Source organism: Shewanella profunda (assembly GCF_023283765.1).
In the GTDB taxonomy this organism is placed as follows: Bacteria; Pseudomonadota; Gammaproteobacteria; order Enterobacterales; family Shewanellaceae; genus Shewanella; species Shewanella profunda.
The window spans coordinates 1-57,671 of the sequence record NZ_JAKILG010000016.1; the positions used below are offsets into that span (position 1 = coordinate 1).

Consider the following 57,671-nt stretch of genomic DNA (forward strand, 5'->3'; position numbering starts at 1 on the left):
AACGGGTGTAGTAGGTTGGGAGCGGTTATGGGAAGGATGGTTCAAACTGCAAACCATCCTTGAAGGCTACGAATTGGCTCTATCTCTTGAGCACGAGATGTGATCAAGAGACAGGCTACTGCGGGTATTTTTTTACTCTAAATAAACTTTTCAATCACATAATGGTGCGCAAAGAGCTAAAAAATGAGTCATTGCCGCGCTATTAGCCAATATCCGTTGATCAAAATTTTGCAGTGCTGGCGTTTCAGTACAAGCACCAACTCTTGCACCACTGCGAACCAAACAAGCCTCAAATGAAGTATCAAAATGGTTGAAGATCAAACCGTCCTTTACGGGACAACCATCTATCTCACCGTCAGCCGCAATGGGGAAATATCCCGCTAATGTATCGCGCAAGTCGAGACTAAAACGTCCAGGCACTTGGCTTGGCTCAAAAGAATACACATAGGCTTCATGACTTAACACATCTTCATGGCAGGTCAAAATACCATCTCGACTCGCGGCAATCAGTAGCTGAGCATGTTCGAGCAGTAATTTACCTTCTATCGATGTGGTTTCATTCGCCTTTGGCTTACCGTTTTCAAACACAAATCCACGGTTAGGGTTTTCACCAAACTTGTTGAATCTATGACCGCGATGAAATCCAGTGGGGTTCACTAGGGGCAGTAAACTTAAGTTAACTCGCTCAAATAACTCGGTCGAAGCTTCACTTAAAAAGTGCAGTAACCCCCATGGCCCAGCGGACTCTTCACCGTGAAATCCTGCACTGATCAATAAAGACGGTAAGCCCGATTTAGCGGCAGGAGATTGATATAAACTCACACTGTATTTGCCTACTTCACCCAATGTCTTATCAACCATGCCCAAACGGGACATTTCCTGCTCAAGCAGTAGATAAAAATTATCAATATCAGTGCTTTCACAGTTAAAAATATCGCTTTTCCACTGAAATGATTCGAACGGAGATCTGCTTACCATATCTTGTACTTATGCCAGAAAAAGAACTGTGCCATCATAGCAGTTCTTTTAGAAAACTGAATGATATTCAACTGAATTCGATGAAATCCGACGAGTCACTGACTTTACCGTACCCCCCATCAAGGATAACAAAGTAAAGAGCGACATTTTTAACCAAGGCAGAAAGCATAATGAAAATCCATATGGGCATTTATATCGCCCTCGTGACCAGTATTTTAAGCTCAGAACTTAACGCCCAATGTCTGATTGAAGGTGCCAGCGGCTTATATGAGCTAGAGTCAAAAATAGAAACTTACACCTTAGCCAATGGCCTAACGGTACGTTTATTAGCTTTAGAAAATAAACAAACCGTTACTGTCGCCAGTCAATTGAGCCTAGGTTCCCGTAACGAATCCCAAGGACAAACGGGTTACGCCCATTTATTTGAACATATGCTATTTAAGGGCAGCGAACATGCTCCCGGTGATACCTATGCACAAAAGCTCAGTGCCCTAGGCGCTCGTTTTAATGCAAGTACTCATTTCGACTACACCAATTACTATGTCACCCTCCCGAGTCAAGCGCTCGAACTCGGCCTTTATCTTGAGGCTGACCGATTTATTCGCCCGAGTCTTAGTACGACTACCGTCAAAAATCAGCAGGAAACGGTACTGCAAGAAATGGCACAAACGATAGACAATCAGCCCTATGTGCGCAGTGCAATGGAGTTTTTACTCACCCAAGTGAAAGATACTCCCTACGGCCACGGTATTATTGGCAGTCGCGATGATATCACCCATGCCACACCTGAAAGCCTAATTGCCTTTCATCAAAGCTATTATCGCCCCGATGCGATGCAGTTATCCCTTGTCGGAAAACTCAACCCTGAGGCGAAAGACTGGATAGCTGAATATTTTGCGACTTGGCCTAAGCCTAAGGTTGGCGAACCTAAATTTGCTCCGTTAACCATCCAGCCAAAACATATACATGCCGAACTCATTGATGAACGAGGCCCTTGGCCTGGGGTATTACTCGCTTGGCATACAGTAGGTAAAGGTCATTCCGATGCAGCGGCGATAACGTTGCTCGAAGCCTATTTATTCCAAAATACCAACAGCCAGCTGGCTAAACTTAGCCAGCATAATCCTGCACAAATGCTCAATTACTCTCTTCCCTTTGAGCTAGAAAACCACGGAATAACCAATCTAGTACTAGTGCCAAGAGCACGTACCTCACTCGATGCCTTAGTTGAAAAAGTGTTGAAACTCGTAGCACAAGCACAGCAGCAACCCATTGATGAGGAAGATTTATGCACACTTAAACAGGGATGGTTAAACAATCGATTACAGCAGCTGGACGACACTCAAGCACTCGCTACACAGCTCTCGGCAACATCTAAGCCGGATCAAACCCATCCCTTAACGGCGCAGTGGGAACAGATTAATGCCGTCACGGCCAGCGATATCCAAAACGCAGCAAAACAATATCTCACCCAAGACTATGTGCGAGTAGATCTATTGCCACCTTGGTATATTCGCTGGGGGAAAACCCTACTGGAATGGCTACCTGATAGTATGAGTGACAGCTTGGAGGATGCGGCATTATGACCAACAAAGGTATTCTAACTAGTCCAATATATGACCCACTACGCAGCTTAATGCCCTGCGTTATTGCTCTATTGCTCAGTGCTTGCCAACAGACACAAATGGTTTTCACCCCAACCGAAGCACCAAACTTAGCGAGCTTTGAAACTCAAAATACGTTACCTAAAGTGGATGCTATAATGCCCACAATGGATAGCGTATATGCAGAGGAATTCCATGAAGCACTGCAGTTACCCTATCACCTACAGAGAGTCTTTGGGGCAAAAGTCGATAACATAGCAACCAACAGGTTAAGCTTAACGGCTGTGAGCCCGAAAATACCCTTTGTTAATCCGGATATTCTGCAACTCGCTTTTCAAGAAAAAGCCCAAGCCTTAGCAATGGCGAGCAATGATCCCTGTTTTGAGACACTTGAAATTCGAGTTACCCTGCACAGCATTAATTTAAGCCTCACTTGCCCTGCCAATATTAATCACCTTTATGGTCAATTAGTGCAATTTTGGCAACCAGAGACTTTTACGGCATATTCAAGTGCACCTGTAGAGATCGATAATATCCGTCGTCGGCTTAAGCTCAACAAACACTTAAACGCCTTTAGTGGCGCCGAGATAGATAAGGTTTGGCGGGATAAATTACTGGGGCAGACCCATCCCTATAACCAAGCCATCAACAATGAAACCCTGTTCGATACACTGACCTTAGGACAACTACAACAGATCCAACTGCAGGCAACAATGCAGGCAACAATGCAGGCTGAGTGGCACTTATTTATTCCAGAACAATATGATAATAAAGCTAATTTTGATATTCAGAATAGCCTATCCCTTTGGCCTATCAATACTAAACCCATTTATTCCAATCAAATTCTACCTCCGAAAAACCCACAGCGGACGAAGAAGATTTACCTGATTGATGCTCCTGGCAGCGTACAGACTCAAGTTCGTCTTGGTTATGCCTTAGATACACAGCAATTCAGCCCACGGCAAATAACCTTAAGCTGCCGCAGTTTAGCCGCACTACTGGGCCGTAGTTTTTCGGGCAGACTCTATTATGATTTACGGGAAAAACGTGGTCTCACCTATGGTATTTACGGCCAATGCACCAATGCACCTCTCTCTAGCAGTATCAAATTTTATGGCAGCACAGCCATAGAACACACAGGGGCTTTTGTGGTGGGCATATTAGATCACCTCGCACTCGTTAAAACGCAAACTGCCAGCCAAGGCGAAATCGATACACTTAAAACCTATTTAATTGGTGAGGATTTGCTTATCCAAGACAACAAGATACAGCGAGAAAGCCACTATATTCATCAACTGGCGACTGGTTTTACTCAGGCAGAAGCACTGAAGCTAAATGCAGAGTTGCAAGCCCTATCGCCCACAAGACTGCAACAGTTAGCAAACGGGGCTTTTAGGGAAGAACCTTTGATTATTTTACGGGGCGATGCCGATAGGATAATCCCCGACTTAGAAACTAAGCTACCTGAATGGCAGCTTGAAAAGGTCAAGGCAAACTAGGTCGAGAATATGGCTAACACTATGCTTTTTAATCAATTAATCACTAAAAATACCAGTATATCTCCGCTGCCCGTTTATCAAGCCAAAGTTGGAGTAGATTTGGTTGAAGATCCCGCACAGCAACAGGCCGTTTTAGCCCTAGAAGATCTATTCCATCAACTGACTTTAAACCCTAAAAATACCAGCCAGAAACAACACTCTCAAATTAAAGGCCTGTATTTATGGGGCGATGTAGGTCGGGGCAAAACTTTTCTGATGGATTTATTTTTCGATTGTTTGCCAACAGACGGAAAGTTAAGACTGCATTTTCACCGATTTATGGCACGGATCCACCAAGCACTGCGGGAACACTCTGGCAAACGAGATCCCTTAACACTTATCGCCAAAAACCTAGCCAAAGATTGCAAAATACTTTGTTTCGATGAGTTTTTTGTCTCGGATATTGGCGATGCCATGATACTTGCGGGATTATTTGAGTGCCTATTCGAACAAGGCGTGGTACTGGTTGCTACCTCAAATATTCCTATTGAGCGCTTATATGAAAATGGTTTAGCTAGACACAGATTTTTGCCCTGTATTGCCCTGCTGCAAACACACACTCAAATGCTGCATCTCGATGGTGCCCAAGACCATAGAATGCAACCCCTAAACACTGAGCGGAGTTCAGGTGCAATTGCTGTAACTTCTCGTAATATTAGCCTTATAGGAATGCTGGATTTTGAAAAAACATTTAGTAAGTTGACCCAAGATTCGCCCTATATTAGCCATACCAACCTCACCATCTGCAACCGTGAAATCCCTGTGATCCGCGCCACTGTAGATCAGGCTGAACGAACCGTCGCGTGGTTCGACTTTTACGCCCTATGTGACGGTCCAAGATCACAGCTAGATTACATCGAAATCGCCAGTCGATTTAACACCTTAATGGTCAGTGACGTCCCTAAACTGGGCGGTGAAGTCAAAGGTTGGATCCGCGCAAGGGGCACTGAAGACGGAACAGGTGAAAATCAAGCTGCAACCACGGGCGAGCGTAAACTCTCCTATGCCACCAACGATGATCCAGCGCGGCGTTTTATCAGCTTAATCGATGAGTTATACGATCAAAACGTGGCCCTATACCTCAGCTGCGAAGTCCCGCTTACCGAACTCTACCAAGGCGGGGCACTCAGTTTTGAATTCCGCCGCACCTACAGTCGATTAATTGAAATGAGCCGAAGTGACTAGGGCGTCAATCTGCATATTCAGCACTGCTCTGTAACAGAAAATCGGCGACAAGAGAATTTGTAATGCTCTGGTCAAAGCCCTCAAAGCCCTCCGTAACATGCTGCTTATAGCACTTACGGCATTCAAACAGTATTTCGTAAGGTTAATTCCATTTTATGTAATTAGCGGGTTTAACATAATGCCTCCACTAGTCCATAGCATTAACCATCGAAATATCTCTCATTGATCACAAAAAATATATTGATTAGTTTTTTTAAAATAATCTAGAAACGCTTGACTATACTAAAAGGAGTTGTAGTCACAATGAATATTTCTAGGTCAAAAATATAATGATCACTTAAAGCAACAATATAAATATAACTAATAAATTCAATAAACTACCCTTGAAACCTGAGTTGTATAAAAAGAGGTATCATAATGAAATTCAAATCAATAAAAACAAAAATTGCATTTTCTGCAGGTGTCGGAATGCTTCTGACGGCTTCGATATTGGTCGTCTATAATATTTATTCTACAACGATCAATAATCAGCATATTAATGAGACTGTATCTTCATTAGTCGAACGTATCACCCTTGATAAAATGCAAAGTGTGGCTTCTGAATATGCACAATCTATTAGTCGACGACTAGAAAAGGGGATGCAGACAGCTCAAACATTAGCAGACACTGCAAGTGCAACACATACGGGTACAACCAATATACTTAATCGCAATATATTCAATAACATGTTGAATGAAGCGCTCAAAAGCAACCCTGATTTAAATGGTACATACAGTTGCTGGGAGCCAAATAAATTCGATAATAATGATGCCCAAAATCTTAATGGGGAAGAGGGTAACAACAGTGAAACTGGGCGTTTCACACCTTATTGGGTCCGAAATAGTAGTACTTTAAATGTGCAATCACTCGTGGAATATAATTCTACTGATAAACATCCCAATGGCATTATTAAAGGTGCTTGGTATCAAAATCCACAAAAGGATCGTCGCCAGACCGTAACAGCACCATTACCTTATATTGTCCAAGGGAAAAATGTGTGGTTAGCCACTCTATCGGTTCCTGTGATTGTCAATGACCGATTTTTAGGGGTAACAGGGGCTGACTATAATCTCGATTTTGTACAAAAAGTGAGTGAACAGGTCGCCGATGCTATCTACCCCAATAAGGCCGATGTCTCCATTATTACCGCAGATGGTTTAGTCATCGCCGCCAGCAAACAACCCAGTGCGATTGGTAAACCCGTAGATAATCTCTACAACAAAGAAGCTGATAAAATTCGTGATTTGATGCGCCGAGGTGAAAAAGCCATCTATACCGATGAAACAACAGGCCTGTTGCACGTCTTGAATCCAATAACATTAGGCACTAGTACCACCCAATGGGGAATACTGATTAGGCTTGAAAAGGATTTAGTATTTAGTGATGTTAATGCAATGTCACAACAAATTGACGAGAACAACGCTAAGAATACTTATTGGCAAATCTTTATAGGCTTATTGGTTTCCATCATTGCGATAGTTGCAATGCTTCTCATCGCACAGAGCCTAACGAAACCCATTCTTGCTGCCGTTGATATGGCAAAAACCATTGCCCAAGGCCAATTTGATAAACGCTTACGCTACCAAAGTGAAGATGAAATTGGGCAACTTGCTGTAGCTCTAGATGGAATGGCTGACACTTTACATTCTCATGTCATGGTTGCGGATCACATTGCAAGAGGCGACCTTAACCAAGATGTAACAATGGCTTCTAAAAATGATCAGCTCGGACAAGCTCTCAATCAAATGATCCTCGATCTAAACAACCTGGTTGGACAAATTCGGCAACGTTCAGAACACATTGGAAATAATGCAGATAAAGTTTCAGCCATGAGCCACGATCTTGCTAGCGGAGCTACCGAATCAGCCTCTGCTGTAACAGAAATTAGTGCGACAGTAACACAGATTGCAGCTCAGATTAGACAAAGTGCCAACCATGCTGACAAAGCCAGTTTATTGTCAACACAGTCTGCACAAGCCGCCGAAAGTGGTAATTCGTTAATGCTAGAATTGCAAGGAGCCATGAAGGAAATTGAAGCTTCAGGAACAGATATTAACAACATCATCACGACTATTGAATCTATCGCAACACAGACAAATTTACTTGCATTAAATGCTGCAATTGAAGCTGCACGTGCCGGTGAACAAGGAAGAGGGTTTGCTGTTGTTGCAGATGAAGTTCGCAAGTTAGCTGGACGCAGTTCTGATGCGGTAAAACAAACGGCAGCATTGATAAACATATCAGCCCAACGTACACAAAAAGGGATCCAGTTGTCCCAAGAGACCGCCGAGGTATTATCTGGCATTGTTCAAAATACTGGGGCTGTCGCAGGCTTAGTGCATACGATTGCTGAAGCTGCGAATGAACAATCTTCCGGAGCAGATCAGGTCAGCATCGGAATTAATCAAATTGATGAGGTAACCCATCAAAACAGCCAAACGTCAGAAAATTGTGCTTTAGCGGCTCGTGAACTTTCAGAGCTATCAATTCAACTCACTAATTTACTCGGCCAATTCAAACTTAAAAGATAAGGGTGGGACTGTTTGTCGATTGGTAACTAGCTAAAATTTGAGCTAGTTACCTCTTTTTCTAGGGACTTAGGGGCTATCCGTTTAAATTTGAGTCAGTTTAAATTTGAGCTAAATCGTAATATTACAAGGATAAATAAATCATCCCAACTAAGTAAATGTTCCTAATTATGCGTCGACCCGCCACAAAAAGCCCGTCTTGGAACCCCACGACGGGCTTTATCCGTTTCTGCGTTTCTGCGTTTCTGCGTTTGACACAATCTTAGGTGTTAACTATTTAAAACAGTTAGTTAGATGCGGTATTGCTTACACAATTAAAGCGCATTGCCAATTCACTGATATCAGTCGCAACCCACTCTGGCTCAATACATTCGGCTAAATGTGCTGCCATAAAATCCACCAGTTGCATGGCGGCATAGGGTAAACGGCGATCTTTGCGACTAACCAGATACCAGTTACTTTCGAGCGGAAAACCCGTAACGGGTAGAATAGCGGGCTTTTCCCGCCCTTCTTGCAGCGTGTGCGCTGAAATCACTGATAAACCTAAGCCCGATGCTACGCTGAGGCGTATGGCTTCATTGCTCTCGATTTGCATAGTATCACCTAGGGTGATGCCTTGAGCGCTACACCAAGACTCGAACATCAAGCGAGTGGCGGAGCCCGGTTCGCGCACGATAAAACGCTCATTCTTCAGCTCGTTAAAATTCAGTTGTTCACGGCCAACCGCCCAGTGATCTTGAGGTGCAATCAGTTGCAGCGGGTTTTTAATGATGCGTGCGGATAACACATTATCGCCACTTGGGGGATGGCTAAACAGGTATAAATCATCTTCTTGATGCTCAAACCGCCCTAGCACATGGGCGCGATTACCAATATTAAGAGTCACTTTAACCTGTGGAAACTGACGATAAAACGCGCCTAAAATCCGTGGTAATACGTACTTTGCTGTGGTGACTATGCCAATATTGATATGACCCACGCTACCGCCTTTTGCCTGCTGCATAAAAGCTTCAAAATCTTCAAAACGACTCAAGGTATCGCATGCAGCGCGATAAAACTCATTGCCTACCAAAGTAGGCGACATTCGTCCCTCACGGCTCTCAAGTAATGGCTCACCCAAAATATCGGCCAGCTTCTTAAGTTGCAATGAAACCGTCGGCTGAGTTAAGTGCAAGACCCTTGCTGCTGCGGAAATATTGCCCAGCCGAACAACCTGCACATACACCTGTAATAAACGAAAACTTAAATGCCGCAGTTTAAATTGAGTCGATGATGAACGCTTATCCATAGATAATTATCTATACCTAAGTAGTAAACAATTTATTTTTCAATATAACTAATTAGGCTCAAAATCACCAGTAATCAGGATCACTCGACCATTCACCGTGTGCTGCACGGCGTAAAAGTCAAAACTAATGAGATACTTATGCCCGATATTGTGATTGCCTTCTTCGCTTTAGGTTTATTAGCTGGCCTCGTGAAGTCAGATCTTAAAGTCCCACCGGCTATTTATGAAACCTTATCTATTTTGTTGATGCTCACTTTGGGCTTAAAGGGTGGAATGTCACTCCATGGGCACACCCAACACCTGGTGTTCAGCGAGCTCTTAGCCGTGATTGCCTTAGGTTTAATCATTCCATTAGTCCTATATCCAGTATTAACCCAACTGGTACGCATAGGCCGCACCGATGCCATTAGCATTGCCGCCCATTATGGCTCCGTCAGCGCGGGCACTTTTGCGGTAGTCATGGCGATGGTGGAAAATGCTGGACTCACCTTAAGACCTGAAACAACACTGTATTTAGTGCTACTCGAACTACCCGCAATTATTGTGATGCTCTGGCTACATAGATATTTAAGCGCTAAAAATCCTACTGAAACAATACCCAAAGGAGAAGTGCAATCAAACGTATTGCACGAAGCCTTAACCAGTCGCGGCGTTGTACTGCTCCTTGGTGGTGTGGTGATTGGTTGGCTCTATGGCCCAACAGGGCTTGCGCCGCTTACACCTGTGCTACTCGGTGGTTTTAAAACCTTGTTAGCCTTATTTCTACTCGAAATGGGTTTAGTCACGGCCAAGGTATGCTTACCTCTGCCTCTTAAACAATGGCGTTTATTAGTGTTTGCCGCGGTGATCCCCTTTGTTTTGGCTTGGTGCGGAATAGGTGTGGGTTTATGGTTAGATTTACCCTCAGGCAGCATTTTGGTATTGGCGGCCTTAAGTGCTAGCGCATCCTATATTGCGGCACCAGCAGCCATTCGTGCGGCCATACCCGAGGCCAATATTGGCTTAGCAATGCTAGCCTCACTAGGTATTACCTTTCCAATAAACGTACTTATTGGCCTGCCTTTATACCAACATTGGATTGCACTTATCACGGCCTAGGGACAACTTCTAACTTGATACTAGGGCGTATGAATAGGGGAACATGAGTTCCCCTATTCATAATGCAGATTTGCTAATCCATGCTAACTTCGGATATTTAAGGTGAATGATGCTGCGCTTTTTCTTGATACATAGCCTTATCAGCAGCCTCTAAAAGATCATCCAAGTTATGCTCTGAATCCGGTGTCCAATGGGCAATACCTATGCTGGTTGCTAACCTATGTTGTTGCGGATGCTGTTGATTATATTGCTCAAGTAATAGTTTAAAACGCTCAACAGCCAGATTAACTGTATTTCGGTGCACAAAGCTCAGCAGCACAACAAATTCATCCCCTCCAAGCCTTGCTATCACATCGGATTCCCTAAAAGCCGCCATCAGAATATGGGCAAAATCGTACAAGACTTGATCTCCCTTACGGTGACCAAAACTGTCATTGACCTCTTTGAAAAAATCGAGATCGAAGAACACTAAAGCCGCTTCTGAATCCGCACGCCGACAACTTGCAAGGGCCTGATGGGCCAATAACTCAAATCCTCGACGATTTGAAATGGCAGTTAAGGGATCTAAGGTATTCTGCGCGATAGATAGTAACTCGGCCTCCACCATTTGACCGAGATCCGTCAAGGTTTCAATATCTTCACGGCTAAACTCCCGTGGTTCAGTACCATTCAGACATAGGGTTCCAACCCGGTAATTATGGTTGATCGTTAGTGGATAACCTGCGTAAAAACGAATAAAGGGTGGCTGTGTTACAAGAGGGTTATCACTAAAACGCGGATCCAACAGAGTGTCGTTAACAATAAAAATACCATCATAATTTATAGCATGGGCGCAAAAAGAAATATCCCGTGACGTTTCAGTCACCTCAAGCCCTTGGCGAGATTTAAACCACTGACGCTGAGCATCCACAAGGGTAACCACACAAATAGGCAGCGAAAAAATTCGCCGAGTCAGGCGAGTGATACGGTCGAAGCGTTCCTCTGCATCGGTATCTAGCACATTGAGAGCTCGCAACGTGGCTAAGCGTTGCAGCTCATTTTCTGGGATGGGAGGTAATTCCATAGCACTCTCTAAGTAGATGCTCTGTATTAAACTTTAGACCAAATAACCCTGCCTTGTGAGGTTATATAAAAGTCCACTATTCAAGCACGGCTCGATAAATATTCAATACGCGCTCAGCATGCTCTGCAACCTCAACATAAGGTAACTGACCCGACTTTTGCTGTAGCGTAAGTCGATGATTCTCATCCCTTAGCCAACAATAGGATTGAGTTAAATGCTGAGCACTCATAATAGGTAGCAGCTCCAGTTCGGCCAACACAGCAAAAATTCGCACATTATCGGACCAAATCGATAGCTCTGGATACTCATGGGCGTTCGCTAGCACAAGATACTGGGCAATAAATTCGATATCAGCGATTCCACCAAGGCTCTGCTTTAAATCGAATCGGCCTTCGGTCACTTTTAGCAAGTGATCGCGCATCTTCTGGCGCATCTCACGTACCGCTTTTTTAAGCTCAGCTTTGTCCCTCGACTTTTCTAACACAGAGGCTCGAATATGGCTAAACTTAACCGCTAAGCTATTGTCTCCAAAGACAAAACGTGAACGCACTAATGCCTGATGCTCCCAAGTCCAAGCCTCATGGGTTTGATATTCACTAAAACGTTCAATCTCACTCACCATCAAACCCGACGCGCCAGAGGGACGCAGGCGCATATCGACCTCATACAACTCCCCCGAAGTAGTGCGAGTAGAGAATAAATGCAAAATACGTTGGGCAAGCTTGAGATAAAAATGCATCGCTTCAATTGGACGTTCGCCATTAGTTAAGTTGCTATCCGTATTGCTATGCAACTTCTGCTCATACAAGAATACTAAATCGAGATCGGAGCCATAACCCAGTTCTATCCCGCCGAGCTTGCCATAACCAATGACGGCAAAACCAGTATCATTGCCCTCAAGATATGCAGGCACACCATGACGCTGAGCCACCTGTTGCCACGCCTGCATCACAACTTGTTCAATAATGGCTTCGGCTAAAAAGGTTAAGTGATCACTCACTTGCATCACAGGTAGCACGCCCGTCACATCGGCAGCGGCTATCTTAAGTTGTTGTGAAAGCTTAAATTGTCGCAACGCCTCCATTTGCTGCTCCATATCATCTTCAGGCACCCTAAGCAGATACTGGCGTAACTCGCTGGGATAATCGTCCAATGAAGTGGTGTCGTACAAATGCGCTGGATCGATAAGTTCATCCAATAGCATAGGAAATTTAGCTAACTGAGTCGCAATCCAAGGACTGGCGCAACACAGGCTCACTAATTGTTGGCGCGCACCAGGATTTTCACACAAAAGCTCGAGGTAAGTGGTGCGAGTTAAAATCTGCTCAAGCACCTTAGAGACGGGTTCGAAGGCTGCCGACGGACTCTGTTGATTGAGAAGCTCCTCCAATAGTCTTGGCATTAATTTATCTAAGGTTTCCCGCCCGCGAGGTCCAATAGATCGCTTTATAACCGTTTCACGCCAACGGCTAAGCATAGGCCATAATTTGTCATCTTCGATGTGTTGCTCGGCAAACAGTGCAAGTGCATGGTCATCCTGCTGCACATTCCACAATTGCGCAGTCCAATGCTCAGCTTTCTCTTCCCCTTCTTCGCCGCCAACCGTTGCTTTAAAATGGCGGTGGATTTTCGCCATTGCCGCTTCAATATGAGTGCGTAAGTCAGCCTCATTAGCCATATCGAGTACATGGCACAATCTCGCCCAATCGAGTGGATTATTTGGCAAGGTTTGGGTCTGTTTATCATCAATGGCTTGCAGTAGATTTTCGACCCTGCGCAGCAGCAAATAACTGTGTTTAAGCTCATCCACAGCCAGATATTCAAACTGCCCAAGGCTGTAAAGTGTGTCCATGGCGCCAAATAAACTCTGCTGGCGAAGTGCAGGCTCGCGACCACCGCGAATAAGCTGGAAACTCTGCACCACGAACTCGACCTCGCGGATACCGCCAGCACCGAGTTTAATATTGTCTGTTAACTGACGACGACGTACCTCTTGGGCGATAAGCTGCTTCATTTTTCGCAGGGATTCTATGGCCGAAAAATCAATGTAACGGCGATACACAAAGGGTCTCAGCAAGCTGTGTAGTTCATCGGAAAAATGATTCCATGGCCCGAGCGCACGGGCTTTAACCATGGCATAGCGTTCCCAATCACGCCCCTGCTCTTGGTAATAATCCTCAAGCGCACTGAAACTCACCACCAGTGGGCCGCTTTCGCCGTAGGGGCGCAAACGCATATCCACTCGGAATACAAAACCATCGACTGTCATTTGATCGAGTAGATTGACAAGCCTCTGCCCCATGCGAATAAAAAATTGCTGATTATCTAAACTACGACGACCACCGACAGTTTCGCCATGCTCAGGAAAAGTGAAAATCAGATCGATATCCGAGGAAAAGTTAAGCTCACGGCCGCCCAATTTACCCATACCTAAAATCAGCAGGGGTTGCGGATTACCCGCTTTATCCATTGGTGTGCCATATTGCGCGCACATATCTTTGTAAAGCCAATCGCGAGCGCAGATCACTAACGCTTCAGCGAGTGCCGATAAATCGAGTAGGGATGTTTCTAAACTGCTGTAATCTAAAAAGTCACGCCAAGCTAAACGTACCATTTGATAATTACGGAAACGGCGTAATACGGATTTGGCCATGTCCTCGGTAATCGCTCTACTAAGCTTTTCATGTAATTCAACATCATAATTTTTACGATCAACATCCGTTAAGTCCCCCATGAATAGTTGATTGATCCATTCGGGGTGCCGACTTAACTGCGCAGCCACATAATCACTTAACCCCAGCACAGTTATCAATTCTTGCTGGGCTGTTGGTGTTAAATGCGCCAGCCCATCGGACCATACTTCCTCTAGCCGCTGCCAATGACGCTCTGCGGTTGGAGTGATGAGTGTAGACAATGACTTATTACTGTCTTTTTGCATGGTCATAATTATCCCTGGCAAATTTAACTATCGACATATTATGTCGTAAATGATATAGAATGACGTCACATGATGTTTGACGGAACTTGCAGTACCCAAGTAACACGATAACGAAACACAAAAAAAGGTAAAACCCTCTCATTTGTGGCGTTTAAGGGTACTATAACCTGTGCAGCAGGCATATTGGGCAAGAGGATTATTATTTGCCCGCAAGTATTTGAGTTTTATTTCAACCCTTTTGGAGACAACATGGCAGGAATGCTAAGGCATGTTCTCACATCGATACTCTTTATAACCGTTACGCTATCGCTAACGGGGTGTGGCGATGATAGACCGGACAAAATCGCGAAGTATCAACAACTCACTGAGCAACGTCTCGCTTCTCTCGGCACTATGCTCGATGACGGGCAATTACGTAACGCTAATCTGCTAAAACAATACAGCACGCTGTTAAAGCAACAAAAACCCGATTTAGCTCCACTGCTCGATGAATTAGCAAAGGATTCTGGCCCCAAAGGGCCTATGTATACTTCACTAAAACGTCGCTTGGAAGAGTCAAAAAATTCGGCAAACTTTGCAGATCTTGATCAACAATTAGCAGAAGCCGAAAACGTTTATCAAGCGGCAGATCCAAGCCTGTTTAACGATATGTTGTCGGATCCCGTTAACGTGGTCGCCGATATGTCCGATGGTAAACTCGCTCGCGTGAATGCTATCAGCCGTGAAGCCGCAGCATTAGCCAATGGCGCAGAGGACTTTGGTCCCGGTAGTCAACTCGTGGGTAATCCTTCCTACGGTAGTTGGCAAACCAACTCCAGTGGCACGTCCTTTTGGGCTTGGTACGGCATGTATTCCATGTTCTCAAATATTTTTAATCGCCCAATTGCCTATGACCGTTGGTCAGGTAATCGTGGCTATAGCTATTACAATGATGTAGGCCGCTATCGCTATACTTCACCCAAACAAGCGGATGCCCAAAGTAAAACGTTTGAACAAACTAAAAAACGTTTTGACTCTCAAGGTAAGCGTTTTGATAGTCCCTATGCTAAACCGCGCACAGGAGCCACGGCATTATCCCGTGAAAGCACCAGTGCACCAAAGGCAAATACAACGATCGCGAGTAAGAACTCAGGCAGTAAGTTCCGCTCTAACTATGCTAAAGACAGCAGTTTCCGTAATTCGAGCAATCGCACGACCCGCAGTGTGCGCCGGGGCAAGTAACTAAGGATTTCCAATGACACTATTTCAGGATTTCGGTATCACACCAGAGCTAGCCACTATACTGGCAATCGATCTTACTATTGCGGTTATCTTGCTAACCTTGATGCGTTATTTGCAAGGTTGGAGCGTAAAAGTCAATAGCAGCAAAGAACTTGCCGAGCGAGATAATTTTGCCTTTGGTATTAGTACCGCAGGCGCAATTGCGGCGCTTGGTATTGTATTAACTGGGGCAATAACCGGTGCAGCGGCTCACTCCTATGTGACTGAAGCCATAGGCATGAGCGCCTACGGACTGTTCGGCTTAGTGCTGATCAAACTCGGGCGATTCCTGCACGATAAAATCGCCCTAAATGAGCTAGATAAAAATCAGCAAATCATTAAAGGCAATGTCTCTGTTGCAATTGTCGATGCGAGCGCCGCCATAGCGACCGCAATTATTATCCGTGCCGTCTTGCTGTGGGCTGAAGATTTAACGGTCGATACTTTTATCGCTATTTTCAGTGCATTTGCTATTTCGCAGTTAATGTTGGTGTTACTGACTCGCTGGCGTGAAAACCGCTTTGCTAGTCGCAACCAAGACTCTTCTATGCAACATGCGCTCGAACAAGGGCATACTGCGCTGGCTATTCGCCACGCGGGCTATATGATTGCAATGGCATTGAGTTTTAATGCCGCGAGCCATTTTATTATCTATAATCCAACTGCTTACGTAACAAACGTCATCGGCTGGTTGGTGTTCTCAATCATCATGCTTATTGTACTTTCACTACTGTTATTTGTGGTGAAAAAACTAATATTGGCCCGCATCGATTTAGCTGACGAAGTGGAAAGACAGCACAATATTGGTATCGCAGCAGTAGAGATGGCGATCAGCATTGCTATCGCACTTATTCTTACGGCATTGATGGCCTAATCGAATGCAAGAAAACAGCTTAACCCCTTTAGCGGCTAAACCTAGCCGCTTAGGTTGGTTCGACGATGTCCTATTACTGGGCATTATGGCCGTATTAGCGGGCTGTGGCCTGATTTACGAATATCTATTATCACACTATGCCGGGCGTATTTTAGGCGCATTAGAAGCAGCCATCTACACCATGATTGGCTTGATGATAGTCTCCATGGGATTGGGGGCCTTTGCTGCGCGCAAAATTCGTGATGCCTTCACTGGGTTCGTGATATTAGAACTTACCGTTGCCCTCTGTGGCTCGCTCGCCATTTTAATCACGGCCGCAATGATTGGCTTTGGCCAACAACTGCCCTTGATCATTGCCAGCACATTAGGTTTACCGCCGGATCAATTACCCGACGGCGGCATGATAGGCACGCTGCAAAAACTCAGTGAGTACTTACCCTATGTGTGGGGTGTGTTACTTGGCTTGATGATTGGTATGGAAATCCCCCTTATCGCAAGGGTACGTCAATCCCTTTCCGACGAACATTTACTCCACAATGCGGGCACCATTTACGGCGCGGATTACATAGGTGCAGGTATAGGTGCGGCCATTTGGGTTGGCTTTATGCTCGCTATCGACATCCAACTCGCCGCGGCGTTAACCGCAAGTTTCAACCTACTGGCAGGTTTTGTGTTTATCTGGCGATTCTGGAATAAAATTTCGCATGCCAAACTCCTTTTGGTGGGGCACTTTATCGTTACTGGTGTTTTGCTGCTATTGGCGATTCATGGTCCAAGTTGGGAACAGGAATTCAATAATTTACTTTATAAAGATAAGGTGGTTTATAGCAAAGCCACCCGATTCCAACAACTGACGTTTACCGAACGCTTAAGAGGCAATGGGTTAGCGCCTGTATACGCCTTATATATCAATGGCCGCTTACAGTTTTCTAGTATCGACGAACATATTTACCACGCCTTTTTAGTCCACCCCACGATGGCAGCAAGCGCGCGCCACAACAAAGTGCTAATTATTGGTGGTGGTGATGGGCTTGGACTAAAACAAGTACTACGCTGGCAGCCAGAGCAAGTCACTTTGCTCGATCTCGATGCTGATCTTGTTAAGTTATTTAAGTCGCCAGATACGGATATGCCTGAAAATTTAAGTCTGGCGATGCTGACATTAAATGGTGATGCACTCAATGACCCGCGTGTGACAGTCATCAATGATGATGCCTTTAACGGCGTAGACAAACTGATTGCCACAGGCGTGAAATACGATGCGATTATTGTGGACTTACCCGATCCGAGTCACCCCGATCTCAATAAACTCTATTCGGATTATTTCTACCGTAAATTAAAGGAACTAATGAGCGATGATGGTGCTCTGACTGTACAGTCAACCTCACCCTATCATGCACCTAAGGCCTTTATTTCGGTGGCAAAAACCTTAGTTTTAGCGGGATTTGACGTTAAGCAATACCACCATAATGTACCCAGTTTTGGAGAGTGGGGTTGGAGCATTGCAACCCTTAGTGGGCAAGATGCACAGCACAGGCTAGCCCAGTTAACGGAATTAGCCATCAAAGATGATTGGCTCACATTAGGACTAGTGAAGGGCGCATTTGAGTTTCCAGCGAACTTTTATCAAGATGCCGCAAACATAAAACCTAATGAGTTAGGCTCGTTGCAGTTGTATCACTACCATTTACAGGCCTGGTCTGAAAACCAAGGACTCGATCTTTTTTAATAGAGAAAGATAGTGCTTGACATATTATGTCTTAGTGCTATCTTTGAACACAGACATAATATGTCAATAAGGACAAATATGAATATCCATACCCTTGCCAATCACCTCAATAGTCTTGGCAATAACAGCCAAACCGGCTTTCAATTTGATTGTTATCCGATTGATGGCGAAGTAGAAGTGTTGCAAGTGAATGTGGTCGGCCGTGAAGAAATCCCGGTATTCGTATCGGTAACGGATAACCAAATTCTCTGCATCAGTTACCTGTGGGGCGAGAACGAAGTAAACCAAGAACGTCGCAGTGAAATGTTTGAAACTATGCTAGAGCTCAACATTCCAATGCCTTTGTCAGCCTTTGCAAAAATCGATGACAAATACGTAGTTTACGGCGCGCTATCACTGCAATCTAGCATGCTTGAAATAGAGCAAGAATTAGCAGTTTTATCTGATAACTGTTTAGAAGTTATCGATGAATTGGTCGACTATCTGAAATAAGGAGCCACAAAATGGGCATTCTGAATAAAATTTTAACAGCGTTTCGCGGTGGTGCCACCGAAGTTGGCCAAAGCATCGTTGACGCAAACTCAACCCGTATTTTCGAACAGGAAATCCGTGACGCCGAAAAACACTTAACCAACGCTAAACGCGAACTGACCGATGTGATGGCAAAGGAAATGCAAGCGAGCCGTGAAATCGATCGCCTGAAACGTTCTATTGCCGAACACGAAGGTTATGCAACTCAAGCGCTGGATAAAGGTAATGAGGCCCTCGCGATTGAAATTGCAGAAAAAATTGCACAGTTAGATCAAGAATTATCCGAGCAACAAAGTGCTAACGATAGCTTCAGTGCCCATGCTCTACGCCTGAAGGATTTAGTGAAGAAAACCGAACGTCAATTGTCTGATTATCAACGTCAATTGAGCATGGTTAAAACCACTGAAAGCGTTCAAAAAGCAACGGCTACTATCACTGACTCTTTCGCGTCTAGTAATTCTAAACTACTGAATGCTAAAGATTCATTAGAGCGTATTAAAGCACGTCAACAACAGTTTGATGACAGGCTCAAAGCCGCTGAAACCTTAGCAGAAGAAACCAGTGATAAGTCACTGCAAGCTAAGTTAGCCGAAGCAGGTATCGGTGAGCAAAAGTCAAATGCCAATGCGGTACTTGATCGAATCAAGGCTCGCAAAAGCTAAGTAATGAGTGACCGAATGCCGAGTATCGATGGGACCATCACCCCCTATTGAGCTCGGCATTTTTTTGTTTCAACCATTGAATAAGCTCATCTTGGTCAGTGATTATCCACAGCTATTCGCTTATCACGCAGCACACGGGCAAAGTCAGCAGGAGTGAATATGGGATTTTTTAATAGTATTTTTGGTAAGAAAGCGCCACCACAGCGTGAGCTCAATCATCCATCCCAGCTTAATGTGGGCGATATGATCTCTATCGATGATAGCTTTGCCCTACCAGCACAGTTACGTGGCCAACAACTTAAAGTCGAAGCCGTTAACACCTATGAATTCGAGCGCAGCCAACAAGCCGAATGGGTACTCAAGGGCCATGGTAGCGATACCATTTATTTAAGCATTGAAGAAGACGATGAAACCTACCTCGCCTTATCCCTTAAGATCTCCCGCAATCAAGTAGAACAACTCTTTGATTTAGAGCAATTTAGTACTCTATTTGATGAGCCTGGACACGCCGAATTAACAACTCAGGCGTTATCCACTGATAACGCTGCTCAACTTGAGCAATGGCTTGGAAAACAATACCATCAAGTGACTTTTGCCGCCTTTGGTTATTTCCACCGCGAAGATTACCGTGGCCTTAAACCACCCCAAGATGCTAATGGCAGTACGGGCGAACCTTTTGAATATTACTTACTACTCAATGACGATGAGAGCCGCGCAATCGAAGTTGAAGTTTATGAAGGTGGCGATACAGATGTGGTATTGACCCTATACCGCCCGCTTACGGATATTAGGGAATACTGGCCTGGTAAGTAGGGGCAAGAATAAGATAAAGTGCGTAACTCGCACTTTATCGCCAATCCCAATGCACTCCTTGTATAATTAACGCCAGCGTAAAAAGAGTGATACAACCAGTTGATAGCAATAGGTAATACGCAATGAGTAAAACAAAAAATCCACTCCCCGAACAATGGCTAAAGAATCAACAAGCAGCAAAAGCAACTCAGGTCGCTTTCGATCTCGATGAAAAATTTCAATACTCCATCCGTAAAGCGGCGCTCGATGCAGGTGTTAGTCCTTCTGATCAAATCCGCACTATTTTAGGTTTAAGTGTATCTAAACGCCCGACTCGCCCACGCCTCACAGTATCACTCAATGCCGATGACTATGTGCAACTAGCCAAAAAATATGGGCTAAGTGCCGATGCGCAACTTGAGATTAAACGTCGTGTGCTCGATGATTTAGTGCATTTTGTGGATAAAACCTAAAATATCCCACCTTGGTCACTATTTTATGCCTGATACTATCTGCTAAGTGATAAATGACCCATTTATCACAAAGGTAATTTACTCGTAGTATAAAGTCTTTTACTTTAGAGATTCGTCGCACTTTAAAGGGATCATGTTTGGCATGACAGATAAAACCCCATGGTCGCTCCGCTCGCTTAACGGCCCATCGCCCATTGAGCTTGCTATGATGTTGTTATCGTTACTGTCGGTGATCATAGTGCTCGTCATGACCTTTGGTCGACTCGACAGTGAAACCTATCGTTTACTCTTCTTTATTGATACCAGCGTCTGCCTGATTTTTATGGCCAACTTTTTTGTTGGTTTATTCCGTGCTCGCAATAAAATGTTTTATCTACGCCATCATTGGATTGACTTTATTGCGAGTATTCCAGCAATAGAGGCACTACGTATCGCGCGTGTTTTCCAGATCCTACGGGTGATCCGTCTGATCCGTATGAGTAGCTCCCTACTACTGCCCCTTATAAAACAACGAAAACAGGCAACCTTAGCCAGCCTATTGGTCGCCATGGTAACAATCCTTACCTTTGCATCTGTCATTATTTTAATTGTTGAAAGTGGTACCGAAGGCGCCAATATTGAAACGGCTGAACAGGCTATTTGGTGGGCTCTAGTCACTATTTCTACTGTGGGTTATGGAGATTATTATCCGGTTAGCACAGCGGGGCATATCATTGGCGGCATAGTGATCGTTAGCGGGGTCAGTTTCTTCGGGGTAATTTCAGGTTATATGGCATCGGTATTTGTTGCGCCAGATGAGGCTGAACGCCAGGAGCGTCAGGATGCCCATAAGGCAGAAATCAAGTCTGAGTCTGAGCTTGAACTCACTCTTGCTAGGATGGAAGAAAGTCAAAAACAAATAGAAGAAAATCAAGCTAAGATGTTGCTGCAAATCAGCGAGCTAAAGCAGGTATTAGAGAATAAAAAGTCATAGTTCCTTTATCTGAAGAACCTCAATAAAAAGGGCCAATATTTAAGCCCTTTTACCCACCTAAACTGCGCTCAGCTACCAATATGTTTTTTGCTGCATAGCATTACGTCTCGATGACTCCATGGCAAATAATAGGCTTTGCTGTTTCCCCTCAAGCCACTCACTTAAATCAATACCCAGTTGTTGACTCGTCAGATTTAAGATGCGGTAACAGGCTAAGGTTTTAATTCCAAGCACAAGATCCTGCCAAGGTGCACGAAAAGCATCGCGAGACTTGGCTTCGTACAAAGTGCCATACGCTTGGCCAACAAGGATCCCTTCATCTAGCACAGAAGCTACTCGTAAATAATCATCACACCCCATCGGCCTATCCGGTGACATGGTATCGAGTATCGCTTGCCAAGAAGCTTGCTGGACACGATCCGCGTGCTGCTGCAACCCTAATTCATACGTTAATGGAATACGGCCTAACGTGACACCAAGTAAAATATCAACGATTGCCAACTGCAGCTGACCATACTCAGCTTGTTGCCATAACGAGGGCAACTGCTCCGCTAACTTAAGCATCGCTAATTGAGCATTCAGTTGTTGCTTTATTGCTGTACTTTCAGCCTGCTTTGTCACTACGTTTTTTTGACTACCTAGCAGTGCTGTCAGCGCTTGCGCTTCTTCAATAAAATCCAATTGCTGTTCTATATGAATAAACAGAGGTGACAATCTGACATTAAGTAAACCAAACTGATTTAAGGTCATTCGTAGCAAACGAATACAGGCTCTCATCCGCCACCAAAGCGCCACACAGGCTTCGTTATCTTGCTCTTCTGCAATCATGCCTTCTAGGAGTTGCCAGCGCTCGAGCGCTGTCTCAAGTAAAATCTGACAAGTTGCCGTTAACGCTTGCTGAGGGGGTTGATGAAGCTTCATATCGTCAGGGCTTGGTAGGGGCAAAAACACTAAAGCACTTAAGACCAATGGGTTGGATTTACCCGCAAGACGATATCCCCGCTGCGCCTTGCTCGCTTTACCCAAACGAACAGGAACAACACTCGCCACTTGAGAGGCTAATTTGAGTAAGGTTTGGGTATCACCACTGAGTAACTCAAACTCTAATTCGCACAGGGCCTCCTGTTTGCCATTCGCCGTAATTTCTCCTGTGTCCAATGCCACTTCAACTAAGCTACCATCAACCTGAATATGCCAAGCACGGCGATAAAAATCGGTGTGAAATACACAGGAAAGTTGAGCCTGAGTAGCGACTAAATCCGCATCAAGGGGCCAAATGTCAGCAGGGAACAGACTTAAATCTGGGGTGTCACCCTCAATAGTGACATTGTACTCTGGGCGAGAATGGATCCCCCCCACCACCTGACCCGCTGTTTTGATGGTCTGTTCTTTATGTTTATCGTAACCCCGTACCCGTAATCCCATATCCCATTTTCGTAACTGTAAATCAGGGGTATCGAAGTAACCATTAGCCAAACGGCGTTGGCCTTGGGGGATAGCGTTATCGAGGCTATCTAATTTATTTATCAGGATATCTTGATATTTAGGCAGAAAAAACAGTTTTAATTCTATCTCAGCACTCATTGCGTAACAGCTCACTTTGTCATCAAATATTCATCAATGCGTCATTTTTGGTTCATAATGTCACAAATGTGTCATAAAAAACCCGTAGGATTTGGTTTTGCAGTTGGTATATAACCCGTTAGAATAAAGCTGTGGTTTTTTCTTAGAAAAACACAGTTTCAATACGCGGACGCATAGGTTAATATGCGCCCGCTTTTTCCAATCATGGAACAATCTAAATAGGTAAACGGCAATGCCAGTAAACTCTATTTTGGGCGTGTTTGCAAAATCGCCAATTAAGCCTCTTCAAGAGCACATGGACAAAGTCTACGATTGCGCATCGTTACTAGTCCCCTTTTTCGAAGCCACTATCACTGGTAACTGGGATAGTGCAGTTCAACTACGCAAGCAAATTAGTTTAGCCGAAAAACAAGCAGATTCACTGAAACGTGAAATCCGCCTTACTCTGCCAAGCGGTTTGTTTATGCCGGTAGAACGTACTGATTTATTGGAACTTTTAACTCAACAAGACAAAATCGCTAATAAAGCAAAAGATATCTCTGGTCGTGTTATCGGCCGTCAACTGTTAATCCCTCAGGTCATACAAGTCCCTTTCATTGCTTATCTACAACGTTGTATCGATGCTGTCGATCTTGCAAAAGAAGTCATCAACGAACTCGAAGATCTATTAGAAACAGGTTTCCGCGGTCGTGAAGTGGATTTAGTGGCAAAAATGATCAACGAACTCGATATCATCGAAGAAGACACTGACGATCTACAAATTCAGTTACGCCGTCAGTTATTTGCCTTGGAATCTGAATTGAATCCTGTCGATGTGATGTTCCTCTACAAAACGATTGAATGGGTCGGTGGTCTTGCGGATCTCGCCGAACGAGTCGGTTCTCGTCTTGAGCTTATGCTGGCTCGCGTTTAACAAATAAGGTTATCAAGGTATCAATATGGTTGATGCAGGTATTGAGGTGGCTAACGTTTTAGTCACCAATGGCCCGTGGCTTATTGCCGTTGCGGCTGCATTTGGTTTTCTGATGGCGTGGGGTATTGGCGCCAACGACGTTGCCAATGCAATGGGAACCTCTGTCGGTTCAAATGCAATCACGATTAAACAAGCGATTATTATCGCGATGATTTTCGAATTCGCTGGCGCTTATTTGGCCGGTGGCGAAGTCACCAGTACGATACGTAACGGAATTATCGATCCTAGCTACTTCACCGACACGCCAGAATTACTGGTTTACGGTATGATAGGTTCGCTGCTTGCAGCAGGTATTTGGTTAGTAGTGGCGTCAGCCTTAGGCTGGCCAGTGTCAACAACTCACTCTATTGTAGGCGCTATTATCGGCTTTGCCGCTGTTGGTGTGAGTAGTGATTCAGTCTCGTGGGATAAAGTAGGTGGGATTGTGGGATCATGGGTCGTTACCCCTGCGATTTCCGGTTTTATCGCTTTTATCCTCTTCCAAAGTACCCAAAAGCTAATTTTTAACACTGATGACCCACTAAGTAATGCAAAACGCTATGTGCCTTTCTATATGGCATTCGCGGGCTTTATCATGGCATTGGTCACTATTTTGAAGGGCTTAAGCCATGTGGGTATCAACCTTAAGGGTGCAGATGCCTATTTATTAGCGGGTGCGGTCGCATTAGCTGTGGGTATTTTCGGTAAAGTGGCTATTTCTCGTTTAAAAATGAGCGATAAAGCCAGCCGCCAGACAATGTACGCCAACGTTGAGAAAGTATTTGCCATTTTAATGGTTGTCACCGCGTGTTGTATGGCTTTTGCCCATGGTTCAAACGATGTGGCAAACGCGATTGGTCCACTAGCGGCCGTCGTTTCTGTCGTTAATAGTGGTGGTGAGATTGCCGCTAAATCTACTTTAGTTTGGTGGATTTTACCCCTTGGTGCCGTGGGGATTGTGATGGGCTTAGCGATATTCGGTAAGCGCGTAATGCAAACTATCGGTAAAAATATCACTCACTTAACCCCGAGCCGAGGTTTTGCCGCAGAGTTAGCGGCAGCTTCAACTGTGGTGATTGCATCGGGTACAGGTTTACCTATTTCAACCACGCAAACCTTAGTCGGCGCTGTCTTAGGCGTTGGTATGGCCCGTGGTATTGCGGCAATTAATCTCGGAGTAGTACGTAATATTGTCGTATCTTGGGTTGTGACTTTACCAGCGGGTGCTGGCCTATCAATCATCTTCTTCTTTATTATTAAAGGCATCTTTAATTAACAAGGTTTAAGGCTTCTACGACTCTCGTGTTGTAGAAAAGCATAAAACAAGCAGGAATGGCTAGCATGGATGCCACAAAGTTGAGGGAAGTCTATGACTTCCCTCTTGCATTGCAGGCCTCAAATCCATAGCATGTGTTCACTATTTCGTTGATGAGAATACAAAAGTGTTAAGACTCCTGACTCTGGTGGGAATGATGTTGCTATCTCCCAACCTGCTGGCCGAAGGCCAATCCCGCTACATCTCGGACAACGTGTTTCTATATATTCTAAATGGTCCTGGGACTGAATTTCGCATTTTAGGCTCTATTGAAGCGGGTCAACCTGTTACCTTTTTAAATGAAACCCAAGGTGATTATTCAAAAGTTATCGATCACAAAGGTCGCGAAGGTTGGGTACAAACCAATTTAATTAGCTCGACTCAAAGTTTCCGCGAGCAAGTGCCTGCATTAACAAATGAATTGGCTAAGGCAAAGGCAGAATTAGCAGAAGTGTTAAATTCAACAGATAACCATGCTGGTGAAGTCGTTGAATTGAAAGCTAAACTGAGTGAACTGGAAAATACCCTGAGCCAAACAGTTAAAGAACGGGATAAGTTAAAAGTCGCCGTTGATCGCAGCGCCCAAGATGAGCGTTTTGAATTATGGCGTCAAGGCGGATTGATTGCGGGCGCAGGGTTAATTGCTGGGATGATTTTGGTCTATATTCCCAGACCACAACGCCGCAATAAAAAGCGTTGGATGTAATTTCTCGAGCTTAAACAGTGTTAATATCGTGCAAAAGCCAGTGTTTTTAGACACTGGCTTTTTTGTCAATTAAGCGTTACATCAACTCAATTTACGCCTCAGTTAAACATTCTTCACATTCTTCCACGCTATAGTGTTGTCCGTCACATTTTGCTTGTATAATCTGCGCGCGCAAACCTTCATATTGTATACAAAATATCAAATGCGTTTAGCGCCTCCCAATTTGTTTCAACAATAGCGCCTCAATAACGGCCAAGATGGAAGCGATAACTATGTTCAAAGCGAGTGAAGTGCTGGCAGGCCGCTACGATTCTGCCAATCTCGACGAACTGTTCAAAGCGATCAGCGACAACTATATTGTCGATGAAGAACAATACTTGTCAGAGCTAATCAAACTAGTGCCCTCCAGTGATGAAGCTATAGAGCGCGTCACTCGTCGAGCCCACGAACTGGTCAATAAGGTTCGTCAATTCGAGAAAAAAGGTTTAATGGTCGGCATTGATGCCTTTCTGCAGCAATACAGCTTAGAAACACAGGAAGGTATTATCCTGATGTGTTTAGCCGAAGCGCTGTTACGTATTCCCGATGCCGCCACCGCAGATGCACTGATTGAAGATAAGCTTTCAGGCGCTAAGTGGGATGAGCATATGAGCAAGAGTGACTCAGTGCTGGTTAACGCATCGACCTGGGGCCTGATGCTCACGGGTAAAATTGTCAGCCTAGATAAAAAACTCGATGGAACCCCAAGCAGCCTACTCAGCCGTTTAGTCAATCGTCTCGGCGAGCCCGTGATCCGCCAAGCCATGATGGCAGCGATGAAGATCATGGGTAAGCAGTTCGTGCTGGGCCGCAACATGAAAGAAGCCCTGAAGAATAGCGAAGACAAGCGCAAGTTAGGTTATACCCATTCCTACGACATGCTGGGCGAAGCGGCATTAACCCGCAAGGATGCCGAGAAATACTATACCGATTACGCTAATGCGATCACTGAGCTCGGTGCCCAAAGCTATAACGAAAATGAATCACCGCGCCCAACAATTTCCATCAAGCTATCGGCACTGCACCCACGTTACGAAGTGGCCAATGAAGATCGTGTTTTAACTGAGTTGTACGACACAGTCATCCGCCTGATCACACTGGCACGCAGTTTAAATATCGGTATTTCTATCGATGCTGAAGAAGTCGATCGCCTCGAGTTGTCACTCAAACTGTTCCAAAAACTGTTTAATGCAGAGGCGACAAAGGGCTGGGGATTACTGGGTATCGTAGTACAAGCCTACTCTAAACGTGCCCTGCCCGTTCTGGTTTGGTTAACGCGTCTGGCGAAAGATCAAGGGGATGAAATCCCAGTGCGTCTGGTTAAAGGTGCCTATTGGGATAGCGAACTTAAGTGGGCGCAACAGGCTGGCGAAGCCGCTTACCCACTCTACACTCGTAAAGCCGGTACCGACGTATCTTACTTAGCCTGCGCCCGTTACTTGTTATCGGATGCGACTCGCGGCGCTATTTACCCACAATTTGCTAGCCACAATGCGCAAACCGTGGCGGCGATTTCAGATATGGCGGGCGATCGTAACCATGAGTTCCAACGCTTACACGGCATGGGACAAGAGCTGTACGATACGATTTTGGCTGAGGCCGGTGCTAAAACGGTACGTATTTATGCGCCCATCGGTGCCCATAAAGATCTACTGCCCTACTTAGTCCGTCGTCTGCTGGAAAATGGCGCTAACACTTCGTTCGTCCACAAACTGGTGGATCCTAAAACCCCCATCGAGTCATTAGTGGTGCATCCGCTAACAACACTGACGGGCTACAAAACCCTGGCTAACAACAAAATCGTTTTACCTGCCGATATTTTCGGTAGCGATCGCAAAAATTCCAAGGGACTCAATATGAACATCATTTCCGAATCTGAGCCATTTTTCGCGGCACTAGAACAGTTTAAAAATACCCAATGGCAAGCGGGTCCTCTGGTTAACGGCAAAACCTTAACCGGTGAGCACAAAACCATAGTTAGTCCATACGACACCACCCAAACCGTAGGTCAAGTTGCCTTCGCCGATGACGCGGCCATAGAGCAAGCGCTAGCCTCTGCCGAAGCGGCATTTACTTCTTGGGCACGCACGCCAGTGGAAACACGGGCTTCTGCGCTACAAAAATTGGCGGATTTATTAGAAGAAAACCGCGAAGAATTGATCGCCCTATGTACCCGTGAAGCGGGCAAGAGCATTCAAGACGGTATCGACGAAGTACGTGAAGCCGTTGATTTCTGCCGTTACTACGCAGTGCAAGCCAAGAAAATGATGGCAAAACCTGAACTGCTTCCTGGCCCAACGGGTGAGCTGAACGAACTGTTCCTCCAAGGCCGCGGCGTATTTGTATGTATCAGCCCATGGAACTTCCCACTGGCTATCTTCTTAGGCCAAGTGTCTGCGGCATTAGCGGCGGGTAACACTGTCATCGCAAAACCTGCGGAGCAAACCTCGATTATTGGTTACCGTGCGGTGCAACTCGCACACCAAGCAGGTATTCCTGTCGAGGTGCTGCAATTCTTACCGGGTACTGGTGCAACTGTCGGCGCAGCAATTACGGCCGATGAACGTATCGGTGGTGTATGCTTTACCGGTTCAACTGGCACAGCAAAATTGATTAACCGCACACTCGCCAACCGCGAAGGTGCGATTATTCCATTAATCGCCGAAACGGGCGGCCAAAATGCCATGGTGGTGGACTCAACCTCTCAACCCGAGCAAGTGGTTAACGATGTGGTTTCATCGTCATTCACCAGCGCAGGCCAACGCTGCTCGGCACTGCGCGTGCTCTTCCTCCAAGAAGATATCGCCGATCGCGTGATCGAAGTCCTGCAAGGCGCCATGGATGAATTAGTGATTGGCAATCCAAGTTCAATCAAAACCGATGTAGGCCCAGTGATAGACGCCACCGCAAAAGCCAACCTAGATGCACATATCGACCATATCAAGCAAGTCGGTAAGCTTATTAAGCAAATGCCGCTGCCCGCTGGCGCTGAAAATGGTCACTTCGTGTCGCCAACAGCGGTTGAAATCGATTCAATTAAAGTGCTGGAGAAAGAACACTTTGGCCCAATCCTGCACGTGATCCGTTATAAAGCGGCGGATCTTGGCAAAGTGATCGATGAGATCAACAGCACAGGCTTTGGTTTAACCTTAGGTATCCACAGCCGTAACGAAGGCCACGCCCTCGAAGTGGCTGATAAAGTGAATGTGGGTAACGTCTACATTAACCGTAACCAAATCGGTGCTGTGGTGGGCGTACAGCCTTTTGGCGGTCAAGGTCTGTCAGGCACTGGCCCTAAAGCCGGTGGCCCACACTACTTAACCCGTTTTGTGACTGAAAAGACCCGCACCAATAACATCACCGCCATTGGTGGTAACGCGACATTGCTGTCACTGGGTGATAGCGAAGAATAAGCTTGCTCCCGTCTTCGACTAAGGCATCCGCTTAAGCTAAGACCATTATGTTAAGTTAAGGCCAGACACTGTCTGGCCTTTTTATTAGCCGAAAATTGACGTATGGAGTTAATGCTCATACCCAAACTTCAATTCGAGAAATGAGCACTGATATCATTCATGACAACAGGATCTCGTGAAGTGTATGAATGCACTAAAACGACCCGCCGAGCTCACACTGTTTTCTTCAACGCCCTGCAATAACTTAGCAGGGGATCGGTGAACTTCCGTGACAGCAGAGTTAACTTCTCACATTGAAAGAGTTATGCATGTCCTATCTCTTGATGCTATCTCTTATTATTGTTTTAAAATGGATGACCGTTTTTTTTGGGTTCCTCATTTAAAAGGCTGTGTGATTCTTGTTGAACTAAACAAGATCTTATCCACAAAAACAGTTACAAGTTTTTACATTTTGATATTTTTTTGATAGATATGTTTTTGCTAGTAAAAATATTTTAAATATTAATTTTAGACTGAGAAATACAAGGAAATGTTATGTATAATGGTATTAATGGAATTTCTGTTCTATTTTTTATGGCATCTTTTAATTGTGTAGCGGATAACTGGACTATTCAGTTTGATGAGTTGTTGGATGGTTCTATAGAAAATCCATCTGAAATACTGTTAGATGCAACTGTTAGAAAAGAGGTATTTGTTGCTGAAGAAGATACAATAACGTCTGGGAGTTACTTATTTGATAAAAAGCTAATTAGCTTTAGTAGGGTTAACGAGTATTCAGTCAGGTATTATTTAGGTACAAAAAAAGAATATGGTTATGTTGGAACTTGGTATGATATTGATGGACGCTCTGGTGACTGGCAACTTTTGAGTGACTCAGGTAACAACATAGTAAAAAGAACTTGTAATGAAATACTGAAAACCGGTAACTCCGTAGGCGATGGATATTATACTATTGATCCTGATGGTGAGGAGGTCGGAGTAGAACCATTCGAAGTATATTGTGATATGACAAATCAAGATGGTGGCTGGACACTATTTGCCTATCATAAAGATAATATTGCATCAAAGAACTCTGTAGAAACAGTATCTCCAGGACAACTCGGTGTAATGGAGAAAATGCGCTGGCAAGCCCTGCTCGCAAGTTCAGAAGAAGGCATTATGACCATTGACCAAGCTGGAAGAAAAGCAATGGTCACATTTAGTACGATGAATAAGACACAAGAGAAAGATAGAATTGAGAGTTTAGCTCCCGATATAGTTAAGGCTCAGTATTTGTGGGTTGCTCAACACCCAACTGCTGGTGTTAACTATGTATCTGCAATTATCATAAATAGTCAAGATACCAGTCAAAATAATACTAATTATAAAATTAACGGTGCTTCTGTTTATAACTCAGGGCATTTGAAGTTTGATGTGTGGGAATATGGTAGTTCCCCATATGGTGGTCACGTATATGGAAGTATTGATTCCTTACAATATTACATAAAGTAGAACTCGAATTAACTGCTGGTAAATTTAATTAAAAGTGTATGTAACGAGGGACGTGGTGTTAACACATCCCTTATAGAAACTGTCCTGATGATCTTTACCAGCAACAGTGGACACTTCACTAGGCACTGTTCTTCGGGTAGTGTTCAAATTTCTGTGTCATTTCTTTGAACTACACCAAAAAGAGATGATTTATGACAACACCTACTTTTGATATTAATGCTGCCATTCAAGCTCTGCGTGAGAATAAATATCTCACTAGCAAATGATGGCATCTTAACCCCTTTGATTAAGCAACTCACTGAGGCTGCGAGGCTGTTCATAATTCTGTGTCAGGTTAATAGAGGCGTTAGCGGCTGAACTTGATGGCCATTTGACTAACACTGATGTGGTTAATGAAAATTTAGAATTTAATAAGCCACCCATTATTAAACTTTCTAGCTGTACAGTCGTAAATAACAAAATTCTAGGTTTATGAATTGGTTATGGTAATTAGGCATTGCCATAAAAGTGATCATTCGCGGCAGTGCTATGGTTTACTGAACCAGCAGATTACGCTGATGCTCGAAAAGCAAACCATGGTGATAGGCGAGACGACCGTCCGCCCCATGGACGGGGCGGTCGAGCATCCACGGACGGACTTGCTGCGTATCGTCGAGTCAGTACCATGGTTGGCTTCACTACTATGTCTGGCATTCTACAAAAATTAGCCATTATTCAGCGAAACAGTATTTAACAAGCCGCCATTCACTGTATGGTTGCGCTTCTAAGTTATGTCTTAAACAATTCCCTTAGCACACTTATTACATTGAACTTTTAAGCCCACTTTCACAACGCCCATTGCTCCCAAACTGAGTCTCACCCAGCGAGAGGCTTCAAAACTAATCAGAACGGCTTCAAGTTGTGAATAGGATGGATTTCAAAGTGATACGAGGGGATTGCGCGCCGCAGATAAAAACCCTCATAATCATACCGTAATTGAGCCTGATGGTTTTTGACTTGCGAATAAAGGTAGCTATGGAATTTTCGTTGTTAGATATTTCTGCATTGGTGTGGTTTATCGTTTCTTGGGCTGGCTATACCGCCTTTGCGCGGCGTAAGGCAAGGAATACCAACTGTATTGCCCGTGGTCTGCATAAGCATAGGATCTATTGGATGCTTGAGGTAATGACCCGCGGTGTGCGTGTGGGCGATGCGGCGCTGCTGGCGAACCTTGAGCGAAATATTGCCTTTTTTGCTTCAACCACGCTATTTGTGCTCGCGGGCGTACTGACCTTATTTGCCCAAGTAGAACGCCTTGAAAGTGTCATTGCGACTATTCCCTTCGCGGCGCCGCCCAATCATGCGCTAGTGCAAGTTAAACTGGCCCTGCTCGTGGGGATCTTTGTGATGGCCTTCTTTCAATTTACTTGGTCAATGCGCCAATATGGCTTTGTGAATGTGATGATAGGCGCAGGCCCATTGGACGCTGATGGCTCGAACGAAAATCTTAGGGGCTATGCAAGACAAATGGCCACTGTGCAAGATCAGGCCGCTCATTCCTATAACTATGGTTTACGTGCCTATTACTTTTCCATGGCGGTGCTTTGCTGGTTTGTCCACCCGATACTCTTTATCTCGGCCAGCTTATTTGTCGTCGCAACCTTATATCGCCGCGAGTTTAAGTCTCGGGCAGTGATGGCAATTACAGCAGCAAAGGGCCATTTAGGTACTGAGTACGAAACCCGCGAAGCCAAACGTCATCAACACAGCTAATCCACTCAATCAAAATCACAGCTCTACGGGTTTAGCGCTGTGGTTTTATGCTTGTCTTACACTCTTTCCTATTTCAATCAAACACATGGGAGTATTGAAATAGGACAAATACGCTAGTGTTATATTGATATGCGCAGGCTATACGGAGTAAATCCAAAAAGACGGAGTAAATCCAAAGCGATTTGCTTTTATCCTCGCCCCATTCTTAGCTAGGCACTCAAGGCGTCGTTAAGTTAAGCGCTTGTTTTAGCTCGCGGTAAGATAAAAACTCTCGCTGTGCTTCACTCAGGCCTAAATCTTCAGCGAGTTGCAATAACTTAACTTCATACATGGCTAATAAGGATTCATCATTGGTCATAATTGCCAACTCAGCAAAATCCCCTAGACCTTCAAGATGGTCGACTGTCAGGTGAAACTCACCGAGAAAATAAATACTGCGGCGCTTTTTAATTTCGAGCACACACTCATAGCCTAAGGTATGCAACATACTCTTGGCTTTAGTCGCATCGCTGATATTCACGGCTTCGCAGCGGTCTTTTTCTGGCCCTTTCACTATCCACAGCATTATCCCCGATGGCTGCATTTCGCGAATACATAAACTCTTATATTCAGCATTAAGTACGCAAGATGGTAGGTCAAAATAACAGTCATGTTCGAGGTTATTCTCAAGCATAACTTCCGGCTCTTTTGCCTTAAGTGATCTAAAAAAGGCATCAGGATCGGGTAAACGATATTTAAGTTCAACCTCAAATTTACCGTTAAAATGGGCGTTGATTTGAGGTACTAAGGCTTCTGGCATAATTGAACTCATAGAGTAAATATCATTAGGGTTAACACAACCCGATGTGGTGCTAATCGGTTAACTGAGCCGTTGATAAAGCGCCTGATAATCTTTGCAGTCATCAAGTAAGCTTTGGTGAGTCCCAGAGGCCACAATCTTACCCTGCGCCAGCAGATGAATTTGATCCATCTTCGCCATCGCAGTCAAGCGATGGCTAATCATAAGTAAGGTTTTATCCTTAGCAAATTCAAATAGTAAACTTAAAATTTCCCGCTCGGTACGCTTATCGAGCCCTTCCGTTGGCTCATCAAGTAATAACAGTGGCGCATCACGCAGCAGCGCCCTAGCAACACCAATACGGCGCTGCTCTCCACCGGAAAGCTGGCGCCCACCTTCACCAATCCACATATCCAGCGGCTTATCACCCGTCAGTAAGGCGCCAAGTCCGACGCGCTGTAATACCTCAATCAAGCGGGCATCGTGGGTGGTGCGCTTTTCACCTTCTATAAAAGGTAAGGCGAGCACTAGGTTTTCCCTCAGCGTACCCGCAAACAGATAGATCCGCTGACTGACGACGGTTATCGCATCCCTAAGGCCGCGCTCGCTATATGCCGATAGCTGATGCCCATCGAGATGAATTTGTCCTTGTTGTGCTTGCCATTCACGGGTAATCAGCGCAAATAGGCTCGATTTACCGCAACCCGTAGCCCCCAATAGCGCCACTTTTTGACCCGCTTTTATCTCAAGGGACAAACCTTGTAACACGCTTTGGCCCTCCCTATAGCCAAAATGAATATCTTCAATCTGCAATGCGCCCAAACTCGCCCTAAGACCGGTATCGGCAACAAATTGAATATCAGCCTCTTGTTCGGTGATTTCATTAATCCGCGTTGCGGCAAGTACACAACCAGATAGATGTTGGAAGGCACCCGCAATCGGCATCATCATCTCGACGCAGGCCATGGTCGCAAACACCATAAGTGCAAACATGGGCCCCGGCGGCACAGCATCGCCCACACCCTTTGCGGCCAAGTACAGCATCATAATCAGCGCTGAACCTGTAGCTAAGATCAACATGGCCTGACTAAGCGCCGTGATATTGGCCATAGTGCTTTGGCTTTTAAACAGACTGGCCTCTGCCTCGTTTAGTTTTTGCCTAAATCTGTCATTGGCACCAAACAGGCTGAGTTCTGCTTGGCCTTGCAACATATCCAGTAACTGCACCCGATAATGACGCTTAGTCTCGAGCATAGTCCGGCTCGGTTTATGTCCCAGTCGGTAAAACAGCAAGGGCATTACCAACCAAACGACAACCAAGAATAAACATAAACTCATGGCGAGTTTGGCATCGAACCAAGCTAAGAATAGATACAAGAGCCCCGTCATCAACAATGACGCCGCCATGGGAGTGAGGAGTCGCAGGTATAAGTGATCGAGGGTATCGATATCGGCAACTAAGCGGTTAAGCATGTCACCACGGCGAAGCCCCTGTAAATTCTTAGCGCTTAGGGGCAACAGTTTGCGCCACGCCCAAACCCGAAGCTCAGTTAGTAACTTAAAGGTTGCCTCATGGGTCGCTAGACGCTCACCATAGCGACTCGCTGTGCGAGCAATAGAAAGGAAACGTACCCCACCAGCAGGGGTAAAAAAGTTGAATGCTTGGGATGTTACTATCGTCAAACCTGCCACTGCGGTGGCCGAGAGGAACCAACCAGAGAGTGACAATAACCCAATGCCAGCCATTAACGTGATCAGCGTTAGCAGCAAGCCTACGGACATCATTAACCATTGGCGCGAGAACAGACGAATAAAAGGGATCAGCACTTTCATTGGTCATCTCCTTTAGCCGCGCCTGTGGTGCCATCGAGTGAAGCTCCCTTCGGGATGATGGTGCCTAAAGGAGCAAGCTCGACATCCGCGATAGACTCCAGATTCTCACGCAACATAGTCCGGAATAACCCATCATTTTTAGATAAGGTTGCAAAATCTCCCTGCTGCACAATTAAGCCTTTATCCAGCACAAGAATGGTATTCATTTGATCTAGTTGATCTAATCTGTGAGTCACCATAATACACATCTTACCCACCATCGCCTTATCAAGGGCTGAGCTCACTAGCTGCTCACTCTGGCTATCTAAACTTGCGGTCGGTTCATCGAGTATAAATAAACTTGCCTTCTGCCCTAACGCTCTTGCTAAGGCGAGCCGCTGAGCCTGCCCAACGGATAAACCGGAAGATTGCTCTCCAATGGGGGAATCTAAACCTAAGGTTTGTGCCTTAACATATTCAGCGATATTCGCCTTAGCTAACAAATTCCAAATCTGCTCATCGGTCATTGAAGAATCGGCCAATGCCACGTTGTCGCGCACAGTACCATGAAATAACTGCGGCTCCTGCCCGAGCCAAGCTAAATGCTGTCGCAGACTCGCTAAGTCGATTGCAGATAACTCGTATCCATTAATCAGCAAATGCCCCTTATAGGGCAAAAAACCCAGTAAGGCATTGAGTAAACTGGTTTTACCTGCCCCGCTTGGCCCAACTAAAGCTAAGCGGTCATTGGCTTTTAGCTCAAAACTCACAGGGCCTAATAATCGCGTGCCATCAATACTAAAGACTTCAAGATTGTCACCCTTAACAGTATCGATACCCTTTAAACTCATCTTGCCTGTGGTCTCAGATTCTGGATGTTCAAGTAACGTTATTAAGGCTTCGGCAGCACCAATGGCCTGCGCCTTAGCATGGTAATGGGTGCCCATATCCCGCAGCGGTTGATAAAACTCGGGGGCTAAGATCAGAATAAACAAACCCGTAAAAAGACTAAAAGGAATACCTCCTAGCTCAGAGCTCGCATCGGTGCTGATATTGGCGTGCGCACCGTAGTAGCCAAAATCTAAGTGACCTAAATAACTAAAACCAAAGTAAACCGCTAATACCGCAATCGATACCGCTGCAAAAAACTCTAATACCGCCGAGCTTAAAAAAGCCATGCGCAGTACCGACATAGTGCGGCTGCGAAACTCCTCTGACGCTTTAGCGATCACCTTAAGTTCCGCATCGCCACGGTGGAATAGTTTCAAGGTGCTTAAACCTTTTAATCTATCCATAAAATGGCCACTTAGTCTGGCTAATGCATTGAAGTTTTTGCGATTAGCATCGGCAGCACCCATACCCACTAAAATCATAAATAACGGAATTAAAGGTGCGGTTAATAGCAGGATTAATCCAGCCGCCCAGTTAATCGGGAAAACAGCTGCAAGGATCAGAATAGGGATAAAACCCGCTAAGGTAATTTGTGGTAAATATCTGGCATAAAAGTCTTGTAAATCTTCAACTTGCTCTAAGACTATACTGGCCCAACTCCCCGCAGGTTTACCTTTAATAAATGCAGGGCCAAGCTTAGTGAGTTTATCTAAAACTTGAGTGCGGATATGGCTTCGTAAACGCTTGCCCGCCTCAAAACTTGCCCGCTCACGACCATAGGCAAGCAATGATCGCAGCAAGATTAAGCCAATCAAGGCTATAAAATGGGGGATGTAACTGCTGGCATTAATGGCAACGGACGGTGCTGTATCCGCAAGGGGGAGAAGCTTATTACCGATAATCACGCCATCGAGAATAGTGGCAATAATAAAAGCCTGAGCCACCATAGCAATAGCGCTTAACATCCCAAGCCATACTGATAATTTGAGAAACAAGCCACAGGCTTTTTTTTGCGACTTAAGCCAGACTATAAGCGATTTCTCTAAGGACTTATCCATGGTGCTCCAACAAGATAACGATTAAGCGATTTACGTAGGACATTCGCTAAATTAGCAACTCGGTTTAAGACACTTGCAAGACACTAAAAGTTGCGATAGGGACGCAGTATCGCAGGCATCCGCAATAGATGAAACCCTGTAGGAGGCTTTTGTTAACCGATTCACAAAAACGAGATAATTTAGCGATTTAGAAACTAAGCCATTATTGTGCGGCGCCATATTTAACTAACACGTGCCAAAGCAGTTTGAGTTCATGGGCGACCAGAGCGCGATTTCCGCGTTCACGCCAATGTTGGGGGAAATGATATAAATCCCTTGCTGCGACGCCAATAGCGTGGGCATTAACCCTGTCTTCTATGGCGATACGCCGAGCGAGTGATGGCATGGTAGGGCCACGAAAATCACTTGGGATTTGCTCCGTATGTAAGCTAAAACCTTGGTGATATTGCAGTTCAATATCATACCTATCACACATTTTACTCAAAGTGTCGCCAATATCAGATCCCTTAAAACTCGGATCAGCCACCAACATGGCAATATCCTCATCGAGTGATACATCACCGTGGATCTGCGCTTCAATATAATGATCGAGGTTACTTGATAGTGGTCGTTCAAAACGTGACATCAAAGAAGCATTGAGTTGATGCCCCAAATAATGGATCACATTCAGCGGCTTGAAGTCAGATTTCCCTAAGGCATAGTGACGCTCAAAACTTTCCGTTAATAGCGCCGCTAAAATATCCTCAAAACAACCTAAAGTTCCCTTCTCCTTTGGATTTCGATATGAGTCAAGATAGGAAAAAGTGGCCCGAGACATCACCTCTGCATGGGTCAGTAAATAACAACTACCAAAACGGGGAGCGGGACCATCCTGCCACATACTTAAATCTAAGGCGCCATATTTAGGTCGGGATTTTGTCCCTTTATACACATTGCCAAAGAGTTGGTTTTCCCAGTGATCCCTTGGACCACCTAATTCAGGGGATAACTGACCATTAGAAATATGGGTTTCAAACTGGCTGCGATATTGACCATCACGTAGCAAACCTTCTGCTACCGTCATACCACGACTATCGATTCTATCGGGATGAAAATGTAGCGCGATACGGCCACAACTCACTAATTGCTTGAGTGCTAGCTGCATCTCATGCGTAGGAATATTGGACATCTGCTGCACGTTTTTAATGACGGCAACGGCCTGTTCACTTCGCCCTCGTGCAAGGCGTTCAATATGCTGTATTGCTGTCATAATCCACCTTTAATGAGGCGCATAGTCAACTCGAGGAAATCTCATCCTAAAAGTAAAATGGATTGGCAATCAAGGAACATAGCCCAAAGCCCAGCCTCACCTTAGGAAATATCCACTTATTTCAACCTAGATATAAAATCACGGCAACCTGTTGCGGATATTTGTTAATTCTACTCCAAAACCAACTACTTAAAACCAATCAAATTAACATAAGCGTGATCTTTCACTAAATACTGAACAAGACACTGACAGGACTATAGATTCGCTAACTATCCATAAATGGGAATAGAGCCTATGGCAAGTAGCAACACACTTTAACTGCTATCTTTTATACATCTAAGCCATATTACATGGGGACTTGGCTTTATTCGATGGCACTTAAGGGCTTGATCCTGTAAGCTGCACGCCCGCCAGCGAACCTGGCCATTGACCATAAATGCAGCAAAGTGTTGCCACAAGAGACCTATCTATGAGTTTTACCTCCCTGGGCTTATCGGCCCCGATACTTAAAGCCGTCGCCGAACAAGGTTACGACACTCCTTCGCCAATCCAAGCGCAAGCTATTCCCGCTGTGCTCCAAGGCCAAGATGTGATGGCGGCAGCCCAAACAGGAACAGGTAAAACGGCAGGTTTCACCCTTCCTTTGTTAGAGTTACTCAGCAAAGGTCAAAAAGCCCAAGCAGGACAAGTTCGCACCTTAGTATTAACACCCACACGTGAACTTGCGGCACAGGTTGCTGAAAGTGTAGAAACCTATGGAAAATACTTACCGCTACGCTCTGCAGTCGTCTTTGGTGGCGTCCCCATCAATCCACAAATCGCAAAATTACGCCACGGTGTCGATGTATTAGTCGCGACACCCGGTCGATTAATGGATCTATACAATCAAAAAGCGGTGAAATTTAATCAACTTGAAATACTCGTATTAGATGAAGCCGATCGCATGCTCGATATGGGCTTTATCCGAGATATCCGAAAAATCCTCGCCATATTACCTAAGCAACGCCAAAATCTGATGTTTTCGGCAACGTTCTCGGATGAAATTCGCGAGTTAGCCAAAGGCTTAGTGAACAATCCAGTCGAAATTTCGGTGACACCGCGCAATGCTGCAGCGACCACAGTCAAACAGTGGGTTTGCCCTGTTGATAAAGGTCAAAAGTCGGCACTACTCACCCAACTTATTAAGCAACACGACTGGCAACAAGTATTAGTGTTTTCACGCACTAAACACGGCGCCAACCGTTTAGCTAAAAACCTTGAAGAAGCAGGTATTAAAGCTGCGGCAATTCACGGTAATAAAAGTCAAACTGCACGTACTAAAGCTTTGGCAGATTTTAAAAATGGTCAAGTGCGCGTACTAGTAGCAACCGATATTGCGGCCCGCGGCTTAGATATTGACCAGTTACCACAGGTCGTTAACTTCGACTTACCCAACGTGCCTGAAGATTATGTCCATCGTATTGGTCGCACTGGTCGCGCGGGTGCTTCTGGCCAAGCAGTATCTTTGGTCAGCAGTGAAGAAATCAAGTTACTCAATGATATTGAACGCCTTATCAACCGCATACTCGACCGTGAAGTCGTTGAAGGCTTTAGCCCTGTGCACCCGCTGCCTGAATCACGCTTAAACTCGAGTGGCAAAAATAACACAGTAAAAACGATTCCAAGCCGGCGTAATCACCCCAGCGCAGGTCAGCCAGCACCGAGAGCGGGTTCAGGACGTGATGGCTATAAGGCTGAGGACAAAAAAGAAGGTGCACAGCGCCAACAACATACAGCATCGCCCAAAAGTAACGAGCATAAAGATGGTCAACGCAGCGGTGATGTCGCCCGTGGTCACAAGCCAAACGACAAGAATCCAAGACACAGCGGTGAAGTCAGTAGCGCGCCCCGCGGCGATGCTAAACCTCGTCCACCACGTTCAAACGATGGCCGTGCGAATAGCACTGGCGCCAATCGCCCAAGTGAAGGCCGTTCAGGCTCTGGCGAAAATCGTGGCCAATCGGGTGACAATCCTTACGCCAATGGCCCAAAGAAAAACACCCGTCGCCCAAATAACGGTGCAAGTCGTCCAAGAAACACCCAAGATTAGTCCGTCTTTAACAAGAAAAATGACTTAGTATCAAGCTCAAAAAAACGCCCAAATCCACGCGAATTTGGGCGTTTGCATTTTTACAATCCTTGCTTATTTATGTCATACCTTACGGAAGCGCTCTACCAGCTCGTGCAATTGTTCCGATGTCATTTGTAGATTTTTGCCACTTTCGCTGACCTCTGTGCCTTGCTCTAATGAAGTACTTGCAAGCTCTGAAATAATCACAATTTGTTGATTAATATCTTCTGCAACATGGGCTTGCTCTTCCACCGCTGCGGCCATTTGTGTAGCCATAGTCGCAATACTGCTAACGGCAACACTAATACCCTCTAATGCCTTTTCAGCCAATCCCACTTGAGCAACACCGAGTTCAGTATCTTTACATCCATTTTCAGCAACCAATACCGAAGCTTTAGCTTTGGTCGAAAGAATTTGAGTAATATCGTAAATCTCTTTAGTTGATGCGGTTGTTCGCGACGCAAGCAGCCTCACTTCATCGGCGACCACCGCAAAACCTCGACCTTGATCACCCGCTCTCGCCGCCTCAATCGCGGCGTTAAGGGCAAGCAAGTTAGTTTGCTCGGCAATTTGTTCGATCAATTGCGCCGCATCCACAATTTTATTGGTTTGATCGGCTAAATCAGCCACAGACTGACTAATATCGTTTACGGTTTTTTGTAGCTGCTGCATCGCACTGCGTGTTTGCCCCGCCACAACAGAACCTGAATGGGCAAGCGCATCAGCATCACCGGCTTTGGTTGCAGTATCCTGCACATGTGAAGATACTTCGGCGATAGTCGTCGTCATCTGATTCATTGCGGTAGCGACTTGCTCGGTTTGTATTTGCTGCTTACGAATGCAGTCCGCCGCATCGACAGATAAATGCATCACTTGATCTGATTGTAGTGCCACTTTAGTCGAGGCATCTTCGATCCGAGTTAACACTGTATTTAAATGGGCTGACTCAGCTAATACTGCAACCTCAAGCTGCCCCAAAACTCCCTGATGCTTCGCATAAGAAGCTACGGCAAGGGGATCGGTAAAGGGCGTTGGCAGTAATTGCACTAGATGAGTGAGTGTGTTTTTTAAACGATATACTCCCAAGCCATAGCTGATCAATGCTGTGATAAGAAAACCAATAGCGGCTTCAACAGGGCCTAAGCGCCACCATAATAGCGATGAAATAATAATGGCGATCAAAGGTAAGCTAACCCAACGAAGATGAGTTATTAACTCTGAAAGGATACTTTGAGGATTTTTCCCCGCATTAATAGCCCTGTATAAGCTCTCAGCATGGGCTATCTGCTCACGGCTTGGTACGGAGCGAACAGACTCATATCCCACTACCTGTCCATGTTCTGTCACTGGGGTAACATAGGCATTAACCCAATAATAATCCCCATTCTTACAACGGTTTTTTACCAATCCCATCCAAGATTTACCCTGCAATAAATAGCTCCACATCGTTTTAAATGCCGCTTCAGGCATATCCGGATGCCGGACAATATTATGGGGATTCCCAACTAACTCTTCTCGGCTAAAGCCGCTAATGGAGACAAAAGCATCATTACAATGCAGGATGGTGCCTTTAGTATCGGTAGATGAAATAAGCTGTTGTTCCTTCGGAAATTTCCTTTCATTTTCAGTAATAGGCAAATTTTTACGCATTTGTGACACTCTCCTTAGTGAACAACAGCAGAGATTACATCAATCAAATTTTGATTAAATTGAGAATACTAATAAAAATTTAGCAGCTAAATCATGTTTAGGCAGGGTATAAAAGATTAATTTTAAAAATAAAGATGAGTAAAGGCACAAACTGAGAATGGTTATTATCTAAATTTAGATCTAGGCGATGACTTGATATAAAAAATGAAATTGAGCCCCAAAGCTCAATTTCATTTAGTGATTCATCAACAATAGCGGATTAACAAAACCTCACAGCAAACCAAGCTTATTTCATTGGCCAAGCGCGGTAAGATTTACCTTTGATGCGGCCGCCAGTAATTTTGTTCAGCGCTTTCTTGGCAACCTTACGATTAACGGCCACATAGGCGCGGTAATCGGTCACTTGGATTTTACCCACCTGTGAGCCTTCGATACCGTTTTCGCCCGTCAGCGCGCCTAAGATATCCCCTGGACGCAGCTTTTCCTTCTTACCGCCATCGATCTGCAAAGTGATCATGGTTGGGGCTGCAGGCGTGCTACCGAGCAGGCTTTCAGAGGGCAGTGATTCGCTGGTAATTTCGCGCTCTAAGTACTCTTCTAACAAGGCAATCTTGTAACCGTCTTGGTCGTTATAGAAGGTATAAGCGGCGCCTTTACTGCCCGCACGGCCAGTACGACCGATACGGTGAATGTGGACTTCGGTGTCATAGGCGACGTGATAGTTAAACACGGCATCCAGCGCATCGATATCTAAACCACGGGCGGCAACGTCGGTCGCCACTAATACACAGGCACTCTTGTTGGCAAATTGCAGCAGGGTTTCGTCCCTATCTCTTTGCTCTAAATCGCCGTGCAGGGCCAATACGCTAAAACCTAAACCTTCGAGCTCATCGGCCACTTTTTGGGTTTCGCGTTTAGTGTTACAGAACACCACTGCGCTTTCAGGTTTATGTTCTAACAACAATAATTGCAGCGCTTGCATGCGCGCCTTGTCATCATCTAAGTGATAAAAATGCTGGGCGATGCTCAAGCTGTCGTGATGACCTTCCACTTTAACCATGCTTGGGTCATACATGATTTGCTTAGCAATCGATTGAATTTGCTCAGGGAACGTCGCGCTGAATAGCAGCGTCTGGCGCTCACGCGGGGCTTGTTCGATAATCGCATCGAGGGCGGGTTGGAAGCCCATTTCTAACATGCGATCGGCTTCATCGAGCACTAACATGTTGAGATTGCTTAAATCTAAGCGATTGCGATCTAAGTGATCGACGATACGACCCGGCGTTCCCACGATAATGTGCGCGCCGTGTTCCAGCGAGCCAACCTGTGGCCCCATAGGCACACCGCCGCAAAGTGTCAGCACTTTAACGTTATGAATACCACGGGCAAGAGTACGGATCTCCTGTGCCACTTGGTCGGCCAACTCGCGGGTTGGACATAACACTAAGGTTTGAATACGAAAGCGTTTAACGTCTAACTTGTTCAGTAATCCTAAGCCGAAGGCGGCCGTTTTACCCGAGCCAGTTTTACCCTGACCTATCACATCCTGCCCCGCTAAGATGGGTGGCAAACTTTGCGCCTGAATTGGCGTCATCTCGTTGTAGCCCATAGAAGAAAGGTTCTCAAGCAGTTCGGGTTTTAGCTTAAGAGTCGAAAAAGCCATTGATGGATTAGGCTTAGTATCAGAGTTGCTCAAGGTGAATATCCTGTGGTGGGTAACGAAGCGGCTGCTAGGTTACTGAAATTGCGTTACTTATCGATTAAACTGGTCTATCAAGATTCAGGTTAGTTTTAGGCTAGATTGAGTTTAGAAAAAAGCTCTAGGCTCGCTCAACCCAAAAGCTCGGCTATTGTAGCAACAAAGTACGGCTTTTGCCTTAAGTCCTTAAGCAATAGACATAGCAGGCGTGAACAGCAACAAAAAGCCCTGCAGGAATACAGGGCTTAGGCTTAGGCTTAGACTTAGATTTAGGTTTGGGTTTGGGTTTAGAATTAGCTCAGTGCGGCAGATTTAGCAGATCAAGCGATTTGGCCGAAACGCCCTGCTTGATAGTCGCGGATCGCCTGCTGAATTTCTGCTTGGGTGTTCATCACAAAGGGACCCATCTGAACGATTTTTTCACGGATAGGTTTACCCGCAAACAGTAACATCCCCGCGCCGCGATCATCGGCCTTAAGCTTAAGCACACTTTGGCTATCGAGCACTAAAAACTCGCCCTCATGATGTTGATTTGAAGCAGATGACCGGTGTGAATCCTCACCCTTACTCGAATCGCTTTTATATAAGTCACCTTGGTACAAGTACAAGGCGACAAACTCGTGTTGAGACAAATCAAGCGTGGTCTCAGCATTTGGCGCTAGGCTCAAATCAGCAATGGCTGCTTCGCCCGCTAATCCTTGGATGGTCGCACTAATAAGCGGTTGATCTTTAAAACCCCAATCACCTGCTAAAGCTTTCAAGGTTGCGCCAGTATCATTTGTCGCTTCAACACTCGCACTACCCGCAGTATCTTGATACTTCGCAGGGCGCAGCTTGTCTTTGGCGGGCATGTTGACCCAAATTTGGAACCCATGCAGACCATCAACCGCATCGGCCAGCGGCATTTCAGAATGCACTACTCCGAACCCGGTACTCATCCACTGCACATCACCCGCACGAATCGCCTTTACATTACCCATTTGGTCACGGTGCTCAAAACCGCCCTTGCGAATATAAGTGAACGTCTCCATCCCGCGATGGGGATGTGCGGGAAAGCCGCCAATAAAGTCTTGTTCATCATCGGATTTTATTTCATCGATCATCAAGAAAGGATCAAATTTCGTCGTCACAAAATCGGCGACACGGCGAATATTGACCCCATCGCCATCCATCGAGGCTTGGGCAGAAAACTGACTTAATACTTTCATTGCTGCTCTCCTATCGGTTGAGTAAAGCGATGCGTGAAACGCCAAAATCATGTGGCTAACACAAGACGCAAACGCTTTGCTGATGGAGGCAGAATAACAAGGAAATTTACAAAAGAATAACGCGAAATCACGGCCTAAACATTCGAAAAAATAGAAGGGTAGGTTGCTGATATCCACTCACACGGGCTTGCCATGGCATTTGCTCGTCGACTCGGTGAATAGAAACCTAGGGTTTCTGAGCTTATGAACGAGAGCCATGGACGGCGAACTGGCAGTTAAACAGGGATGTTGTTCAAGTCCGTCCTTGGATGCTCGACCGCCTCGTCCATGGGGCGGACGGTCGTCTCGCTAATCACCATGGCTCACCTTTTTGGCATTAGCGTAACCTGTAGATTTAAAAGCCTTACGCTGCACGCTTTTGGACAATAACGTGTTAGGTCATCACCTATTACTGGTTAAATTTGAATAAAAAATTCTATGCGGTAACGCCGCCATGCACTCCTTTTGTGGTCAAAAATAGTGGTTCGTTTATTGTCTGCTGGTGGTTCTTGATGGTTTACCTTATTGCTATTTAGCATACATGATTGACTTGAAGAACTGGCTGAAGCGTATAAACAATGGACCTGCGAGATCAAACTTGCGGCACTTGGAGATAGAGGCTTAGTGGTGTTAGAAAGGAGAGCCTAAGTGTTTATATCTTAGGCTTGAACAGATTATATAATGCTTGCTTTACACTTACTAATACAGAAAGTAATAGACCTAAAAAGATTTTATAAAATGAATGAATTATTATAACTAGATATATTAATTGCTACTTATACTTTAATTGACAAATTAAACCTTGACTTTATCTATTCGTATAAATAAATAAACAAGTAAAAATATTGGCAATACTATTAATGAGGTATTTATAAAGTTGCTAGATATTTTATTCATGAATAATATCTTATATGTGGCAGTATACATGAAAGATAAAAATGCCACCAAGCGATAATTACCTGAGAAATCAAATGACTCTCTACAGTGATAACACTTTGCCTCTTTACTAATAACCAGCTTATATAATGAAATGTTCTTCTTGCAATACGGGCAATGTTTTAATATTTGCATAAACTAGACCTCGACAGCGGCTAACTTCAGCCTACTCTAGCAGACTGAAGTTAATACTAAAAACTTTTAGTTTTCATTTCTATGAAAATTTGGATCACCTGGAAAGGTAATACCACCTCTGCCACCTAAGCCAATTGTGCCACTTGCAAAGAAATCCGGCTGCAAAGAAATCCGGCCACCCAAGTTAAAACAACATAATACACTTAGGCTTGCCTTTAAGTAACGGAAAATCACTTAGTAGCAAAAAGACTGACAAGGTGGGGTTCAAATGGATAATGATGGGCTAAATTGTGCGATTTAACCTGGGTGTCTCAATTTTATTATTTTATTCACATTTACTACCTTTATCCCTGATGACATAAGCAGCAAAATTATTTCCATCTTCACCAGCAATCTTTACTTGTTCAAATCTTCCAGATAGCACATCGAACCAAAAGCATCGGATGTATTTATTTTGGTGACTTTCAGAGATCATACGAACTTTTTGGTTTATGTCCGGATCTTCCAAAAGTAACTCAGCAAAAATAAACGACGCTTGAGCTTTATATGAATCTGGATTTTCGGCGCTTAGTAAATCTAAGACGGTTTGCTTGTAGCGTTGTTTGTTGTTGATAAATAGCTCAGTAGCACCATCATCCAAACCAGAACCAAGAGAGTGCATTTTATACAACATATAAACTTGAGTTCTGCCACTAAAATAGACTATCAGGATGATGCCAACTATTAACACAACTAATGAGATAAATATCTTCACAGATGCCTCCTTGCCACAACGCCGCCAATATGGGTAGTGCGAGCTGGCGCAAAATTTGTTTCAAATTTAATAAGACATAGGACAGGCGTCCTCAGCCAAAGCGATCCAATTGAATTGAATCTTCAACCTAGTCTGGTTTAAACACGCCGATCACAGCACCTGTGGCTTTTTCAGTGACCTTTTCATCGGTTTGCTGTTCACGATAGTCACACTCTGTGCATTCAACGGTTTCGATGCCGTTTTCCTTGTAGAGTAAAATGCTGTCTTTAGCGCTGCATTTGGGGCACTTAGCACCGGCTACGAAACGCTTTTTGATTTTAGTGTTTGTCATAATAGATTAAGGACCAGATAGCAGGGCCAAGGGACTCGGCCGAAGAAATTGGCGCTATTTTGCCACACTGATGGTTGAATACCAGCGTTACCTGAAAGGATGAGGCCTTAGGTCGATGTGGTGCGATTCGCTAAAGATCATCCTGAAAAGTCGAATAATTGTCCTAGTTATCGGGGAAGGCTGTGGTTTGAAACTGGGTTGTACGCTATTATCTGTGCCCTGACGAATTTACGTTCTAACCAAGTTGTAGTTAATGATCAGCATCAACCAAGCGCAATTAATCCGTGGCAGTAAAACCCTGCTAGATGAGACCTCTCTCACGATTTATCCCGGTCATAAGGTCGGTTTAGTCGGTGCTAACGGCACAGGCAAATCCTCACTGCTCGCATTAATTTTAGGTCACTTAAGCCTAGATAAAGGTGAATTTAGTCTGCCTTCTGGCTGGCAAATTGCCACAGTGGCCCAAGAAACCCCTGCGCTCGACGTCTCGGCACTGGAATACGTGATCGATGGCGATAGCGAATATCGTCAATTAGAAGCCCTATTACACCAGGCCCAAGAAGAGAACGACGGCAATGCCATCGCACTCCTGCACGGCAAAATCGACGCTATCGGTGGTTATGCAATTCATTCGCGTGCGGGTTCATTGTTAGCGGGTCTAGGCTTTAGTGAAGCCGAGCAAAGCAATCCAGTAAAAAGCTTTTCGGGCGGCTGGCGTATGCGCCTCAACTTAGCCCAAGCGCTGCTGTGTCGTTCTGATTTATTGCTCCTCGACGAACCGACCAACCACTTAGATTTAGATACCATGTACTGGCTCGAAGGTTGGATTAAGTCCTATCAAGGCACGCTGATTTTAATCAGCCATGATAGGGATTTTATCGATGAAATCGTTGATGAAATCGTCCACGTTGAAAACCAAAAACTCAATTTCTACAAAGGTAATTACAGTGCCTTTGAGCGCATTCGTGCCGAACGTATGTCACAGCAACAGGTTGCCTTCGAGCGTCAACAAAAAGAACGTGCGCACATGCAGTCCTTCGTTGACCGCTTCCGGTATAAGGCGAGTAAAGCCAAACAAGCGCAGAGCCGCTTAAAGGCGCTAGAGCGCATGACGGAACTGTTGCCATCTCAAGCTGACAGCCCATTTTATATGGAGTTTCGCGCCCCTGAAGCCTTGCCGAACCCGCTGATTAAAATGGAACAAGTCGCGATCGGCTATGGCGATAAGCCCATCCTTAGCAAGGTGCATTTAAACTTAGTACCGGGTGCGCGTATTGGTTTGCTGGGCCGTAACGGCGCGGGTAAATCGACGTTAATCAAGCTGTTATCGGGCCAATTGTCGCCAATGACAGGTTTGTATGAACCTAACCCTGGCGTCAATATCGGCTACTTTGCCCAGCATCAAATCGAATTTTTGCGCCTCGACGACACGCCGATGCAGCATTTAGTACGTCTGGCACCCAATGCCAGAGAGCAAGAATTACGCAACTTCTTAGGCGGTTTTGGCTTTAACGGCGATATGGCGCTCTCTCCGGTACGACCCTTTTCCGGTGGTGAGAAAGCCCGTTTGGTGCTAGCGCTATTGGTTTGGCAGCGCCCTAACCTATTACTACTCGATGAACCGACCAACCACTTAGACTTAGAGATGCGCCACGCCCTAACAATGGCATTGCAAACCTTTGAAGGTGCAATGGTTGTGGTATCCCATGATCGCCATTTACTGCGGTTAACCTGTAGCGACTACTATCTGGTCGATCAAGGTGAAGTGCGCGCCTTTGATGGTGATTTAGACGACTACCATCAGTGGTTGTTAGATGCGGCGAAAGCCACTACCTACCAAACGAGCAATAGCGATGAAACCAAACCAGCGGCTGATAAGAAGATACAAAAACGCCTCGAAGCAGAGATCCGCCAAAAGGTATCGCCGCTAAAGCGTAAGCAGACTAAATTAGAAACCGAGCAACAGAAGCTAAGCGAACGCCTCGCCGAACTCGAACACTTGCTCGCCGATAGTGAATTGTATGACCAAGATAACAAAGCCAAGCTAACCTCGGTATTAACCGAGCGAACGAGCTTGACGCAAACCCTAGAAGAAAGTGAAATGCAATGGCTCGAGTTGCAAGAAGAGATAGATGCAATGGAGCTCGAAGTGATAAACCAGTAGGTATCACTAACTATGGTCGCTAACCCAAATGTACAAGGACAGTGTATGCAGAACCCACCTAGACTAGACAGCCAGATTTGGGATTGGTGTTATATGAGTTATGGGCACAACAAAGCCCTGTGTCTCGAATTGCAGGATAGCTGCCAAGTGAATGTTAACTTACTGCTACTAGCGCAATACTTAGATATGGCTCTCGATGCTACGGGGTCGAGGCAATATAGCACTGAGCAGTGGCAAACATTGGCTGCCGCTGTAGGGGAATGGGATGAAAAATTTCTGTCTCCCTATCGCCGTTTACGTCGCCTTGCCAAAGCAAGTCTTAATAAAGATGAATATAAGCAGATGCTTGATGTTGAGCTGATGATGGAACGTAAAGCACAGCGCGCCATAACTCGTACTCTAAAAGGGCTTACTCCTAACGGGTTACGCACCAACCTAGTCAGTTACCTAAGCTTATTCGGACTAGGCGAAGCCGATGTGAAACAGTTAGATCTACTCACACCTTAACTTTCTACGCTTAGACCAATCCATCATCACTAAGCTAGGTGCTTCGACCTTGGGGATACCTTTTACAGTTATCCTCAATAGTCAACCAACTGACCTGACTATCAGTATAAATATGGTAATGTGGCCTGATGCGATTCGGATCATCTAAGCTCGCTATTGTTAACGTTAAATAATCAGGATATTGAGTATGCCTGTAGGTTAGCGAAGCACCGCATTTGCCGCAAAAGCCACGCCTGACAAACTCAGATGATACAAATTCAGTCACCACACCATTAAGCCATGTGACTTGAGCAACCTTAAAATCCATCCAAGCGCCAAACACTGAACCCGTACTCTTTTGACACATGCGGCAGTGGCAATAATCCGCATCGAAGGGTTCACCATCGAGCCGATAGCGAATCGCACCGCACAGGCAACCACCTTCTAATCGATATTCTTTAGTCATATGTACCTATACCTTATCCCCAGCTGTGAGTTTTTCGGCGAGCCTCTCAGCAAGTTTAGTGGCATTGCGCGCCGTAATGCCATAAATCGACAATTGTGGGTTAGCGCCAAGGCTAGTCGGGAAGATAGAACCGTCCATTACCGACAAATTCTCTAAATAATGTGACTGCCCATAACTGTCGACCATGGCAAGTTTTTTATCTTCCCCTAAGGGACAGCCCCCCATCACATGGGCCGATGCCACAACGGTACGTAGCGGGGCGAGCGACATCTGGGCAATGCTTTCTTTGGCGGCTTTCCATGAGGATAAATAGGGCATGCCATCGCTGATCGGCAACACTTTTAAGGCACCCGCCGAAAATTGAAGCTCAGCCATGCTGGCAAAGGCGCGTCTTGCAGAGCGCCAAAAAACATCGGTCAGTGGATAATCTAAGGCAAAACCTGTTGACGTTAAATGCACTTCACCACCCTGACTCTCGGGGTGATAACCATCCCGCACTAGGGCTATAGTCACTTGCAATTGATTAAATTGTGACATTAATTCAGCATGACTTATGCCATAACCTAAGGTTTTAGAAGCAATTAATACTGGATGCACTGGTGGCACTTCAAGTTTATAACCGAGCTCCCCCTCGGCACCATTTTTCCACAAAAACTCATCGGAATAAATTGATTGCGGCGCACCACTGTGAGCATTAATCGCGTCGGCAAACACACCGCCAGAAAAGAGGGTTGGATGTAAAAAAGTACGTTTACCCAAAAGCTTGTGGGGATCGGGCACTTGAGAACGCATCAAGAGTGTCGGAGTATGAATGGCTCCTGCACTCAAAATATAATGTTTAGCCTTAAATAATAGCTCAATGGCGGTTGGCCTTAAGTTGACATCCAGCGCCTGTGCTTTCAACGCAAATACTTGACCATTATGATGTTCAATCTTAACGACTTTTGCGCGACTCACCAGCTGAGCACCTTTATCGAGCGCCGCAGGGATTGTGGTGACTAACATAGATTGCTTTGCATTGACTGGGCAGCCCATGCCGCAATAGCCCGTATTCCAACAACCAGCAACATTGCGCTTAATAACGGTGTGATCCCAGCCAAGATTGATACAGCCTTGCTTCAAGGCCGCATTATTGCGATTGGGCTCATAATTCCATTGGTGGATATTTAGGCGCTGCTCCATTTGCTCAAACCAAGGATCTAAGCTTTCCCGCGTTAATCCTACCGCGGACTTATTTTGCTCCCAAAAAGCTAAAGTCTCTGTCGGAGTGCGGATTGAGGTCGTCCAATTTACCGTTGTCGAACCACCCACGGCGCGGCCTTGAAAAATACTCACCCCTTTGTCGGCGGTTTTCATTGCCGCAGCTTGTTGATACAAATTGGGATAAGCGACTCGCTCCTCCATGTCAAAATCGCTAGAAGATTTAAGTGGCCCCGCCTCAACCATGATGACACTCAGCCCTGCTTGAGTCAGAATTTCGGCGGCAACACCGCCACCCGCACCCGTGCCAACAATGATCACATCGGCTTCAAATTGTTGGTTTTTTTGTAATTGGCTAGCATCTATATGCTGCCAACCCGAGTTTAAACCATTCACTATGGGATCTATGATTGCCAACTTGGGTGCTCCACTGTCGCGGCTAAGGTTTTTATTATTCGGCGCTTGATTCTGTTAAACGGACTCGCTATTTGAACAGCTCTGGCTTGGCATAATGCAGGCGACTCCAATGCTCAGGGCAAGCGTAGTAACTTGCCATCACTAATTCCCGTAATCCTAAATAAGCCGTCTGTAGTAGTGAAAAATAACTATGGCGCCAGCTTTCTAGCATCTCAGTTAGTTCGGCAGGGGAACGCATTAATAGTGGGGTCATACTCGAGGTTAATAGGAGCAATCCAAGCCGATTCTCAAGCATATCCAGTAATTCAAACAACTCAATTTGCTGCTCGGATGGCAGCACAGCAATCGACTGTTTTATAGCGTCTAAGGTTCGATTTTGAGCCACTAACTTGTGAGTCGCCACATCGGGTAGTGCCCCATCGAGCATCACAGGTAAGAGTACGCTAAATAGCAAACGATAATCTTTACCTTCACTATCATCGGGTAAACTGAGTTCTGGAGAATAGAGATTAACCCCTAAGGCTAACGCCGCCGTACCTGCAAACGCGCTAAGCAAAAAGGTACGTCGCTTCATCGCTATCTCCTAAATATCAACCTGAATACCAGCCTAAATATCGGCATAAAAAACAATTGTGTTACACTAAGCGCGAATCTAAATTAAACACACGTTTTAATTTTCAGCAATAGCGATGCCTAGATAAACTCTCATGCCAAATTCTTTTATGCCACCTTGGTGGGCCAAGAGTCCACATATACAAACGATTCTGCCAGTATTGACTAAAGTCGCCAAACCGACCCTAACAAGACAGCGTATCGAATTGCCCGATGGCGACTTTATCGATTTAGATTGGCAGGATTTCCCGCAACAGGGTAAACCAATAGTCGTGATCATCCATGGATTAGAGGGCAGCGCGGCATCCCATTATGCGAGGCGCATACTGCTGAGCTGTAAAGAACAACAACTCTCAGCCGTTGTGCACCACCACAGAAGTTGCTCGGGAGAAGCCAACCGCCTCGCTCGCAGTTACCACAGTGGCGACACGGACGATCTGCAGTTTAGCCTATCGACACTAAAACATGCGTATCCGCAATCCCCGTTATTAGCAGTAGGTTACAGTTTAGGTGGTAACGTACTCACTAAGTACCAAGGCGAATATCAAGAAAGCAGCCTATTAACACGGGCCGTGGTTGTCTCAGCCCCCTTGCAATTATCAGCCTGCGCTAAACGCCTAGAAAATGGCTTCTCAAAGGTTTATCAAAGCTACCTTATCAAGCAGTTACAAAAGAAAATAAACCATAAGCTAGCCGATCCTGATTTGGCAAACACTCTGCCATTAAGCCGATTGCAAGTCGAGCAGCTTAACACTTTTTATGACTTCGACGATAAAGTCACGGCGCCACTGCATGGTTTTAGTGGCGTTGACGATTACTATATCCGCGCTAGTGGCTTACCCTTTGTTAATCGCATCACTAAACCCACACTGATTATTCATGCCAAGGATGATCCCTTTATGACTGACGATGTGATCCCACATCCAAGCCAAATATCTGAGCATGTCGAATACGAGCTGCATTCCTATGGAGGCCATGTTGGTTTTATCGAAGGCGGCACACCATGGAAACCACGCTTCTACCTCGAACGTCGAATTTTAGATTTTTTACGTGGCGACGCCGTATTCGACGAACACCTATTTGGCAACATTGAACAAGGAAATAATGATGCTCATTCCCTATGATGTACTTTTACAGCTCCCTAAGGAAACACTGGCAAATCTTGTCCGCGAATACCTGTTTGGTCAAGTCGAAGATGGCAGTTTTGCCAGTCTCGATGAACAGGAAATGTCCTTAGCAATAGCCCAGTGTCAACAAGCGCTTAAGCAGGGAAAACTGCTATTGGAATATAGCGAAGATGACGAGTCTTTCGCGATACGCCCAGCAGATCAAATAGCGAAACGGCAAGATTGACCAGTCCTACCCCAGTACCGTATAAATAGAACTCGTGGTTTTATCGCTTACCCATAAGCGGCTCTTTTGGTTCCTAGCTAGGTAGAAAAAATGTCAGCAAAACATCCTATTATTGCAGTTACAGGCTCATCCGGCGCAGGAACCACCACAACGACCACCGCCTTTAGCCATATTTTTCGCCAACTCGGGATCAACGCAGCCTTTGTAGAAGGGGATAGTTTTCACCATTTTACCCGCGCCGAAATGGAAGTGATGATCCGTAAATCCCAAGCAGAGAATCGCAACCTGAGCTACTTTGGCCCTGAGGCCAATAATTTCGCTAGGTTAGAGCAATGTTTCAGTGACTACAGTGCAACAGGGCAAGGGGAAACCCGCAGCTATCTACACACCTTCGACGAGGCCGTGCCCTTTAATCAAATGCCCGGCACTTTTACCCAATGGCGCCCGCTACCTGAAAATACCGATATGCTTTACTACGAAGGCCTACACGGTGGCGTCGTCACGTCAGATACCAACGTCGCCCAACATGTCGATTTGCTTATCGGCATGGTGCCAATTGTCAACTTAGAGTGGATCCAAAAAATAATTCGCGATACTTCGGAACGCGGTCATAGCCGTGAAAAGGTAATGGGCTCGATTGTGCGCAGTATGGATGATTATATTAAGCATATGACGCCACAGTTCTCTCGCACCCACATTAATTTTCAGCGAGTACCCACGGTTGATACCTCTAACCCATTCAGCGCCAAAGATATTCCAAGCTTAGATGAGAGCTTTGTCGTGATCCGTTTCCGCGACATTAATAATGTCGATTTCCCTTATTACCTGAGCATGATCCAAGGCGCATTTATGTCACGGGTTAATACCTTAGTCGTGCCCGGCGGTAAAATGTCCCTAGCTATGGAGCTTATTCTTACGCCCTTAATTAAAGACTTAATGGAAAAGCGCCAACAACTTAATAGCCCTCAAGCTAACTAAAAAATCAGTAGCCTTTCATGCAATTCGACTAAAGGCGGATTAAATAAAGTCTTTTTTTTGCAATGGATTAAGATTGATTTAAGCCATAGAAGCTAACCTTGCACGCATCGGGATTTCAGGCGAAAGAACGATAGTTGGCATACTCTTGGGAGTTAATTCCCCCATCTTGATCTGTTAATTCCCTTGAGTATGCCAGCAACCTCTCTTTAAGACTTGCAAGTTAATTCCGCCTCCATGCTTGATCTGTCGATTCCTTGAGTATGTCAGCAACCTCATCTTAAACATTAAGTCTTCAGAGTTAATTCCACATCCATGCTTGATCTGTCGATTCCCTTGGTTCTAGGTTCTAGGTTCTAGGTTCTAGGTTCTAGGTTCTAGGTTCTAGGTTCTAGGTTCTAGGTTCTAGGTTCTAGGTTCTAGGTTCTAGGTTCTAGGTTCTAGGTTCTAGCAGCGAAGCGTCCTAGTAGTTGCGAAGCAACGCTCTAGTTCCTAGCAGGCCGAAGGCCGTCCTAGATTTTTATACATCACCATACAATCGAGGGCGATCCCTCTAGGTGAACAGTAAACGGATTCCTCTTCTAAACCTTCACCACCAAAACCGCAGCTACGATAAAACGCTACCGCATTAAGGGTTGACTCTAATCTGAGTTGGGCAAGCCCCTGATTAAAGGCCATAGTCTCAATAAACTTAAGCAGTGCCTTACCTACACCAAGTCCCATGGCATCGGGGGAGACAAATAGAGCGTCTAACTGGGCATAAGGAGCATCCAGCATGGCCGTACCAACAACCTTTTTATCCTGAGACTCCTCAGTAACTAGCTCGGCCACATAAAAATGCGCATCGACGATACGGCTAAATTTCTCGGTCAGTTCGCCTGCGGTCCAAATCAGCAGATCGCCAGCATCATAAAATCCGGCGCAGCCTTTATTAATGGCCGCATTGCGAATATCCCAGCAGGCCTGCGCATCATTTTTAGTTGCTTTTCGTATAGTTATCATCAAGTTTCCCGATAAAACATCTCAGCCATAACATGCCATGAAGCCACTGAATCACCAAGCAAACTCTTACCTTAGCGTCTTATCCAATAAAAAACCGCCCTAAGGCGGTTTTAAGTAAGGCGACAGAATCTTAATGGATCTGCGGTGGCGATACTGACTAACTTAGGCCCGGACTAACTTAGGCTAGGGCTTAGGCTTTAATCAACTCACTAATAGTCAATACGCCGTGGGTCGTTGCACCTGCGCCCCACATGGCAGAAGCCGAATCTTCAAAGGCACCGGCTAAGTCAACATGCAACCATTTAGCTTCGGGTGACACAAAACGCCACAGGAAGCCAGCGGCATTGGAGGCTCCACCGGCTCCGCCACCTTTCACAGGGCGACTGTTGGCCGTATCGGCGTAGGCCGATGGGCACATTTCTTTGTGCCAAGGATCGAGTGGTAATGGCCATACGCGCTCGGCCACGCTGGTGGCTTTTTGCTGGGCAAGTTGCAACACATCAGCCTGCGGCGAGAAAATCGCATTGTAGTTAGAACCAACAGCCATCACAGCTGCGCCTGTAAGGGTCGCAGCATCGATAATAAAAGGCGCGCCTGTCGCAGAAGCGGCTTGTAGACCATCGGCCAACACTAGGCGTCCTTCCGCATCTGTGTTCACCACTTCAACTGTCACGCCATTTTTGTAGGTTAGGATATCGCCTAACTTATAAGCCCGGCCGCTGATCAAGTTTTCGGCACAACATAAGAACAATTTAACCCGTTTGTTGAGGCCAGACTTGATTGCTAAACCGAGCGCTGCAGTCACAGTTGCCGCACCGCCCATATCGCATTTCATCCCTAACATGCCTTCGGAAGCCTTAATGCTGTAGCCACCAGAATCAAAGGTAATGCCTTTACCCACGAGCGCCACAGAAACCGGGGCATCGGCGGCTAATGGGTTAAAATCTAACGCTAACATCGCCGGGGGGCGCTCACTGCCACGGCCCACTGCATGGATACCTATCCATTGCTCTTCAAGCAAGGCTTCACCTTCGATAATGCGGTAGCTCACCTTGTCACCGCCAATGCTGGCTAACCATTTAGCCGCTTGTTGAGCTAATTTAACTGGGGATAAATTTTCAGGGGTATCGTTGATCAGTTGACGGGCAAAGGTCGCTACATCGAGTCGACGTTGCAATTCGACTTGCACAGACTCATCACCACACCATTGAATTTGATAACCTGTTTTTGCCGTCGCGAAACCTTGGGCAAACACCCACTGGCTATTTAGATCCCAAAGTTGCCCAGCTAATACAACGCTACTAATGCCTTGATTGCGCAGCTTACGTGCCGCCATTTGAATTTGACGCAACTCATCGCCACCCGCTAAATGAATTTGCGCGCCATCGGCGGTAAAAGTCACATCGGCTTTGCCCCAGTGGGCGGCTGGCGCTTCTTTGGTTAATTGCACTCTCATCAATTCAGTCATTTTTAGTTCACTCATTAGGGATCCTTATTTTTTCGATTCGTTTTAGCACAATCGGAACAACTTGTATGGCGG

At 45.4% G+C, this 57,671-nt stretch carries 44 protein-coding genes and 1 pseudogene; 26 read left to right on the plus strand and 19 right to left on the minus strand.

Annotation, left to right across the window (positions count from 1 at the left end; genetic code table 11):
* Positions 1-150 precede the first annotated feature (150 nt).
* Positions 151-978, minus strand: a complete 828-nt coding sequence (locus L2744_RS09850; protein ID WP_248991748.1) for an N-acetyl-ornithine deacetylase — start codon at positions 976-978, stop codon at positions 151-153.
* Positions 979-1,148: 170 nt separating this feature from the next.
* Here L2744_RS09850 and L2744_RS09855 point away from each other — a divergent pair, with 170 nt between their 5' ends.
* From L2744_RS09855 to L2744_RS09870, 4 genes are all read left to right on the plus strand, one after another.
* On the plus strand, positions 1,149-2,564 hold the full coding sequence (locus tag L2744_RS09855) for a M16 family metallopeptidase (RefSeq protein ID WP_248991749.1): 1,416 nt from the start codon (positions 1,149-1,151) through the stop codon (positions 2,562-2,564).
* Positions 2,561-4,081, plus strand: a complete 1,521-nt coding sequence (locus L2744_RS09860) for a M16 family metallopeptidase (RefSeq protein ID WP_248991750.1) — start codon at positions 2,561-2,563, stop codon at positions 4,079-4,081. Before L2744_RS09855 ends, L2744_RS09860 begins: the two co-directional genes overlap by 4 nt.
* 9 nt (positions 4,082-4,090) lie before the next feature.
* Positions 4,091-5,305, plus strand: a complete 1,215-nt coding sequence (gene zapE, locus L2744_RS09865; RefSeq protein WP_248991751.1) for a cell division protein ZapE — start codon at positions 4,091-4,093, stop codon at positions 5,303-5,305.
* Between the two features lie 417 nt (positions 5,306-5,722).
* Entirely contained in the window at positions 5,723-7,876 is a 2,154-nt protein-coding gene (locus L2744_RS09870) for a methyl-accepting chemotaxis protein (RefSeq protein WP_248991752.1), read from the plus strand.
* Between the two features lie 283 nt (positions 7,877-8,159).
* On the opposite strand, the gene L2744_RS09875 is transcribed toward L2744_RS09870, so the two are convergent.
* Positions 8,160-9,161 (minus strand): LysR family transcriptional regulator, encoded by a 1,002-nt coding sequence (locus L2744_RS09875; protein ID WP_248991753.1) that lies wholly within the window; start codon positions 9,159-9,161, stop codon positions 8,160-8,162.
* A gap of 138 nt (positions 9,162-9,299) precedes the next feature.
* Here L2744_RS09875 and L2744_RS09880 point away from each other — a divergent pair, with 138 nt between their 5' ends.
* On the plus strand, positions 9,300-10,259 hold the full coding sequence (locus tag L2744_RS09880) for a sodium-dependent bicarbonate transport family permease (RefSeq protein ID WP_248991754.1): 960 nt from the start codon (positions 9,300-9,302) through the stop codon (positions 10,257-10,259).
* Between the two features lie 97 nt (positions 10,260-10,356).
* Here the strand turns inward: L2744_RS09880 and L2744_RS09885 are convergent, their stop codons facing one another.
* Positions 10,357-11,322 carry a GGDEF domain-containing protein gene (locus L2744_RS09885; protein ID WP_248991755.1) on the minus strand — a complete coding sequence of 322 codons (966 nt, stop codon included), beginning with the start codon at positions 11,320-11,322 and terminating at the stop codon, positions 10,357-10,359.
* Between the two features lie 76 nt (positions 11,323-11,398).
* Complete coding sequence (gene glnE / locus L2744_RS09890; RefSeq protein ID WP_248991756.1) at positions 11,399-14,266, minus strand: bifunctional [glutamate--ammonia ligase]-adenylyl-L-tyrosine phosphorylase/[glutamate--ammonia-ligase] adenylyltransferase; 2,868 nt, start codon at positions 14,264-14,266, stop codon at positions 11,399-11,401.
* 243 nt (positions 14,267-14,509) lie between these two features.
* Between glnE and L2744_RS09895 the strand changes: the two genes are divergently transcribed.
* From L2744_RS09895 to L2744_RS09930, 8 genes are all read left to right on the plus strand, one after another.
* Positions 14,510-15,481, plus strand: a complete 972-nt coding sequence (locus tag L2744_RS09895) for a hypothetical protein (RefSeq protein WP_248991757.1) — start codon at positions 14,510-14,512, stop codon at positions 15,479-15,481.
* 13 nt (positions 15,482-15,494) lie between these two features.
* On the plus strand, positions 15,495-16,394 hold the full coding sequence (locus tag L2744_RS09900) for a DUF350 domain-containing protein (RefSeq protein WP_248991758.1): 900 nt from the start codon (positions 15,495-15,497) through the stop codon (positions 16,392-16,394).
* Positions 16,395-16,398: 4 nt separating this feature from the next.
* Complete coding sequence (locus L2744_RS09905) at positions 16,399-18,123, plus strand: polyamine aminopropyltransferase (RefSeq protein ID WP_248991759.1); 1,725 nt, start codon at positions 16,399-16,401, stop codon at positions 18,121-18,123.
* 78 nt (positions 18,124-18,201) lie between these two features.
* Positions 18,202-18,615, plus strand: coding sequence for a YjfI family protein (locus L2744_RS09910; protein ID WP_011788231.1), 414 nt, complete (start codon positions 18,202-18,204; stop codon positions 18,613-18,615).
* Between the two features lie 11 nt (positions 18,616-18,626).
* Complete coding sequence (locus L2744_RS09915) at positions 18,627-19,316, plus strand: PspA/IM30 family protein (protein WP_248991760.1); 690 nt, start codon at positions 18,627-18,629, stop codon at positions 19,314-19,316.
* Positions 19,317-19,475: 159 nt separating this feature from the next.
* Positions 19,476-20,129, plus strand: coding sequence for a DUF4178 domain-containing protein (locus tag L2744_RS09920; RefSeq protein ID WP_248991761.1), 654 nt, complete (start codon positions 19,476-19,478; stop codon positions 20,127-20,129).
* A 122-nt stretch (positions 20,130-20,251) separates the two neighbouring features.
* Positions 20,252-20,581, plus strand: a complete 330-nt coding sequence (locus L2744_RS09925; protein WP_248991762.1) for a hypothetical protein — start codon at positions 20,252-20,254, stop codon at positions 20,579-20,581.
* 142 nt (positions 20,582-20,723) lie between these two features.
* Complete coding sequence (locus tag L2744_RS09930; protein WP_248991763.1) at positions 20,724-21,554, plus strand: potassium channel family protein; 831 nt, start codon at positions 20,724-20,726, stop codon at positions 21,552-21,554.
* A 72-nt stretch (positions 21,555-21,626) separates the two neighbouring features.
* Here the strand turns inward: L2744_RS09930 and L2744_RS09935 are convergent, their stop codons facing one another.
* Positions 21,627-23,138, minus strand: a complete 1,512-nt coding sequence (locus L2744_RS09935; protein WP_248991764.1) for a CYTH domain-containing protein — start codon at positions 23,136-23,138, stop codon at positions 21,627-21,629.
* Between the two features lie 232 nt (positions 23,139-23,370).
* Here L2744_RS09935 and L2744_RS09940 point away from each other — a divergent pair, with 232 nt between their 5' ends.
* From L2744_RS09940 to L2744_RS09970, 7 genes and pseudogenes are all read left to right on the plus strand, one after another.
* A complete protein-coding gene (locus L2744_RS09940; RefSeq protein WP_248991765.1) occupies positions 23,371-24,051 on the plus strand; it encodes a TIGR00153 family protein in 681 nt (226 codons plus the stop codon).
* Between the two features lie 25 nt (positions 24,052-24,076).
* Entirely contained in the window at positions 24,077-25,366 is a 1,290-nt protein-coding gene (locus L2744_RS09945; protein ID WP_248991766.1) for an inorganic phosphate transporter, read from the plus strand.
* A gap of 196 nt (positions 25,367-25,562) precedes the next feature.
* On the plus strand, positions 25,563-26,111 hold the full coding sequence (locus tag L2744_RS09950) for a TIGR04211 family SH3 domain-containing protein (protein ID WP_248991809.1): 549 nt from the start codon (positions 25,563-25,565) through the stop codon (positions 26,109-26,111).
* A gap of 257 nt (positions 26,112-26,368) precedes the next feature.
* On the plus strand, positions 26,369-29,563 hold the full coding sequence (putA, locus tag L2744_RS09955; protein ID WP_248991767.1) for a bifunctional proline dehydrogenase/L-glutamate gamma-semialdehyde dehydrogenase PutA: 3,195 nt from the start codon (positions 26,369-26,371) through the stop codon (positions 29,561-29,563).
* Between the two features lie 534 nt (positions 29,564-30,097).
* The gene (locus L2744_RS09960; protein WP_248991768.1) at positions 30,098-31,054 is read left to right on the plus strand and encodes a fibrinogen-like YCDxxxxGGGW domain-containing protein; all 957 of its coding nucleotides are present in this window, start codon (positions 30,098-30,100) and stop codon (positions 31,052-31,054) included.
* A 191-nt stretch (positions 31,055-31,245) separates the two neighbouring features.
* Positions 31,246-31,448, plus strand: a pseudogene (locus L2744_RS09965) (hypothetical protein); the annotation flags it as partial.
* Between the two features lie 620 nt (positions 31,449-32,068).
* Positions 32,069-32,806: a DUF599 domain-containing protein gene (locus tag L2744_RS09970; protein ID WP_248991769.1), complete on the plus strand. Its 738-nt coding sequence runs from the start codon at positions 32,069-32,071 to the stop codon at positions 32,804-32,806.
* 217 nt (positions 32,807-33,023) lie between these two features.
* Here L2744_RS09970 and cyaB read toward each other — a convergent pair whose 3' ends face one another.
* The 4 genes from cyaB to L2744_RS09990 form a co-directional block, all read right to left on the minus strand.
* Positions 33,024-33,617 (minus strand): class IV adenylate cyclase, encoded by a 594-nt coding sequence (cyaB, locus tag L2744_RS09975; protein WP_248991770.1) that lies wholly within the window; start codon positions 33,615-33,617, stop codon positions 33,024-33,026.
* Positions 33,618-33,665: 48 nt separating this feature from the next.
* Complete coding sequence (gene cydC / locus L2744_RS09980) at positions 33,666-35,417, minus strand: heme ABC transporter ATP-binding protein/permease CydC (protein WP_248991771.1); 1,752 nt, start codon at positions 35,415-35,417, stop codon at positions 33,666-33,668.
* Entirely contained in the window at positions 35,414-37,345 is a 1,932-nt protein-coding gene (cydD, locus tag L2744_RS09985; RefSeq protein ID WP_248991772.1) for a heme ABC transporter permease/ATP-binding protein CydD, read from the minus strand. Before cydD ends, cydC begins: the two co-directional genes overlap by 4 nt.
* Before the next feature lie 202 nt (positions 37,346-37,547).
* The gene (locus L2744_RS09990; protein WP_248991773.1) at positions 37,548-38,594 is read right to left on the minus strand and encodes a DUF3626 domain-containing protein; all 1,047 of its coding nucleotides are present in this window, start codon (positions 38,592-38,594) and stop codon (positions 37,548-37,550) included.
* Positions 38,595-39,063: 469 nt separating this feature from the next.
* Between L2744_RS09990 and L2744_RS09995 the strand changes: the two genes are divergently transcribed.
* On the plus strand, positions 39,064-40,683 hold the full coding sequence (locus L2744_RS09995) for a DEAD/DEAH box helicase (protein WP_248991774.1): 1,620 nt from the start codon (positions 39,064-39,066) through the stop codon (positions 40,681-40,683).
* Positions 40,684-40,785: 102 nt separating this feature from the next.
* Here the strand turns inward: L2744_RS09995 and L2744_RS10000 are convergent, their stop codons facing one another.
* From L2744_RS10000 to L2744_RS10020, 5 genes are all read right to left on the minus strand, one after another.
* Positions 40,786-42,354, minus strand: a complete 1,569-nt coding sequence (locus L2744_RS10000; RefSeq protein WP_248991775.1) for a methyl-accepting chemotaxis protein — start codon at positions 42,352-42,354, stop codon at positions 40,786-40,788.
* Positions 42,355-42,640: 286 nt separating this feature from the next.
* Positions 42,641-44,017 carry an ATP-dependent RNA helicase DbpA gene (gene dbpA, locus L2744_RS10005; RefSeq protein ID WP_248991810.1) on the minus strand — a complete coding sequence of 459 codons (1,377 nt, stop codon included), beginning with the start codon at positions 44,015-44,017 and terminating at the stop codon, positions 42,641-42,643.
* A 356-nt stretch (positions 44,018-44,373) separates the two neighbouring features.
* Entirely contained in the window at positions 44,374-45,261 is an 888-nt protein-coding gene (locus tag L2744_RS10010; protein ID WP_248991776.1) for a pirin family protein, read from the minus strand.
* 1,435 nt (positions 45,262-46,696) lie between these two features.
* Entirely contained in the window at positions 46,697-47,125 is a 429-nt protein-coding gene (locus tag L2744_RS10015) for a hypothetical protein (RefSeq protein WP_248991777.1), read from the minus strand.
* A gap of 127 nt (positions 47,126-47,252) precedes the next feature.
* The gene (locus tag L2744_RS10020) at positions 47,253-47,456 is read right to left on the minus strand and encodes a YheV family putative zinc ribbon protein (RefSeq protein ID WP_012088350.1); all 204 of its coding nucleotides are present in this window, start codon (positions 47,454-47,456) and stop codon (positions 47,253-47,255) included.
* A gap of 253 nt (positions 47,457-47,709) precedes the next feature.
* Here L2744_RS10020 and L2744_RS10025 point away from each other — a divergent pair, with 253 nt between their 5' ends.
* Positions 47,710-49,620, plus strand: a complete 1,911-nt coding sequence (locus L2744_RS10025) for an ABC transporter ATP-binding protein (protein WP_248991778.1) — start codon at positions 47,710-47,712, stop codon at positions 49,618-49,620.
* Between the two features lie 45 nt (positions 49,621-49,665).
* Positions 49,666-50,127 (plus strand): TIGR02444 family protein, encoded by a 462-nt coding sequence (locus L2744_RS10030; RefSeq protein WP_248991779.1) that lies wholly within the window; start codon positions 49,666-49,668, stop codon positions 50,125-50,127.
* A 34-nt stretch (positions 50,128-50,161) separates the two neighbouring features.
* Here L2744_RS10030 and L2744_RS10035 read toward each other — a convergent pair whose 3' ends face one another.
* From L2744_RS10035 to L2744_RS10045, 3 genes are all read right to left on the minus strand, one after another.
* Positions 50,162-50,572: a GFA family protein gene (locus L2744_RS10035; protein WP_248991780.1), complete on the minus strand. Its 411-nt coding sequence runs from the start codon at positions 50,570-50,572 to the stop codon at positions 50,162-50,164.
* A gap of 6 nt (positions 50,573-50,578) precedes the next feature.
* Positions 50,579-52,189, minus strand: a complete 1,611-nt coding sequence (locus L2744_RS10040) for a GMC family oxidoreductase (RefSeq protein ID WP_248991781.1) — start codon at positions 52,187-52,189, stop codon at positions 50,579-50,581.
* Between the two features lie 67 nt (positions 52,190-52,256).
* Positions 52,257-52,763: a TAT leader-containing periplasmic protein gene (locus L2744_RS10045; RefSeq protein WP_248991782.1), complete on the minus strand. Its 507-nt coding sequence runs from the start codon at positions 52,761-52,763 to the stop codon at positions 52,257-52,259.
* 133 nt (positions 52,764-52,896) lie between these two features.
* Here L2744_RS10045 and L2744_RS10050 point away from each other — a divergent pair, with 133 nt between their 5' ends.
* From L2744_RS10050 to L2744_RS10060, 3 genes are all read left to right on the plus strand, one after another.
* Positions 52,897-53,925 carry a hydrolase gene (locus tag L2744_RS10050; protein WP_248991783.1) on the plus strand — a complete coding sequence of 343 codons (1,029 nt, stop codon included), beginning with the start codon at positions 52,897-52,899 and terminating at the stop codon, positions 53,923-53,925.
* Complete coding sequence (locus L2744_RS10055) at positions 53,909-54,154, plus strand: YheU family protein (protein ID WP_011788198.1); 246 nt, start codon at positions 53,909-53,911, stop codon at positions 54,152-54,154. Before L2744_RS10050 ends, L2744_RS10055 begins: the two co-directional genes overlap by 17 nt.
* Positions 54,155-54,244: 90 nt before the next feature.
* Entirely contained in the window at positions 54,245-55,132 is an 888-nt protein-coding gene (locus L2744_RS10060; RefSeq protein WP_248991784.1) for a phosphoribulokinase, read from the plus strand.
* A gap of 489 nt (positions 55,133-55,621) precedes the next feature.
* Here the strand turns inward: L2744_RS10060 and L2744_RS10065 are convergent, their stop codons facing one another.
* Together L2744_RS10065 and pepB are read right to left on the minus strand one after the other, a co-directional pair.
* On the minus strand, positions 55,622-56,131 hold the full coding sequence (locus tag L2744_RS10065) for a GNAT family N-acetyltransferase (RefSeq protein WP_248991785.1): 510 nt from the start codon (positions 56,129-56,131) through the stop codon (positions 55,622-55,624).
* Between the two features lie 190 nt (positions 56,132-56,321).
* Positions 56,322-57,614, minus strand: a complete 1,293-nt coding sequence (gene pepB / locus L2744_RS10070) for an aminopeptidase PepB (RefSeq protein WP_248991786.1) — start codon at positions 57,612-57,614, stop codon at positions 56,322-56,324.
* Positions 57,615-57,671 lie beyond the last annotated feature (57 nt).

What these genes read in the sequence shown, in the direction of transcription:
- L2744_RS09940 (WP_248991765.1), top strand. Translation starts at nt 23,371, where the DNA reads ATGCCAGTAAACTCTATTTTGGGCGTGTTTGCAAAATCGCCAATTAAG.
- L2744_RS09990 (WP_248991773.1), bottom strand. Translation starts at nt 38,594, where the DNA reads ATGACAGCAATACAGCATATTGAACGCCTTGCACGAGGGCGAAGTGAA.
- L2744_RS10030 (WP_248991779.1), top strand. Translation starts at nt 49,666, where the DNA reads ATGCAGAACCCACCTAGACTAGACAGCCAGATTTGGGATTGGTGTTAT.
- L2744_RS09850 (WP_248991748.1), bottom strand. Translation starts at nt 978, where the DNA reads ATGGTAAGCAGATCTCCGTTCGAATCATTTCAGTGGAAAAGCGATATT.
- pepB (WP_248991786.1), bottom strand. Translation starts at nt 57,614, where the DNA reads ATGAGTGAACTAAAAATGACTGAATTGATGAGAGTGCAATTAACCAAA.
- L2744_RS09930 (WP_248991763.1), top strand. Translation starts at nt 20,724, where the DNA reads ATGACAGATAAAACCCCATGGTCGCTCCGCTCGCTTAACGGCCCATCG.
- putA (WP_248991767.1), top strand. Translation starts at nt 26,369, where the DNA reads ATGGAAGCGATAACTATGTTCAAAGCGAGTGAAGTGCTGGCAGGCCGC.
- L2744_RS09870 (WP_248991752.1), top strand. Translation starts at nt 5,723, where the DNA reads ATGAAATTCAAATCAATAAAAACAAAAATTGCATTTTCTGCAGGTGTC.
- L2744_RS09875 (WP_248991753.1), bottom strand. Translation starts at nt 9,161, where the DNA reads ATGGATAAGCGTTCATCATCGACTCAATTTAAACTGCGGCATTTAAGT.
- L2744_RS09915 (WP_248991760.1), top strand. Translation starts at nt 18,627, where the DNA reads ATGGGCATTCTGAATAAAATTTTAACAGCGTTTCGCGGTGGTGCCACC.
- L2744_RS09905 (WP_248991759.1), top strand. Translation starts at nt 16,399, where the DNA reads ATGCAAGAAAACAGCTTAACCCCTTTAGCGGCTAAACCTAGCCGCTTA.
- cydD (WP_248991772.1), bottom strand. Translation starts at nt 37,345, where the DNA reads ATGGATAAGTCCTTAGAGAAATCGCTTATAGTCTGGCTTAAGTCGCAA.
- L2744_RS09995 (WP_248991774.1), top strand. Translation starts at nt 39,064, where the DNA reads ATGAGTTTTACCTCCCTGGGCTTATCGGCCCCGATACTTAAAGCCGTC.
- L2744_RS09900 (WP_248991758.1), top strand. Translation starts at nt 15,495, where the DNA reads ATGACACTATTTCAGGATTTCGGTATCACACCAGAGCTAGCCACTATA.
- L2744_RS10000 (WP_248991775.1), bottom strand. Translation starts at nt 42,354, where the DNA reads ATGCGTAAAAATTTGCCTATTACTGAAAATGAAAGGAAATTTCCGAAG.
- cydC (WP_248991771.1), bottom strand. Translation starts at nt 35,417, where the DNA reads ATGAAAGTGCTGATCCCTTTTATTCGTCTGTTCTCGCGCCAATGGTTA.
- glnE (WP_248991756.1), bottom strand. Translation starts at nt 14,266, where the DNA reads ATGACCATGCAAAAAGACAGTAATAAGTCATTGTCTACACTCATCACT.
- L2744_RS09860 (WP_248991750.1), top strand. Translation starts at nt 2,561, where the DNA reads ATGACCAACAAAGGTATTCTAACTAGTCCAATATATGACCCACTACGC.
- L2744_RS09855 (WP_248991749.1), top strand. Translation starts at nt 1,149, where the DNA reads ATGAAAATCCATATGGGCATTTATATCGCCCTCGTGACCAGTATTTTA.
- L2744_RS09945 (WP_248991766.1), top strand. Translation starts at nt 24,077, where the DNA reads ATGGTTGATGCAGGTATTGAGGTGGCTAACGTTTTAGTCACCAATGGC.
- L2744_RS10035 (WP_248991780.1), bottom strand. Translation starts at nt 50,572, where the DNA reads ATGACTAAAGAATATCGATTAGAAGGTGGTTGCCTGTGCGGTGCGATT.
- L2744_RS09970 (WP_248991769.1), top strand. Translation starts at nt 32,069, where the DNA reads ATGGAATTTTCGTTGTTAGATATTTCTGCATTGGTGTGGTTTATCGTT.
- zapE (WP_248991751.1), top strand. Translation starts at nt 4,091, where the DNA reads ATGGCTAACACTATGCTTTTTAATCAATTAATCACTAAAAATACCAGT.
- L2744_RS09960 (WP_248991768.1), top strand. Translation starts at nt 30,098, where the DNA reads ATGTATAATGGTATTAATGGAATTTCTGTTCTATTTTTTATGGCATCT.
- L2744_RS09925 (WP_248991762.1), top strand. Translation starts at nt 20,252, where the DNA reads ATGAGTAAAACAAAAAATCCACTCCCCGAACAATGGCTAAAGAATCAA.
- L2744_RS10020 (WP_012088350.1), bottom strand. Translation starts at nt 47,456, where the DNA reads ATGACAAACACTAAAATCAAAAAGCGTTTCGTAGCCGGTGCTAAGTGC.
- L2744_RS09935 (WP_248991764.1), bottom strand. Translation starts at nt 23,138, where the DNA reads ATGAGTGCTGAGATAGAATTAAAACTGTTTTTTCTGCCTAAATATCAA.
- cyaB (WP_248991770.1), bottom strand. Translation starts at nt 33,617, where the DNA reads ATGAGTTCAATTATGCCAGAAGCCTTAGTACCTCAAATCAACGCCCAT.
- L2744_RS09950 (WP_248991809.1), top strand. Translation starts at nt 25,563, where the DNA reads ATGTTGCTATCTCCCAACCTGCTGGCCGAAGGCCAATCCCGCTACATC.
- L2744_RS09895 (WP_248991757.1), top strand. Translation starts at nt 14,510, where the DNA reads ATGGCAGGAATGCTAAGGCATGTTCTCACATCGATACTCTTTATAACC.
- L2744_RS10025 (WP_248991778.1), top strand. Translation starts at nt 47,710, where the DNA reads ATGATCAGCATCAACCAAGCGCAATTAATCCGTGGCAGTAAAACCCTG.
- L2744_RS10045 (WP_248991782.1), bottom strand. Translation starts at nt 52,763, where the DNA reads ATGAAGCGACGTACCTTTTTGCTTAGCGCGTTTGCAGGTACGGCGGCG.
- L2744_RS10010 (WP_248991776.1), bottom strand. Translation starts at nt 45,261, where the DNA reads ATGAAAGTATTAAGTCAGTTTTCTGCCCAAGCCTCGATGGATGGCGAT.
- L2744_RS10055 (WP_011788198.1), top strand. Translation starts at nt 53,909, where the DNA reads ATGCTCATTCCCTATGATGTACTTTTACAGCTCCCTAAGGAAACACTG.
- L2744_RS10050 (WP_248991783.1), top strand. Translation starts at nt 52,897, where the DNA reads ATGCCAAATTCTTTTATGCCACCTTGGTGGGCCAAGAGTCCACATATA.
- L2744_RS09920 (WP_248991761.1), top strand. Translation starts at nt 19,476, where the DNA reads ATGGGATTTTTTAATAGTATTTTTGGTAAGAAAGCGCCACCACAGCGT.
- L2744_RS09885 (WP_248991755.1), bottom strand. Translation starts at nt 11,322, where the DNA reads ATGGAATTACCTCCCATCCCAGAAAATGAGCTGCAACGCTTAGCCACG.
- dbpA (WP_248991810.1), bottom strand. Translation starts at nt 44,017, where the DNA reads ATGGCTTTTTCGACTCTTAAGCTAAAACCCGAACTGCTTGAGAACCTT.
- L2744_RS09910 (WP_011788231.1), top strand. Translation starts at nt 18,202, where the DNA reads ATGAATATCCATACCCTTGCCAATCACCTCAATAGTCTTGGCAATAAC.
- L2744_RS10065 (WP_248991785.1), bottom strand. Translation starts at nt 56,131, where the DNA reads ATGATAACTATACGAAAAGCAACTAAAAATGATGCGCAGGCCTGCTGG.
- L2744_RS09880 (WP_248991754.1), top strand. Translation starts at nt 9,300, where the DNA reads ATGCCCGATATTGTGATTGCCTTCTTCGCTTTAGGTTTATTAGCTGGC.
- L2744_RS10060 (WP_248991784.1), top strand. Translation starts at nt 54,245, where the DNA reads ATGTCAGCAAAACATCCTATTATTGCAGTTACAGGCTCATCCGGCGCA.